Here is a 42,909-nt window from a genome sequence, read left to right on the forward strand (position 1 = left end):
GCACGCCAGCGCACCCACACCTGGTCCTGCTGCTGCGGACTCAACCCGAAGGTCTGCACCGGCCCCACCTCCACACCCACCCCGCCATGATCAAAGAAGGGCGGTGCGTTGACCGGTTGAGACCGCCGTCACTTCTGCGACGGCGATCTCTCGCAGCGCAGCGCCGCACTGGGCTTGACGATCCTTCGTTCGTGCCGGTGAACGCCCGCTCTCGCGGCGGACTCCACCACACGGCTCGCAGCTCAGGGTGCAGAGCTGGACGACCGGGCGCTGCAGCCGCTTCGGCGAGCGGATGCTCCCTGCGAAGCTCGCGGAACTGCGACGTGATCACGCAGCCCCTGCTCACGGTGCCCGTTCTCACGCAGTTCCTGCCGGGTCCACTCCAGTAGCGTCGAACGGATGGCTCCCGTCCCAGGCTTCGGCTGGCGCCTGCGGGGCCGTCTGCTCCTGCTGTGCGGCACCGTCCTGCTCGCCGTGACCGGCGAGATGCTGCCGGCGGGACTGCTCGCGGTGATGGCCGACGACCTCGCGGTGAGCCGTTCCGCAGTGGCCGGCGTCGTCAGCGCCTACGCGGTCGTGGTCGCGGTGGCCGCCGTCCCCCTCACGATCCTCACGGCCCGATGGCCGCGCCGTCGCCTCCTGCTCGGGTGCCTGGCCGCCTACGCGGTGAGCAACGCGGCGATGGCGTCCTCGAGCGCGCTGCCCGCCCTGATCGCCGCGCGGACGCTGGGAGGGCTGGCGCACGCGGTGCTGTTCTCGGTGGTCACCGGCTACGCCACCCGCCTGGCCCCGGCCCGTCTCACGGGCCGGGCGGTCTCCCTCGTCCTCGCCGGCGGCACCGCCGCCTTCGTCCTGGGCGTGCCCCTGGGCACCTGGCTGGGCAGCCTGCTCGGCTGGCGCACCGCCTTCACGGCCCTGGCCGCTGCAGCGGTCCTGCTGGTGCTGGCCACACCCGTCGTCCTGCCGGCGCTGCCCGCTGCGCCCACAACCACCCGGCACGGGCTCGCCGGGCCCGCAGCCGCCGGGCCCGCGGAGCAGCGGCGGAACCGGGCCCGCTCCGGGCTCGGCGTGATCGCGGGGTTCGTCCTGCTCCTGATGCTCGGCCACTCCACCCTGTACACCTACGTCTCCCCGCTCCTGCTGGACGCCGGCCTGACCCGGGCCGGCATCGGCCCGGCGCTGCTGCTGTTCGGGGTCGCCGGTCTGCTGGGGATCTGGGGCGCCGGCCGCCTCGCGGACCACCGCCCCCGCGCGGGGCTCACCGGCTTCACCGCGGTGCTGCTGCTGGCCCTGGTGCTGCTGGCCGCTGCCACCGGCCGCACGTGGGCGACGGTGCTCGTGCTGCCGCTGTGGGGCGCGGCCTACGCCGGCATGCCGGGCTTCTTCATGAGCGCCGCGGTCCGCGCCTCGCGCACCTCACCCGACACCAGCGCGGCGGTCGTCAACGCCGCCAGCAACGCGGGCATCGCCCTCGGTGCCTTCGTCGGCGGACAGGTCATCACCCGCGCAGGCGTGGACACCCTCGCCCTGCTGGCGGCCGTCCCCGTCGCCCTCGCCCTCGTCGTCATCGCGGTGCGGCACCGACCCGCCGACCCGTCGAAGCAGCAGGAGGCGGAGGCCCCGGTCGCCGGTCGGTGAGGACGGCCGCGGGGACCGACCGGTCACGCACCGCCCCGTCCTGGACCGGTCGAAACCCCTCCGGCCCCGATCACCGCACCGTTCACCCCGCCCACGACGTGCTCGGGCACCCCCGCTGCTTCAGAACCGGTCGCGGCGCTGCCCCTGAGCAGCGACGGCTGCGCGCAGCTGCAGGAGGGTCGGTGCCTGCAGCGGCAGGAACGCGGCTTCGCGTCGCCGGCGGCTGATCGCACTGCCCGCCTGGAAGCCCGTCCCGCCACGGGCCAGCCCCTCCAGCTCGACCGCGCGAGCTGCGAGGCGCAGAGCGTCGATGCGCGCGAAGGCGAAGGCCGTCGGCTCAGCGGCGTCGAGGCCGGCGGCCAGCGCTGCCAGCTCGTCGGCAACGGCGTCGCGGTGCGCTTCCAGCGCGCGGTGCTCCTCACCCAGCACTCCGGCGACCGGCCCGCTCCGGGCCGCCGCCGAGGCTTCGGCGGTGGAGGCGATCGCGCCGTCGGCGACGCCCAGCGCCAGCGCGGCCTGGGTCAGCAGCATCGTGGGCCGGCACAGGCCGACGAAGGCGGGCAGGTCCCGGGTGAGCACGGCACCGGCGGTGACCGGGGTGCTGTCGAGGTCGATGCTGCTCGTGCCGGTGGCGTTCAGCGCCAGCAGCGGCGCCGCGGGCGCGACGTGGACGCCGGGAGCACCGAGCCGCAGCGCGGCGACCAGGCGCCCACCGTCGTCGGTGCGTGCAGGGACGACGACGACGGCGTCGGGGAACAGGTTGGAAGCCCACGGGACCGGCCCGGTGAGGGTCCAGCCGTCCGCCGCCCGCTCGGCGACGACGGGAACGGGGGCGCCGCCGCCGGCGTCGGCGATCGCGGGCGCCAGCGCGGTGGCACCCGGCAGCACCCCCGCGCCCAGGTCGGCCAGGACGTCCACCAGCTCCGGCTCCGGCGGGCAGCAGGTGAGGTACTCCACGACCATCGTCTGCGACCAGGCGACGAAGGCGTCCGCGAGACTGGCGGCAGCGACCGCGCGCAGCAGGCGCACGGCCCGGCCGACGCGCGCGGTGCGGTCGCCCACCGGCCGCAGCAGCCCCCGGTCGCCGAGCCACCGCAGTCCCTCGCGAACGTCCTGCGTGCCGGCGTCCACGGCGGCCGCCGTCGCGGTGAAGCGCTCGTGCGCCTGCACCAGCTCAGCGGTGGTGGTGGGAGAGGCCGGTGTCACGGGCCCATCCTGCCGGTGCGCACCGCTGACGCCCCGGGCGGTCGTGGTAGGCATCGGCGTCGTGGACCGACGAGCAGCCATCGCACTGACCGGCGTCGGGGTGCGCTTCGGGGAGCGGCAGGTGCTGCACGACGTCGACCTGCAGGTCCGCCCCGGTGAGCTGCTCGCGCTCGTCGGACCGTCGGGAGCGGGGAAGTCGACGCTGCTGCAGGTCCTCGCCGGCCTGCGCCGGCCGGACACCGGGACGGTCCTCCGTCCCGAGGGCGGGCGCGGGACCACCGGCCTCGTCTCGCAGCACCCGCACCTGCTGCCCTGGCGCACGGTGGCGGGCAACGTCGCCCTCGGCCTGGCCTACCGGCGCAACGGCGGCCGCTGGCCCCGCCGCCACCCGCACGGCGAGCGGGTCGCGCGGCTGCTCGACGACCTGGGCATCGCGGACCTGGCCGGCCGGTTCCCCTCCCAGCTGTCCGGCGGCCAGGCCCAGCGGGTCGCGCTGGCCCGGGCGATCGTCATCGAGCCCGACCTGCTGCTCCTGGACGAGCCGTTCGGGGCGCTGGACCCCGTCACCCGGCGCGACCTGCAGGACTGGCTGCTCGCCCTGCACCGGCGACGCGGCCCGGCGACCGTCCTGGTGACCCACGACCTCGACGAGGCGCTCCTGCTCGGGGACCGCGTCGGGCTCCTGAGCACCCGGCCCGGCCCGATCGACGTCGTCCCCAGCCCCGTGCTCGACCGCACCGGCCTCGCCGACGGCAGCGCCCACCGCGCTCTGCTCGCCCGGTTCCCGGCTGACCGCGACGTCCGCGACCTCGCCGCGGACGACGGCGAGCGGGCACCGGACGGGCCGCCACGAGCAGCCGGTGCCGGTCCGGTGGACCGCCGGCGGGTGCTGCGGGTCGCCGGCTCCGCGGCGCTGCTGGCCACGCCCTTCGTCGCAGCTGCGGTCACGGGCCCACCACCCGCAGCGCCCGCGCGCGGGCAGCGGCCCGCGGTCGGCGGCGGGCCGCTGCGGGTGGGCTACCTGCCCATCACCGACGCCGCCCCCCTGCTGCTCGCGCACGCCGACGGCGACTTCTCCGCAGCCGGCCTGGACGTCCCGCGCCCGGTGCTGTTCCGCTCCTGGCCGGACCTCGCCGAGGCCCTGCAGAGCGGCACCGTCGACGTCGTGCACATGCTCATGCCCCTGGCGGTCCAGCTCCGCCACGGCGCGGGAGTGCCGGTGCGGGTCCTGCTGTGGAACCACGTCAACGGCTCGGCCCTGACGGTGCGCTCCGACGTCGACTCGATCGCCCAGCTCGCCGGCGCCACGGTGGCGGTGCCGTTCTGGCACTCGATCCACAACATCGTGCTGCAGCAGCTGCTGCGGGCCTCGGGCCTGACCCCGGTCCTGCAGGGCGAGGCCTCCGCCGGTGCGGGGACGGTCAAGCTCGTCCTGATGGCGCCCTCGGACATGCCGCCCGCCCTGGCCGCCGGCCAGGTGGCCGGCTTCATCGTCGCCGAACCGTTCAACGCCGCCGCCGAGGTCCAGGGCATCGGCAAGGTCCTGCGCTTCACCGGCGACGTCTGGAAGGACCACGCCTGCTGCGTGACGGTCGTGCACCAGCGGCTGCTGGACGAACGGCCCGGTGCGGCGGGCGCCGCCGTCCAGGCCCTCGTCGCCGCACAGCGCCGACTGCGCGATCAGCGCCTGGGCGCGGCCCAGACCCTCTCCGTCGGCGGGTACCTGCCCCAGCCGCTGCCCGCGCTGGAGCGGACGCTCTCCACCGACCAAGACGCCGTCTACGCGCGGAACGGAGCGATCCAGCACCCGCAGTGGCAGCAGCGCCGCATCGGCTTCCAGCCCTACCCCTACCCCTCCTACACCGCGCAGCTCGTGCGCGCCATGAAGGAGACCGCCGTGGTGGGCGACACCACGTGGCTCGACGGCCTGGACCCGGAGAGCGTGCACGGGCAGCTGGTGCGCGACGACCTGGTCCTGGACGCGATCCGGTCCAACGGCGGCTTCGACGCCTTCGGATCACCCGGCCCCGAGCGCACCGAGGTCGTGCTGCCGTGACCACCCCGCGCAGTCAGGACCAGCGACGCAGCGGCGCGACGCCGGCCGCCACCCCGCGCGGGTCCGCCCTGCCGACACGCCTCGCGGCCGTGCTCACCGCCGTCGTCGTGTGGTGGCTGGTGTGCGACGTCCTCGCCCGCGACAACCCCGTGCTGGGCCGGATGGGCCCGGCAGCGACCGCCGCGGCGCTGTGGGACCTGCTCCACCAGCGCTCCACCGCCGTGAACGCCGCCGCCAGCCTGCGCCGCCTGCTGCTCGGCCTGCTGCTGGCCGCCGCCGCCGGCATCCCCCTGGGCCTGCTCCTGGGATCTCGCCGCCTGCTCGAGCACGCCACCGCCCCGCTGGTCGCCGTGCTGCGCACGACCTCACCGCTGGCGTGGGCTCCGCTGGCCATCGTCCTGCTCGGCGTCGGCGACGCCCCCGTGATCGCCCTCGTCGCCCTCGCCGCGATCTGGCCGATGACCCTCACCACGGCCCACGCGGTCCGGGGTCTGGACCCGGCCGCCCTGCAGGTCGTCCGCTCGCTCGGCGCCAGCCGCCTCGAAGCGCTCGGCACGGTGGTGCTGCCCGCCCTGCGCCCGCACGTGCTCGCCGCCCTGCGCCTAGCACTGGGGATCGGCTGGGTCGTCCTGGTGCCCGCGGAGATGCTCGGGGTCGACTCCGGACTCGGGTACGCCGTCCTCAACGCCCGCGACCAGCTCGACTACCCGCAGCTGGCAGCCACCATCGTGCTCATCGGCGCGACCGGCTTCCTCCTCGACCGCCTGCTGCAACCACCAGCCGCCACCGGCGACGGCTCCTGACCGCCCGCGGCGAGACCGGTCGGCGGCGCGGCACGGGACGACGTCAGGGGCTGCCGGTGGCGAGGCGGGAATGGATCGGGGTCGCGCGCCGGTTGTCGTCCTCGCCGCGTGGACGGGGAGCCACGGGCTTCCTGCGCGACCGGCTGCCCCAGCCCCGCGACGGAAGACCCCACATGACTTCGCGCACGGACCTCCCACCCGCCTCCGGCGCGAGCAGCCCCGGCCGGCCGTCCCGCCCGAGCACGGGGCGCACCGCCCTGGTGCTCGGGGCCTTCGTCGCCGTCGGTCCGCTGACCATCGACATGTACCTGCCGGCCCTGCCCACGATCGTCACGCAGCTCGAGACGACCGAGGCCGCGGTGCAGCTGACCCTGACCGGCACCCTGGTCGGCCTGGCGCTGGGCCAGCTCGTGATCGGCCCGCTCTCCGACGCGCTGGGTCGGCGGCGACCGCTGCTGGCCGGGACCGCCCTGCACGTGGTCGCCTCGCTGCTCGTGCTGCTGGCGCCGAACATCGCCGTCCTCGGCGTGCTGCGCGTGCTGCAGGGCGTGGGCACGGCGGCCGGCGCCGTCATCGCCCTGGCGATCGTGCGCGACCTGTTCGACGGGCGCGCGGCGGCCACGATGCTCTCCCGGCTGTTCCTGGTGATGGGCGCCGCCCCCGTGCTCGCCCCGACCATCGGGGGCGAGGTGCTGCGGTTCACCTCCTGGCGCGGGATCTTCGCCCTGCTCGGCCTCTACGGGCTCCTGCTGCTGGCGGCCGGCTCGCGGGCGCTGCGCGAGACCCTGCCGCCCGCGCGGCGCCGCCCCCTGCGCCTGGGCGCCACCGTGCGGACCTACAGCGCGCTGCTGCACGACCGCACCTACCTCGGCCTGGTCCTGGTGGCCGGGCTGACCATGGCCGCCCTGTTCAGCTACGTGGCCGGCGCCTCGTTCGTGTACCAGGGGGAGTTCGGCCTGGACCAGCAGCAGTTCGGGCTCCTCTTCGGCGCCGGCGCCTTCTGGCTGATCGCCGCCACCCAGCTCAACCCGCTGGCCCTGCGCCGCTTCGCGCCCTCCCAGGTGCTCCTGGCCGGCACCCTCGGCGGCCTGCTCGCCGGCGCGGTGCTGCTGGTGCTGTCCACCACGGGCACCGGTGGCCTGGCCGGGGTGGTGGCACCGCTGTGGGCGGTCCTGTTCTGCACCGGCCTGGCCCTGCCGAACGCACCGGCGCTGGCCCTGTCCCGGCACGGCGAGGCCGCCGGTGCGGCCGCCGCGCTGCTGGGAGCCGTGCAGTTCGGCGTCGGCGCGCTGGTCTCCCCCCTGGTGGGCCTGCTCGGCAACGACGCGCGCGCCATGGGCGTCGTGATCCTCACCGCCCTGGCGCTCGGCACCGCCGTGCTGCTGCTCCTCGTGCGGCCCTGGCAGCTCGTGGGCGAAGGCGGCTCCGCCGTCGCCACCGGCCACTGAGGGGGCCGGCCCTCGGCACCGTCAGTGCCCGCCGGGCCCGCCCTGCTCGCGGTGGTAGCCGGGGACACCGGTCGACAGCGCCTGGTCCCAGTCCCCGCGCTCGGGCGGTCGCGGCGCGGACCGGTCGCGTCCGCGGTCGCGAACGACCAGCACGGCGATCAGGGCGACGACGACGACAGCCGTGGTGATGAGCGTTGCGACGACCACTGCGCCTCCCGGCGGCTCCGACGGTCTGGTGCTGCCAGGGTCACACAGATCGCCGGCGCTCGCTCCGGAGGCACCCGCTCAGGTCCGGGGCCGCCGCGCCCCCGAGCGGAACCTCGTCGACCGGTCGACACCAACCCCACTTGTCCTTCTAACTTAGAAGCGCAATGCTGGGGTGGTGCCCGACGCCCTCACCTTCGACCTGCACCTGCTGACCGCACGGCTGGACCGCGCGGCCGACCGCATCCTGCGCGCGGAGCTGCACCTGCCCTACCGCCGCTTCCTCGCCCTGCTGCTCGTCGGTGAGGGCGCGCCGACCCAGCGGGTGCTGGCCGAGCGCCTGGGCATCACGGAACCCTCGACCAGCCGGATGGTCGCCGTCCTCACCGAGGCGGGGCTGCTCGAGGCCACCGCCGAGGCGGGCGGCGGCAACCGCCGGCGCCTGGCGCTGACAGCAGCGGGCCGCGAGCGCGTCGAGGCCTGCCGGCGGTTGCTGGAGGGGCGCTTCGCCGACCTCGTCACCCGCAGCGGCGTGCCCTACGCCGAGTACGCCGCGCACACCCGGCGCCTGCTGGCCGCCCTGGACGGCTCCCCCGACGCCGCCCCGCACGACTCCGACGACGGATCACCTGGAGAGGCACGGCCGTGACCGGATGGACCCTGCTGCTGGCCGCCCACGCCGCCAGCGCCCTGATCTGCCTGGGACTGGGCGCGCACGTCCTGCTGCGCCGCACCAAGGGCGACGGCGCGCACCGCGCGGCCGGCTGGTGCTGGGTGACCGGCATGACCTTCGTCGCCACGAGCTCCTTCGCCGTCCGCGACCTGCGCGAGGGCCGGCTCAGCCTGCTGCACGTGCTGTCGGTCGTGACCCTGGTCAGCCTCGTCCTGGGCGTCCGCGCCGCCCGCCGCCACGACGTGCGCGCGCACCGGGCGAACATGCGCGGCAGCTACTACGGGCTCGTCGGCGCCTTCCTCGGCGCGGTCGCGGTACCGGACCGGGCCATCCCCACCTTCGTCGTCACCGAGCCGCTGGGCGCGCTGGCCGCGGCCGGCGCCACCGCGGCCACCACCGCGGGGCTCATCGCCCTGGCCGGCGCGAGCGGCCGGCACCGGCCCGGCAGCCGGCCGGCCCCCGGCGCACGAGGCGACCACCCCCGGCGGGAGCTGCGGGGTGCCGACCGGTGAGGCGCAGCCCGGCGTCGAGGCCGGGGCGCACCCGCCCGACAGCCGGGTGGCGGGTCAGGCGCAGATGTCGTCGGTGGCGACGCGGGCGGTGATGGTGGGCTCCGGGGACGCCGGGGCGCTCGCCGCGGGAGCGGCGCCGGTGACGCGGGCCCGCACGTCGGTGACGGCGTAGGACGCGGAGGACACCTCCACCACCACGGTGCCTCCCAGGCTCTCGTCCACCCGCGTGGCCGCCCCGCCGAACGCGGCCGCCACGGTCCGCGCGCTGTCGGCGCGGTCCGGCCCGTGACGCACCAGCACCGGCACCGCCGGGTCGCTCGCCTCGCCGTCGCCGGTGCCGGCCACCGCGAAACCCACCCCGGCCAGCGCGTCGGCGACCGCCGCGGCCGCGCCGGCGGGCGCACCGGTGTTCAGCACCCGCACCGACACGTCGCCCGGCGCCACCAGCAGCTCCGAGCTCGCCGACGGGTCCGTCGTGGCTGCGGGCGCGGGGGCGGTCTCCCCCGCGGTGTCCGTGCGGATGCGCTGCCACAGCTCGTCGGCGGCCGCCGTCCACTGCACGCGCGCCTCGTTCGGCGGGTAGGGCTCGGTGGGGACGGTGACGAAGCGCACGCCGCCGGCGGGCAGGCCCCGCAGGCTCTGCGCCAGGTCCACCAGCTGGCTCACCTCGGCCAGCTCCGGGTCGGTGGTCACCGACTCGGTCGCCGCGTCCATGAAGGAGTACAGCCGGTCCGGGCGCAACAGCATCTGCGAACTGGTGATCTTCTGCACGATGGAGGACATCAGCGCCTGCTGGCGCTCGATGCGGGACAGGTCGGAGCCGTCGCCGATGCCGTAGCGCACCCGGGCGTACGCCAGGGCCGTCTCACCGTCGACCTGGTGGGTGCCGGCCTCCAGGTGCAGGTTGGCCTTCTCGCTGTCGATGTCCTCCGGGGTGCAGATCGTCACCCCGCCCAGGGCGTCGATCATGGAGCGGAAGCCGCTGAAGTCCACGACCGCGTAGTGGTGGACGTAGACGCCGGTGAGCGCCTCCACCGTCTTGATGGTGCAGGCCGCCCCGCCCTCGGAGAACGCCGAGTTGAAGATGTCGAGGTGAGCCTCGACGGTGCTGCCGTCGGGAGCCGTGCAGGCGGGGATCTGCACCATGGAGTCGCGGGGGATGCTCACCAGGGTGGCGCTCTGCCGGTCTCCGGCCAGGTGCACGAGGACCGTGGTGTCCGAGCGGGCACCCGGGTCGGCCTCCACACCGCCGTAGGCGCCGCCGGTGCCGTCGGCCAGGGCGCGGGTGTCGCTGCCCATCACGAGGATGTTCACCGGGGAGGTGTCGTCCGCGCCGGCCCCGTCGTCGGGGCGCTGCCCCAGCAGGCCGCTGACGTCCTGGGCGGTGATGTTGCCCGTCAGCCGCTGGTAGGCGTACACGCCGCCCGCGCCGGCGGCCAGCGCCAGGGCGACGAGGGCCACCGCGGCCACGCGCAGCACCCGCCACGCCGTGCGGTGCGCGTGGCTGGCGTGCCGGCCCCGCGGGCGCAGCCCCGCGCCGGGCACGTCGGCGCGCGGCGGGGTGGGGCCGGTGGTGGTGGGCACGCGTCCAACGGTACGGGGAGCACCGGACCGTCGCGGTCCCGATCGCCGTGCTCACGCGGCGTGTGCGCCACGTCTTCACACGGGTGCTCGGCGCACCTCTGCGACGACGTGGCGCCGGGAGGGCGCTCAGCCGCCGACCGTGGCGTCGTTGACGGCCAGGTGCTCGGCGACGGCGGGGAAGACGACGGTGAAGCAGAGCAGCACCACGCCCGCCACGGCGAGCAGGCTCAGGACCAGCCGCACCCACCACGGGCCCGGCAGGGTGCGCCACCACCACCCGTACACGACGTCCCCCTCCCTCAGCCGACCGCGGCCAGCGACGCCGGCGGCCCGGCGGACCGGTCCTGCGACGACTCCAGCTGCGCGTACACGATGTACCGCTCGCGCGCGGAGTACATCGGGTGGCAGGCCGTCATCGTCAGCCACGCCTCGGTGGGCTGCTCGCCCGGCCGGTCCGGCACCGGCGCGATGATCTCCACCTGCTGCGGGGTGACGATCCGGTGGCGCCGCACCCGGTACGTGTACCAGCGCTCAGCGGTGGCGACGACGACCGCGTCCCCCTCCTGCAGCTCCGCGACGCGGTGGAAGGGCTTGCCGTAGGTGACGCGGTGCCCGGCGATCGCGAAGTTGCCCACCCCGCCGGGCACCGCGGTGCCGGGGTAGTGGCCGATGCCGTCCTCCAGCTCCTCCGCACCGATGCCCTCCACGACGGGCACGGCGTAGTCGCTGCCGAAGCGGGGCACGTACACGATCGCGAAGGCGTCGCCGGTGGGCGGGCTCTGGTCGACGTCCGGGACGGCGGGCGCCGCCGGTGCCGCGCTCGCCGTGGGGGCCGGGGTCGTCGCCGGCGCCGCGTCCCACTGCTGCTGCAGGGCGTCGACGGCGGCTGCCTGGGCGCGCTCGCTGGTCAGGTCGGTCCAGTGCAGCTGCCACACCACGAACAGCAGGGTCAGCACGCCCGCGGTCACCAGCAGTTCGCCGAGGACGCCGACGGCCCGGCGGATCACGCGTCGACCCGGGCGGCGGTGAACCCGGTGGGGCCGTCGAAGGCGGGCAGCACCAGGGCGTCGGGCTCCTCGTGCGCCTGCACGGACCAGCCGAGCCCGTAGGCGTCCACGTACTGCTGGTACACGTCGATCTGCGGGCTGGCGGCCAGGGCGGCGCGCAGCGCGGCGGGGTCGCCGATCGCGGAGATCGCGTAGGGCGGCGAGTAGGTGCGCCCCTGCAGGACGAGCACGTTGCCCACGCACCGCACGGCGGACGTGGACACCACGCGCTGGTCCACGATCGTCATGGCCTCGGCGCCACCGGCCCACAGGGCGTTGACGACGGCCTCGACGTCCTGCTGGTGCACGACGAGGTCGTCCGGGCTCGCGGTGGCCGGACGGACGTGGTCGGGGGCGTCGTCGAGGGTGACCGTCAGACCGGGACCGGTGACCGGCAGCGCTCCGGAGGCGATGCCGAGGGCGGGGTCGCTCAGCGGGTCGCTGCCGGCGGCGCCCCCGGCGGCGGCGACGGCACCGCTGAGCGCGTCCACCTCGGCCCGCAGCTCGCCCACCCGGGCGGCTCGCTGCTCGTTCAGCCGGGAGCGCTCGGCGACGAGCGCCCCCAGGTCGGCGGTGTCCGAGCGCAGGTCGGTGCCGCGGGAGGTCAGGGCGCTGGTCGCGAAGAGCAGGCCGGCCAGCGCGAACACCCCGGCGACGGCGGTGCGCGCGCCCACCGAGCGCAGCCGTCGTGCGCGCACGCCGCCCCCTCCCCCGTTCCGCTCACCCGGCGCGCTCACGGCGCGACGGTCAGCGATGCCTGATCGCACTACGCTAACCGTGCGACCCGTGCGGTCGCGCACCACCCGTCCAGACCCGGAGGTTGACGTGTCCAAGTCGCGCCACGAGCGGAAGCACGACGAGGAGACGGCGGTGGAGGGCGCCGGGGCCACGGGGGACGCCGAGGCGCCCAAGCGCCGTCGCCGCCGCGGCGCGGACGCCGGCGACGACACCGACCGCGCCATCAAGGCGCGCAACCGGCTCACGCCGCGCTGGTGGATCGTGCTCATGGTGGCGCTGATGGTCCTCGGCCTGCTGTGGATCGTCGTCTTCTACCTGTCCAGCGCGCAGTACCCGGTGCCCGGCTGGGGCAACTGGAACCTCGTCGCCGGCTTCGGCCTGGTGCTCGTGGGCTTCGCCATGACCACGCGCTGGCGCTGACGCCCACGCGCTGACGCCGCCGCGGGCACCGGCTCGCCCGGCCGGGCTGTGGACAACCCCGGTCGAGGGTGTGGACCGACCGGGGGACGGACGGGGGACGGCGGGCCGGTCATCCACAGACTTTGTCCACCGCTTCGTCCACAGCCTGTGGATGACTGTGGGAAAGAGCCTCTCCCGTCCACAGCGGAACCCACAGCACGTGGATGGTGACCGCCTGTTCCCACAACCGGGCAGGGGGCCTGTGGACGACGAGGCGGGCTCCGGAAGGGCTCAGACCACCGTGCGGGCGCCCGCGTAGGCCAGCAGGCACAGCACCACGGCGCCCACCGCCGCCACCGCCGCCACCGCCCCCCACTGCACGCCCGCCCCGCGGCGCCGGGTGCGCACCAGCAGGCTCGCGACGACCAGGCCCGTCACCAGGCCGCCCAGGTGCGCCTGCCACGACACCCCGCTGATCACCAGGCCCAGCACGAAGTTGATCGCCACCAGGGCCACCACCTGGCCGGTCTGCCGGCCCAGGTCTCGGTTGACGACGACCAGCGCACCGAACAACCCGAACACGGCACCCGAGGCGCCCACCAGGCTGGTGTTCGCCGTCAGCGGCAGCAGCAGCGCGCCCACCGCGCCGCCCAGCGCCGAGAGCACGTACAGGGCCGCGAAGCGGGCCCGCCCCAGCAGCGGCTCCAGGTAGGTCCCCGTCAGCCACAGCGCGTACGTGTTGAACAGCAGGTGCAGCAGCGAGGCGTGCAGGAACGCCGACGTCAGCGGCTGCCACCAGGTGCCGGCGCCGAAGCTGTTGGCGTAGCCGGCGTCGTTGACCAGCGGCAGGTAGTAGTAGACGTCCGCGGGCAGGACGTAGCGCGCGGCGAACATCGCCACGCACACCACCACCACGGCCTTCGTCACGAGGGTGTCGCGGCCGCGGACCGCGCCGCCGAAGGTCGTGCGCGCCTGCCGCACCGAGCGGTTGCCCTCCGCGACGCAGTCCACGCACTGCACCCCGACCGCGGCGGGGCGCTGGCACTGCGGGCAGGCGGGCCGCCCGCAGCGCTGGCAGCGCACCCACGACTCGCGGTCGGGGTGCCGGGGGCAGACGGGGACCTCGGTGGAGGTCTCGTTCGCGGCGTCGCTCACGGTGCGTCCAACGCTCCGCGAGCCCTCAGCGTTCGCGCGTTCCGCGCTCGGCGGAACACCACCGGGGTCCGGGTCCGGCGGGGGTCAGCGCTCGATGTCGACGCCGGTGATGACGACCGCCTCGCGGGGGGCGTCGGCCGGGCCGGTGGGGACGTTGGCGATGGCGTCCACGACGCGGCGGCTGTCGTCGTCGGCGACCTCGCCGAAGATGGTGTGGCGGCCGTTCAGGTGCGGCGTGGTGGCCACGGTGATGAAGAACTGCGAGCCGTTGGTGCCGTGACCGGCGACCTTGCCGGCGTTGGCCATGGCCAGCAGGTACTTCTTGTCGAAGCGCAGGTCCGGGTGGATCTCGTCGTCGAACTGGTAGCCCGGGCCGCCGCGGCCGTCGCCGCGCGGGTCGCCGCCCTGGATCATGAAGCCGTCGATGATGCGGTGGAAGGTCAGCCCGTCGTAGAACGGCTCGGTCTTCGACTCACCGGTGGAGGGGTCCTTCCACTCCTTGGTGCCCTCGGCGAGCCCGACGAAGTTCGCCACCGTCTTCGGGGCGTGGTTCTCGAACAGCTCGATGCGGATGTCGCCGTGGTTGGTGTGCATGGTCGCGCGCATGCGGCTCATCGTCGCACGGGGTCCCGGGGCCACCGCACGCTGGCGCGGACGGCTCCGCTGCGGTGGGATGGGGGGTGCTGATCGCCGGGTCGGGCACGCACCCGCGCCCCGGGGCGTTGCCCCCGGCGAGACGAACGCAGACGGAGGAGGAACGGATGTCCCTGACCAAGAACCGGGCCGGCAAGCTGGTGCAGGTCCGCGAGCAGGGCACGGCCCTCGCGGAGAAGGCCCTGACCGAGAAGGTCGCCCCCGCCGTGGAGAGCGCCAGGACGTGGGCCACCCCGCACGTCGAGACGGCCCGCACGTGGGCCACCCCGCACGTGGAGAGCGCCCGCACCTGGGCGACCCCGCACGTGGAGACCGCCCGCACGTGGGCCACCCCCCACGTGGACAGCGCCCGCACCTGGGCCACCCCCCACGTGGAGACCGCCACGCAGCGGGTGGGCCCCGCCGTGGAGACGGCCCGGGAGAAGCTCGACGAGCTGCTGCCCCGCGTGGTCGAAGCCGTGCAGGAGGCCGCCGACACCGCCCGCACGGCGGCCGACGCCGCGGTGACGGCCGCCGCCCCCGCGGTCACGGCGGCCACCGCCGCGGCCGGGACCGCCACGGCTGCGGCCGCCAAGAGCGCCAAGGCCACCGCCGCGACCGCGGCCACCGCCGCGGCCGCCAAGGGGACCGCGGCCGCCAAGGGCGCCGCCGACGGCACGAAGGTGGCCCGCGAGCGCAGCGCCGACGCGCTGGCGGTGCTGAAGGGGGAGGCGACGGTGAAGAAGGCGAAGAAGTCCCGCGGGGGCCGCAAGCTGCTGCTGGTGCTGGCCCTGGCCGGCGCGGGTGCCGCGGCGTTCAGCGCGGTCCGCAGCCGCAAGCAGGAGGACCCGTGGGCCGCCCCGGGTGCCGCCTGGACGCCCGCGGCGCCCAGCAACAAGCCCACGGCCACCCCGGCGCCCGTGCCGGACGCGCCCGCCGCACCGGCGGCGTCCGGCGCTCCGGCGGCCGGCAGCACGAGCGCCGGGGCGGGCACCGGGGCACCGGTGGCCGACCTGCCGGAGGAGCCGCCGTCGAACGCGGTGAAGAACTTCGAGGAGGCCACGGCACCCGTCGAGGACGTCCCCGACGCCGACGACACCGAGGGCGGCGAGAAGCTGGCCTGAGCGTCCCCGGCACGACGAAGGCCCCCACCCGTCGGGTGGGGGCCTTCGTGCTGCCGGGGTGGAGGCGAGGGGACTCGAACCCCTAACCCCCTGCTTGCAAAGCAGGTGCGCTACCAATTGCGCCACGCCCCCCGGTGGGGCCGGACCGTGCTCAGCGCACGGTGTCGGTGGCCTCCGCCCAGAGGTCGCGCTCGGCCTTCGCCGACGCCTTGCTGCGCCACGCCAGAGCGGCGCCCGCGACAGCGGCCACCAGCAGGAGCTTCTTCACGCGTGACCTCCACAGCGGTTCCAGGACGGCCACGAAGGCTAGCACGGGGCCCGCTGCCGGCCCCGGGCCCGCGAGGCCGCTGCACCGCGGCGCTCAGGTCCGCACCGCCCGCGCCGACCGGGAGGTGCACGACCCGACCCGACGCGACGCGACGCAGAGGACCATGAGCACACCGCAGCCCGCACCGCCCCGCACCCCGCACCGTCCCGGCAGGCCCGTCGGCGCGGCGCCCGGGCACGCGCCCGCGACCGCGGTCCCGGACGGGCCGGGCGTGCGCACCGCGGTGGTGCACGAGTGGGTCGGCGCGCGCGCCGGGGCCGAGCAGGTCTTCGAGGCCCTGGCGGGCACCTGGCCCGACGCGGACCTGTACGCCCTCAGCAGCGCCCCCGGCGTGCAGCTGGACCTCGGCGGCAGACCCCTGCGCACCACCGCCCTGGACCGGGGCGCCACGCGCGAGCGCCGTGCCCTGACCCTGCCGCTGATGCCGCTGGCGTGGCGGGCACTGGGGCGCGGCGACTACGACCTGGTGGTCACCTCCCACCACGCCTTCGCCACCAGCAACCGCCTCGCGCGGCCCGGTGGCACCCACCTGGCGTACGTGCACACCCCCGCCCGGTACGTGTGGAGCCCCGAGCTGGACGGGCGCGGCACCTCGCCGCTGCTGGCACCCGCCCGGCACCTGCTGGCCGGCGTGGACCGCCGCGCGGCCGCCCGCCTGAGCGGCGTGGCCACCAACAGCGCCGAGGTGGCGCGGCGCGTCGAGCGCTTCTGGGGCCGCGAGGCCACCGTCGTGCACCCCCCGGTGGACGTCGACCGCTTCGCGCCGGCCACCGGGGACCGCGACGAGCTGCGGCTGCCGGACGGCTACCTGCTCGCCCTGGGCCGCTGGGTGCCCTACAAGAACCACCTCCTCGTCGTCGACGTCGCCGAGCGGCTGGGGCGGCCCGCCGTCCTCGCCGGTGCCGGGCCGCTGGCCGCGGTCCTGCGCGAGCGGGCCGCGGCGGCGTCCGTGCCCGTGCTCGTCGTGGAGCGCCCGGCGGACGCGCAGGTGCGTGAGCTCCTGCGTCGTGCGAGCGCCCTGGTGTTCCCCACCTTCGAGGACTTCGGCATCGTGCCGGTGGAGGCCATGGCGGCCGGCACCCCGGTCGTGGCACCGGCCCGCGGCGGTGCCGCCGAGACGGTCGTGGACGGCGTGACCGGTGCCCTGGTGCCCGAGCACTCCCCCGCCGCCTACGCCGAGGCGCTCGCCCGCGCCGAGGCGTGCTCCCCCGCCGCGTGCACCCTGCGGGCGCGGGACTTCGGCCCGGAGCGGTTCCGCGAGCGGGTCCGGGCGTGGGTCGCCTCCCACAGCGGGGGGCGCTGACGTGGAGCTCCTCCTCGGGGCGGCGCTGGCCGCCACGGGTGTGCTGGTGTGCCTGACCGCCGGTGACCGCACCCGCCTGCTGGTGGCCGCCTTCCTCGCGGTGCCGCAGGTGTTCGCCGGGCCGCTGGGGGCGCTCTCCCTGCCGCTGAGCCAGTGCTGGGTGATCCTCGCGGCGCTGTGCTGGCTGCTCGAGCGCAAGAGCCTCCCGCTGGGGGACCCGGTGCTGCGGGCGGTGCTGGCCCTGGCCGTCGTGCAGGTCGCCGCCGTCGTCTGGTCGCCCGAGCCGCTCGTCGGGGTCCTGGAGGCGGCACGGCTGGCGTCCTTCGCGTTCCTGTACCTGCACGTGGTGCGGGTCGAGCGCGAGGACCCGCGGGGGGCGCGCGGGCCGCTGGAGGTCGTGCTCGCCTGGACGCTGCTGGCGGCGGCGCTGGTGTGGGCCTTCCGGCTCTCCCCCGCGCTCGAGACGGCGTTCTTGCGCTCACCGCTGGCCGTCCTCGTCGCCGGCCCGGACACCATGGCGGCGTTCTGGGGCGAGGGCGCCAACAACGTCGTGGACCCCGCCAAGGCCGGCGGGTTCTTCGTCAACGCCAACGTCGCCTCCATGTTCCTCGGGGTCGCCACGTTCGCGTTCCTGGCCCTGAGCGTGGACCGGCACAGGCGCCGGTACCTGCTGGGTGCGCTGGTGACCTGGTCGGCCACCTTCGCGACCGGCTCGAAGACCGCCGCCGCGCTGGCGCTGCTGCTGCCCGTGGCGGTGCGGGCCGTGCACGTGCTGGGACGCCCCGCGGCCCGCTGGTTCCTGCCGCAGGCCGCCGTCCTCGTCGCCTGCGGAGCCTGGCTGCTGCCCCGCCTGCTGGCGCGCTACGTGCCCGCCTACGCGGACGCCTCCACCGAGAGCCTGGCCAGCCGCGCCCCGATGTGGGACGCGGCGCTGCAGATGTTCCGGGACCACCTGCTGCTGGGCCTGGGGCACGGCGGGTGGGCGCGGACGATGGAGCTGTACGCCCACCTCGGCGTGGACGCGCTGCCCCCGCACAACCTCCTGATCGCCGCGTGGGCGGCCACCGGCGTGGCCGGGGTGCTGCTCCTGCTCCTGCTCGCCGTCACGGTCCTGCACCGGCTGGTGACCGTGGTCGTGCGCCGGGCCGGTTCCCCCCTGGCCCGCACCGCGGGCTTCGCGCTGGGGGCGTGGCTGTGGGTGCTGGTGCACGGCATGGGCGACAACACCGCGGTCTACGGGGAGGCCAAGTCGATGATCCTGCTGGCGCTGCTGCTGGGCGTCGTCACCGCTCGCCGGGACGCGACGCCGACGACCTCGCCGGTGGCGGACGTGGCCGTGCGGGGGTCGGCGTGCCCCGCGTAGCGGTGCTGCGCCACCAGCTGGCGGTGGCCTCCGAGCCGTTCGTGCTGGAGCAGGCGCGCGGCTTCACCCGCTACGAGCCGGTCCTCGTGGGGCGCGACCCGCTGCCCGCGGACGCCGACCCGGGCCTGCCCGTCGTCACCCTGGCGCAGCGGTGGGGGCCGCGGATCACCGCCGGGTACGCCGCGGGGGCGCTGTCCTGGCCGCTGACCCGGGTGCTGCGCGAGGTGCGCGCCGACGTCGTCCTGGCGCACTTCGGCGTGGAGGGCTCGTACGCGCTGCCCAGCGCCAGGCGCGCCGGGGTGCCCCTGGCCACGGTGTTCCACGGCTTCGACGCCACCTGCACCCGCGTGGCGCTGCTGCGGGCGCGCCGCGCGTCGTGGGTGACGTACGTGCGACGGCTGCCGGGCCTCGCCCGGCACGGCGACCTGTTCCTGCCCGTGTCCGGGCACCTGCGCGACCGGCTCCTGGCGCGCGGCTTCCCCGCCGACCGCACGCTCACGCACCACCTCGGCCTGGACCTGGGCAAGGTCCCCGCCGCGGCGCACGCCGGGGACGGCCGCACCGTCGTGCACGTCGCCCGGCTGGTGCCGAAGAAGGGCACCGAGCACCTCCTGCGCGCCGTGGCCCTGCTGGCCGCGCGCGGCAGCGACGTGCGGCTGGTGTGCGTCGGCGACGGCCCGCTGCGCGGCACGCTGGAGCGGCTCACCCGCGAGCTGGGCATCTCCGGCCGGGTGACGTTCACCGGGGTGCTGGGCAACCCGGACGTCCTGGCGCACGTCGCCGCCGCGAGCGTGCTGTGCCTGCCGAGCGTGACGGCACCCTCCGGCGACCAGGAGGGCCTGGGGCAGGTGCTGCTGGAGGCCGGTGCCCTCGGCCGCCCCGTCGTCGCCACCGCCCACGGGGGCATCCCCTCCGCCGTCGTCGACGGTGTCACCGGCCTGCTGGTGCCCGAGGCGGACCCCGGCGCGCTGGCCGGGGCGCTGGTCCGGCTGCTGGACGACCCCGCCCTGGCCCGCCGCACGGGCGCGGCGGGGCGCGAGCACGTGGCGCGCTCCTTCGACGCGGCCCGTCAGACCCGTCGGCTGGAGGACCTGCTCGACGGGGTGCTGGCCGCCCGCGGCGCGGGGGGTGGGCGGCGGTGAGCGGCGGCCTCGTCGTGCTCACCCGCGGGCTGCCGCTGCACGCGGCCGGCGGCATGGAGTCCGTCGCCTGGGACGTCTCGCACGCCCTGGCCGCCGGCGGCTCCGCCGTCACCGTGATCACCACGGCGGTCCCGGGCCGCCCGGCGGCGTGGGCGCTGGACGGAGTGGACGTGCGGGCGCTGCCGGGCACGGCGCCGGGGCGCTACTCGCGCGCCTGGTGGAGCTCCTCCCGACGCGCGCTGGAGGAGCTGCTGCGCACCGGGTCGGTGACGGGGGTGCTGTCCGTCAGCGCGGGGGCGTTCTCCTGCCTGGACGTGACCGCACCCGCCGGTGCCCCCCGCCCCCGGTTCGTCCTGCAGGCGCACGGGACGTCCGTGGCGGAGCTGACCTCCAAGCTGGGCAGCGGGTCCGCGCTCACCGCGCTGTCCGCCGTCCGCAACGCGCGGGCGCTGCTGCGCGACGCCCGCACCTACCGCCGCTTCGACGCGGTGGTGGCGGTCGGGCCGGCCGTGGCGGCGTCGCTGACCTCCCCGCCGCTGGGCGGGCTGGTGCGGATGCCGCCGGTGCGCACCGTCGCCAACGGCGTCGACACGTCGGTCTTCCGCCCCGACCCGGCCGCGGCGGCCGCGGTCCGGCGCGAGCTCGGCGTACCTGCTCCGGCGCGTCTCCTGCTCGTCGCGGGCCGCCTGCACCCGCAGAAGCGGGTGGACCGGGCGCTGCGGGGGTTGCGGTCGCTGACGCGCACCCGCCCCGACCTGGACCCGCACCTGCTCGTCGCCGGCGGCGGCGACGACGAGGGACGGTTGCGCGCCCTGGCCGCGGAGCTCGGCGTCGGTGCCAAGGTGCGCTTCACCGGTTCCGTGCCGCGGGATCGGCTGGCGTCGCTGTGCGCCGCGGCCGACGCCTCCCTGCTGACCTCCGCGTGGCGCGAGGTGGGCTTGACGATGACGGTGCTGGAGTCCCTGGCCTGCGGCACCCCGGCGCTGGTCCCCCTGGGCACCGCCGGCACGGAGGACGCCGGCAGCGCCGTGACGCGCGTCGACGTGGCCGACGAGCGGGCGCTGGCGGCCGCGGTCGGGGACGTCCTCGACCGCGGCCGCACCGGGGGGAGCCTGTTGCCGGCCCGCTGCGAGCTGCGGCGGGTGGCGCGCGAGTACGAGCGGGCGCTGCGGGGCGAGTGATGCGCTCCGCCGTGCAGCGCCTCTTCTGGGGCGGGCTGGCCGGCAAGCTCCTCGGTCTCGTGCGCGAGGTGCTGCTGGCCGCCGCCTACGGCACCGGTGCGCCCGCCGTGGCCGCCCGGGTCGCCCAGACCGCCACGCTCGTGCCCGTCGACCTGTTCACCGCCGACGCCCTCAGCGCCGGGTTCCTGCCGGTGCACGCCGAGCTGCGACGCCGCGACCCCGCTCGCGCCGCCGCGCTGTTCCACGCGCTGCGCGCGCTGCTGCTGGCGCTGGCGCTGGTCGTGACCGTCGCGCTGCTCCTGCTCGCCGGCCCCGTCGTGGACCTGCTGGCCCCCGGCCTGGACGGGGCCACCGCCGCCACGGCCACCTCGTTCCTGCGCGTCAGCGCGCTCGGCGTGCCCAGCTACCTGCAGTTCGCCCTCCTCAGCTACCTCGAGGCCTCGCACGGCTCGTTCCGCCTCTCCAGCGCCCGTGCCACCGTCCAGAACGCCGGGATGGTCGCGGGGCTGGCGGTGGCCTGGTGGCTCTCGGCGCCCGTGGCGCTGGCGTGGGGGTTCCCCGCCGCCTACGTCGCCCTGCACGCGTGGGCGCACCGCTCGCTGCGCCGCCGCGGGGTGCTGCCGCCGACGCCGTGGGACCGGCACGACGCGCGCGCCGCCCTGGCACCGCTGTGGCGACGGGTGCGTCCCCTGCTGCTCCTGCCTGTGGTGCTGCAGGCGTCAGTGGTGGCGGAACGGGTCGTGGCCTCCCTGCTGGGCGACGGCGTGGTCGCCGCCGTCGACTACGCCCGCTTCGTCGCCACCACGGGAGTGAGCCTGCTGGCGGTGCCGCTGGGCCTGGCCGGCCTGGCGGTGCTGCCCGGCCTGAGCGCGGCCGCCACCCGCGAGCGCCTGGAACGGCTGGTGCCGGGTGTGCTCGTCGTGGTGGTGCCGCTGTCGGCGGTGCTGGCGGTGGACGCCGGCGGGGTGGTGCGCGCGCTGTACGGGCGCGGCGCGTTCGACGCGGCGGCGGTCGCGACCTCCGGGCAGGTGCTCACCGGCTTCGCCGTCGGGTTCTGGGCGCAGGCGCTGTCCTACGTGCTGGTGAAGGCGTTGAACGCGCGCGACCGCAACCGCGCGGCCGTCACCGCCCTGGCCGCCGGGCTGGCGGTGACGCTGACCGTGGACCTGACCCTGCCGAGGGTGCTGGGGCCGGTGGCGCTGGGGGTGGCCGTGTCGGCGGGTGCCGTGGTCACCACCGCGCTGGCGGCCCGGGCGCTGGGGGTGGGGGCGGTGCTGGTGCGGTGCTCGGTGCTGTGCGCGCCCGGGGCGCTGCTCGCGGCGCTCGCGGCGGCGCTGGTGGGGGCGGCGGTGCCGGGGACGTGGGCGGGTCTGGCGCTCGGCTCGGCGGCGGCACTGGTGGTGTGGGGGCTGCACGTGGCGTGCGTGCCGGCGCTGCGCCGCGCGCTCGCGCAGGTGCTGCGCCGCTCCTGAAGGGCTCGGGGCCCGCCCGGTGTCAGCGGGCGAGCAGGTCCTCCACCGCTGCGCGCAGCTCTGCGCCGCGCGAGGCCCAGTCGTGACCGGCCGCCGCCCGCCCGCAGCGCAGCGCGCGCTCGTCCCGCTCGGCCGCAGGCGCCGTCAGCAGGTCCAGGACCCGGCCGGTGAACGGGCCGGTGCCGTCCTCGGTCCACACCGCGCCGGGCAGCGCGGGCACCGCGGGCAGTGCCGTGCTCACCACCGGCAAGCCGGCGGCGAGGTACTCGTACGTCTTCAAGGGGCTGATCCCCTCCGTGAGCGGCGTCAGCCGGTACGGCACCAGCCCGACACCGGCCGAGGCCAGCTCCGCCGCCAGTTCCCGGGGGCCGAGCGGTCCCACCACCTCGGCACCCTCGGCCAGCAGCGCGCGCCACGCCGGGTGCGCCGTCGTGCCCGGCGCCACGGGGCCGACCAGGCGCACGCGAGCGGTGCCCCGCAGGCGCCGTGCCAGCGCCGCCAGCAGCTCCAGGTCCACCTTGTGCGCGGCCAGCGTCCCGGCGAACACGGCCACCGGCTCCCGCGGCGCCGTCCGCCTGGCCGCGGCGGCCGCGAACAGGCCCACGTCGGCGACGTTGGGCAGTCGCACCACGCGCTCGAAGCCCTGCTGGTGCAGGTGCGCGGAGATCGCTGCACTGGTGGCGACCGCCAGGCCGGCCGCCGGCGCCAGACACCGCTCGGCCGCCAGCAGGCGCTCGCGGTGCACGCCGGGGTTCTCGTGCAGCAGGTCCACCAGGTGGTAGGCCGTGGCGTCGGCGAGGGCGGGCAGGCCGTACGCGAAGGGCGTGTACGTCCACAGCACCCGCGGGCCGGGGTGCTCGGCCCACCTGCGCACCTGCCGGTGCAGCAGACGGTCGTTCAGCACCCGCGTCGAGGGCCCGTGGTGCGGGACGAGCCGCGGTGAGAGGACCTGCGCGCCCGCCGGGACGGGCCGGGGCGCGCGCGGCGAGGTCACCCGCAGCGCTCCGGGCAGCGACCGCCGCAGCACCCGCCGCGCGTCGCCGGGCCGCAGCCGGCGCGTGCCGGTGCCCTCGGCGAACACGACCGGCCAGCGCCGTGCGAACGCCGCGACGGCGCGGTGCTGGTTGGTGGCGACGGCGGCGTCCCAGTCCGCGGTGCCCAGCACCAGGACGAGGGGGTCGGACGCGCTCACCGGCCGGCGGCCGCGACGACCTGCCCGACCGTGCGCAGCAGGATCTTCACGTCCAGCCACAGCGACCAGTTCTCCACGTAGTGGTTGTCGTAGCGGGCCCGGTCGGCGATGGAGGTGTCACCGCGCAGCCCGTTGACCTGCGCCCAGCCGGTGATCCCGCAGGGGACCCGGTGGCGCCACAGGTACTCCTCGTGCTCGGCCCCGAAGCGCTCCACGAAGTACGGCCGCTCCGGCCTGGGGCCCACCAGGGACATGTCGCCGCGCAGCACGTTCCACAGCTGCGGCAGCTCGTCCAGGGACAGCCGGCGCATCCAGCGGCCCAGCGGGGGCAGGCCGTCGTCGGCGACGCTCCACCGGGTGGCGCTCTCCTCCGCCGTGGCGCGCACGCTGCGGAACTTCAGCAGCTCGAAGCGGCGGCCGGCCAGACCCACCCGCTCCTGGCGGAACAGCACACCCGATCCGCCGTCCAAGCGCACCGCCAGGGCGCACAGCCCCAGCAACGGGCTCAGCAGGACCAGGCCCGCGGCGGAGGCCACCACGTCCACGACCCGCTTGAAGCGCCACGACGGCGCCCGGAACGCCGGGCGCCGCATCCGCACCAGCGGAACCCCTCGCACCACCTGCACCAGCCTGTGGGTGCTGACGACCTGCCAGTAGCGCGGGACCGCGAGGATCTCCACGTCGAGCCCGTGGCAGGCGCGCAGGACGTCCACGACGACGGGCTCGGGCACGTTGGAGTACCCGATGATCACGACGGAGGCCTCGTGCTCGCGGACCAGGCGCGGCAGGTCGGCGATCCGGCCGAGCACCGGCAGCGGCCGGGAGCACGGGGGCAGGCGCGGTTCGTCGTCCACGAAGCCGACGGGCAGCAGGCCGTGCTCCCGGCGCGCCAGGACGCCCACCAGCTGCGCCCCCAGCCCACCGCAACCGACGACGAGGGTGCGCCTGCCCACCCGTCCGCTGCGGCGCACCGCCTGCACGAGCACGTACGCACCGGCGCGGGCCGCGACGACGAGCGCGGTCTGAGCCGCGGCGAACCGCAGCAGCGGCCCGTCCACGAGCCCGGCCCCCAGCAGCACGTCGGCGAGGGAGGTCGCCCCCAGCGCGGCGACGGCCGCGGCCAGCAGCAGCGGCAGGTCGTCCAGGGCGCTGGGTTCCAGCCGGGGCCGGTACAGGCCGGTGAAGGCGTGCACGACCAGCAGGAACACGCCGAACACGGCCAGGCCCCGGTGCTGCAGCCCGTCGGCGAGCCCGGGCAGGAACAGGTCCGCCAGCAGGACGACCAGCACGCAGCCGGCGTCCACGGCCACCAGCAGGGCGGTCAGCCGTGAGCGCGGGTGGCGGGCGTTGCCCGACACCGGGCACGGCTGCCCGGGGACCGGTGGGCGGGCTGCCGCCGTCGGCTCTCCGGTCAGCGTCACGTCGGTGCTCCAGGTGCGTCGGGGTATTACCACACAGCTCGGGGTCCTCGAGGTTCCGTCGGCCGGACGGCGTGTCGACTTGAGCCGGAGGCGGTGCGGAACCCGGTTCAGGTCCTCCGCCGCGACGCCGATTGACGCTCGTCCGCACCACCGGGTGCCGGCCCCACCCCGCCCGAACCCCAGGAGCAGCGAGGAGCACCGCCCGATGGAGCTGGTCGACTACCTGCGCGCGCTGCGCAAGCACTGGGTGCTGGTGGTCCTCTCGGTGCTGCTGGGCCTGGGTGCGGGGGGCGGCTCGACGGCGCTGAGCACCCCGCTGTACCGGGCGGACTCGCTGCTGTTCGTGTCCATGCACGACGGCGGCGGCGCAGTGGCGCTCATGCAGGGCGGCATGTTCACCCAGCAGCGGGTGCAGTCCTACACGGGCGTGCTCACCAGCCCGAAGGTGCTGCAGCCCGTGATCGACGAGCTGGAGCTGGACACCACGGCGCGGGCGCTGGCCGAGCGCATCGGCTCCGACGCCCCGCTGGGCACGGTCCTCATCGAGGTCACCGTGGAGGACGCCTCCGCGCGACGGGCAGCGCGCATCGCCGACTCGGTGGCGAAGCACTTCAGCACGGCCGTGGCGGAGCTCGAGCGGCCCTCCCCGGACGTGGCCAGCCCCGTGCGCGTCAGCGTGCTGCGCCCGGCGGAGGTCCGCGAGGAACCCATCGCCCCCAGCCTGTCCCGCAACCTCGCGCTGGGCCTGCTGTTCGGGCTGAGCACCGGGACGGGTCTGGCGGTGCTGCGGGAGGTGCTGGACACCACAGTGAAGACCCCGGCCGGCATCACGGACCTGGGCACCCCGCTGCTGGGCACGACCCTGCTCGGGGAGGGTGGCGCTGGACCGGAACTGGTCGTGGAGCACGCGCGCACGCCCCAGTCGGAGGCGCTGCGGCAGATCCGCACGAACCTGCAGTTCGCCGACGTGGACCACCCGCCGCACGTGGTGGTGGTCACCTCCGCACTGCCTGGGGACGGCAAGAGCACCCTGGCGGTGAACCTGGCCCTGACGACGGCGCTGGCGGGGGTGCGCACGATCCTCGTGGAGGCGGACCTGCGGTTGCCGAAGGTGGCGGAGTACCTCGGGGTGGACAACAGTGCGGGCCTGACCACGGTGCTGGCCGGCCGCGCCGACGTGGACGACGTGCTGCAGCCCTACGGCGACTCGGGCCTGTCGGTGCTGGCCAGCGGGCCGATCCCGATGAACCCCTCCGCGCTGCTGGGCTCGCGGCACATGGCCGACCTGCTGGAGCGGCTGCGTGAGCGCGCCGAGCTGGTCATCGTGGACAGCCCGCCGCTGCTGCCGGTGGCCGACGCGGCCGTGCTGGCCCGTCAGGCGGACGGGGCGATCGTCGTGGTGCGGCACGGGCGCACGACGCGCGACCACCTCACCCGGGCCCTGGAGCGGTTGCGGGCGGTGGACGCCCGGGTGCTGGGCGCGGTGCTGTCGATGGTGCCCGCGCGGCGCTCGGAGTACGCCTACCCCTACGACTACGGGTACGGGTACCAGCCGGAGACCGCGACCGACGCGGAGCCGTTGCTCGCGGAGCGCTGAGCGGCCGGGCGCGCCGGCGCGGCCACGGCCTCGAGCACGTCCTCGACGGCCGCCGCCAGGTGCCGGGCGGTGCTGCGGTGCTCCGCCACCGGGTGGCGGTGCACGTCGGGCACGTCGTCGGCGGCGGGGTCGGCGGGAGCGGTGGGCCCGCGCATCGCGGGCGCCGCCGCCAGCAGCGCGCGCCAGCCGGCCGCGGGGTCGGCGTCGGCCCGCCCGCCTCCGCCGCGCGGCAGGGCGGCGGCGATGCGGGCGAGCTCGGGCAGGGTGAAGGTTCGGCGCTGGGCCGTCGGGAGCACGTCCACCACGGCGGCGCGGTGCCGGCGCGTCATGGTCAGCACCAGGTCGGCCTCGTGCACGAGCGCCTCCTCGAGCTGCCGCGCGGCGAACCCCTCCGGCGGGGACCCGGTCACCTCCTGCAGCACCTGTGCCGTGACGGGGTCCACGCCCTGCCCGGCGAGGGCGCGGGTGCCTGCGCTGCTCACCCGCACCCGGGACGCGCGGGCACCGAACCGCTCGTCGAGCCGGTGCCGCAGCAGGGCCGCGGCCAGCGGGGACCGGCTGACGTTGGCGGTGCACACGACGAGGACGTCGAAGCCGGCACGGCTCACGGCGCCATCTTCAGCACCTGCCGCCGCTCGCGCAGCGCACCGAGCAGCGCCGCGGTCTCCACGTGCCTGCGCCCCTCGAGCAGCGACTGCTTGGCCGCCGCCCGAGCGGCCGCGGAGACCTCCTCGTGGCTGAGGCCGCTGGCGGTGGAGGCGACGCGAGGCCACTCCACGGCGCTGAGGTCGAACTCGCGCAGGCGGCGCAGCACCACCTCGTGCACGACGCCGGTGGTGGGCAACGGGTAGTCGACGAGGGCGTCGAAGCGGCGCAGCACCGACCGCTCCAGCAGCTGGGGACGGTTGCTGGTGGCGACGACGAGGCTGGTGGAGGCGTCCTGGGCGAGCAGCGTCGTGAAGGAGCGCAGCGCGTCGCGCGCCCCGCTCCCCGCCCCGCTCCCCGCGTCGGTCGCCGAGCGGCGCGCCGGGTCGAGCAGGGCGTCGAGGTCGTCGAAGAGGTACACCGCGCGCGTCTGGGCGACGAGGTCGAAGACGAGCCGCAGCTTGGCGGTGGCCTCGTCGGCGTCCAGCTCGGCGACCGCGTCGAGGGGGACGGTGAACACCGGGAGCAGCAGCTCGGAGGCGAGGGCGTGCGCCGTCATGGACTTGCCCGTGCCGGAGGGGCCGGTGAGCAGCAGGCGGCGCACGGGGTCGAAGCCGTGCGCGCGCAGGGTGTCCTGGCGGCGCTGCTCGGCGAGCACCCGGTGCAACCGGGACATGACGTCCGCGCCGAGCGCCACGTCGGCCAACCGGGTACCGGGCTGCTCCACGGTCAGCACGCCGGCGAGCTCGCCGCGCGGCTGGGCGAGCGGTACGGCACGGGCGGGGAGACCTGCACCGGCCGAGCGCGCGGTGCGGCCCGCGTCCAGGAGTGCACGCACCTCCTCGGCGTAGCGGGTGCGCCCGGTGCGGGTGGCGGCCTCGGTGATCTGCAGCACCACGGAGCGGAACCGGGCCTCGTCGCCCAGGCTGTGGCTCTCCACCAGCGCCTTGACCTGTGCCGCCGTCGCCATGACCCTCCTTGAAGTCACCAAGAGCCTACAGCGAGTGACGTCGAGGCCCACCTGTCGACGGACGCCCTGGAACGCGGAGAACCCCGCACCGGATCGGTGCGGGGTTCTCAGGGGTGGGCCTAGGAGGACTTGAACCTCCGACCTCTTCCTTATCAGGGAAGCGCTCTAACCGACTGAGCTATAGGCCCGGAAACTGCGCGAGCGCAGCGGTCCCCACTCTACCGGACTCCCGGCCGTGCCACCGACCGCCGCCGGCGGCCGGGGTGCTCAGTCGTCCGAGAGCGTCACGTGCAGGCCGCCGACCAGCGCGGCCGACACGTTGTACAGGAACGCCACGATCGTCGACAGCGCCGTCAGCAGCACGACGTCGACCACCGCGATGACCGTGGCCAGGGACAGGACCTTGCCGAAGCCCAGGTAGTCCAGCAGGTTGACGTCCACCTCGCCGCCGACGACGTCGCGCAGCAACCCGTTGACGTCGGTGAACACGCCCATGCCGTCCAGGACGCTCCACACCACGGCCGTGGCGACCACCAGCGCGATGCCCACCGCCACCGACAGCAGGAACGACAGCTTCGTCACCGACCACGGGTCCACCCGCGCCAGCGTCAGCCGGACCCGCCGCGGCACCTCCACCGCCTGCGCCGGGCCCGTGCGGGCCGCCACCGGGCGGGACGGTGCTGCAGCGCTGGCCTTCGACGGGCTCGCCGCCGCGGTGGCGGGCGAGGAGGCCGTGCGTTCGGCGGGGCTCACGAGGCACCTCCGGAGTCGGTGTCGGTCTCGACCGCGGAACCCCCGTCGGCCGATCCAGGAGACCGTACGTCATGGGACGGGTCCGGCGCAGTGTCTGCGGGAGGAGGCGGCTCGTCCGCGCCGAGCGCGGCGGCCTGGTCGTCCCCGCCCCCGGCCACGTCCTGCAGGGGGTCGTCGACCCCCTCGACGGTGGCGTCCGAGGCCTCCTCGGCGGCCACCTCGTCGTCCAGGACGCGCTCGCCGTTGCGGGCCACCGCGATGATGCGGTCCCCCGTCTCCGGGCGGGCGAAGGTGACGCCCATCGTGTCGCGGCCCTTGGCGGGGACCTCGTCCACCCGCGAGCGCACCACGCGCCCACCGGCCATGACGACGAGGACCTCGTCCTCCCCGGAGACCGTCAGCGCCCCCACGAGGTCACCGCGCGCCTCGGCGAGCTTGGCGACCTTGATGCCGAGCCCGCCGCGCCCCTGCCGGCGGTACTCCGCGATCGCCGTGCGCTTGGCGTAGCCGAGCTCGGTGACCACGAACACGTCGAGGTCGTCGGAGGCCACGGCCATCGCCAGCAGCTCGTCGTCGCCGCGGAACTTCATGCCCGTCACCCCGGAGGTGGCCCGCCCCATCGGCCGCAGGGTGTCGTCGTCGGCGGGGAAGCGCACGCTCATGCCCTTGCGGGAGACGAGGAAGAGGTCGTCCCCCTCGCCCACCAGGGCCGCGGCGAACAGCTCGTCGTCGACCTCCTCGCCGTCCGCGCCGGGGCGCTGGCGCAGGTTGATGGCGATGAGCCCGCCGGAGCGGTTGGAGTCGTACTCGCTCAGCCGCGTCTTCTTGACGATGCCGCCGCGGGTGGCGAGCACCAGGTACGGCGCCTGCTCGTAGTCGGCGATGTCCAGGACGGCGACGATGCGCTCCCCCGGCTGGAAGGCCAGCAGGTTCGCCACGTGCTGGCCGCGCCCGTCGCGCCCGCCCTCGGGCAGCTCGTACCCCTTGGCGCGGTACACCCGCCCCAGGTTCGTGAAGAACAGCAGCCAGTCGTGGGTCGTGGTGGTGAAGAAGTGCTCCACCACGTCGTCCTCGCGCAGGGACGCCCCGCGCACACCCCGGCCGCCGCGGCGCTGGGCGCGGTAGAGGTCGGTGCGGGTGCGCTTGGCGTAGCCACCGCGGGTGACGGTGACGACGACGTCCTCGACGGGGATGAGGTCCTCGACGCTCATGTCGCCCTCGAAGGGCAGGATCTGCGTCTTGCGCTCGTCGCCGTAGCGCTCGGTCAGCTCCACCAGCTCGTCACCGACGATCTGCCGCTGGCGCTCCGGGCGGGCGAGGATGTCCTGGAAGTCCTCGATCTGCCGCATGAGCTCGTCGTACTCGTCGGTGATGCGCTGGCGCTCCAGCGCGGCCAGCCGGCGCAGCTGCATCTCCAGGATGGCGCGCGCCTGCACGTCGTCGATCTGGAGCAGCTCCATCAGACCCTCGCGGGCGGCGTCGACGGTGGCGCTGGCGCGGATCAGGGTGATGACCTCGTCGAGGGCGTCCAGGGCCTTCAGCAGCGCCCGCAGGATGTGCGCGCGCTCCTCGGCCTTGCGCAGCCGGAAGCGGGTGCGGCGCTGGACGACCTCGACCTGGTGGGTGATCCAGTGCTTGAGGAAGGCGTGGATCGGCAGCGTGCGCGGCACGCCGTCCACCAGCGCCAGCATGTTGGCGCCGAAGTTCTGCTGCAGCTGGGTGTGCTTGTAGAGGTTGTTCAGCACGACCTTCGCGACGGCGTCGCGGCGCAGCACGATGACCAGGCGCTGACCGGTCTTGCCGGAGGTGTGGTCCTGCACGTCCGCGATGCCCGACAGCCGGCCGTCGCGCACGAGGTCCGCGATGGACATCGCGAGGTTGTCCGGGTTGACCTGGTAGGGCAGCTCGCTGACGACCAGGCAGGTGCGCCCGGAGATCTCCTCGACCTCGACGACCGCGCGCATGGTGATGGACCCGCGGCCGGTGCGGTAGGCGTCGCTGATGCCGCGGTGACCCAGGACCAGCGCACCGGTCGGGAAGTCCGGGCCCTTGATGCGCTGCAGCATCGCGGCCAGCTGCTCGTCGTCGGGGGCGTCGGGGTTCTCCAGCAGCCACTTCACGCCGTCGGCGACCTCGCGCAGGTTGTGCGGCGGGATGTTGGTCGCCATGCCGACGGCGATGCCGGCGGAGCCGTTGACGAGCAGGTTCGGGAACCGGCTCGGCAGGACGTCCGGCTCCTGCTCGCGGCCGTCGTAGTTCGGCGAGAAGTCGACCGTCTCCTCGTCGATGTCGCGGACCATCTCCATGGCCAGCGGCGCCATGCGGCACTCGGTGTAGCGGTACGCGGCGGCCGGGTCGTTGCCGGGCGAGCCGAAGTTGCCCTGCCCGTCGACCAGCGGGTAGCGCAGCGACCAGTCCTGCGCGAGGCGCACCAGGGCGTCGTAGATCGAGCTGTCACCGTGCGGGTGGTAGTTCGACATGACGTCGCCGACGACGCGGGCGCACTTGTAGTACCCCCGGTCCGGGCGGTAGCCGCCGTCGTACATCGCGTAGAGCACGCGACGGTGGACGGGCTTGAGGCCGTCGCGCACGTCGGGCAGCGCCCGGGACACGATGACGCTCATCGCGTAGTCCAGGTAGGAGCGCTGCATCTCCAGCTGCAGGTCGACCTGCTCGACGCGGTCGCCGGCGGGGGGTTCGGTGGTGCTCTCGCTCACGGCGGGGGGTCCCTCTCAGGTCACGGGCTCTTCGGCGCTGGTTCCACGTGGAACGGGTGGGACCTCACACGTCGAGGAACCTGACGTCGCGGGCGTTGCGCTGGATGAAGGAGCGGCGGGACTCCACGTCCTCGCCCATGAGGACCGAGAACACGGCGTCGGCCGCGGCGGCGTCCTCGAGGGTCACCTGCAGCAGCGTGCGGTGCGCGCGGTCCATCGTCGTCTCGGACAGCTCGTTCCAGTTCATCTCGCCGAGGCCCTTGTAGCGCTGCACGGCGTTCTCCTTGGGCAGCTTCTTGCCCGCCGCGCGGCCCGCCTCGATGAGCGCGTCGCGCTCGCGGTCGGAGTAGGCGAACTCGTGGGGCGTGCCGCCGCTCCACTTCAGCCGGTACAGCGGCGGCTGGGCGAGGTAGACGAAGCCGTTCTCCACCAGCGGGCTCATGTACCGGAAGAGCAGCGTCAGCAGCAGCGTGCGGATGTGCTGCCCGTCGACGTCCGCGTCGGCCATGATGATGATCTTGTGGTAGCGCAGCTTGTCGAGGGTGAACTCCTCGCCGATGCCGGTGCCGAACGCCGTGATGAGCGCCTGCACCTCCTGGTTGCCCAGGGCCCGGTCCAGGCGCGCCTTCTCGACGTTGAGGATCTTGCCGCGGATCGGCAGGATCGCCTGGGTGCGCGGGTCGCGGCCGCGGGTGGCCGAACCACCCGCGGAGTCGCCCTCGACGATGAAGACCTCGCACTCGACGGGGTTGTTGGACTGGCAGTCCTTCAGCTTGCCCGGCAGCGAGTTGCGCTCCAGCAGCGACTTGCGGCTCGCCTCGCGGGCCTTGCGGGCCGCCTGGCGCGCCACGGAGGCCGAGTGCGCCTTCTTCGCGATCGTGTACGCCTCCTTGGGGTTGGAGGCGAACCAGTGCCCGAGGTGCTCGCGGACCTGCGCGTTGACGAAGGTGCGCGCGGAGGTGTTGCCCAGCTTGGTCTTCGTCTGGCCCTCGAACTGCGGCTCGGACAGCTTCACCGAGATGACGGCCGTCAGGCCCTCGCGGATGTCCGAGCCCTCGAGGTTCTCGTTGTCCTTGAGCAGCTGCGGCTTCGCGGCCCGCGCGTAGTCCTGCACGAGCGAGGTCAGCGCCGTGCGGAAGCCCGTCTCGTGGGTGCCGCCCTCGGTGGTGTTGATGGTGTTGGCGTAGGTGAAGACGGCCTCGGAGTACGCCGTCGTCCACTGCATGGCGATCTCCACGGAGATGCCCTGCTCGGTGTCCTCGGCCTCCAGCGAGATGATCGACTCGTGCAGGGCGTCGTTCTTCTTCTGCGCGTTGACGTGCTTGACGTAGTCGACCAGGCCGCCCTCGTAGCGGTAGGTCACCTCGCGCAGCGGCGCCTCGTCGACCGCCTCGGCCTCCGCCTCGCCGTCGGCCGTGGGGCGCTCGTCGCGCAGCGAGATCGTCAGGCCCTTGTTCAGGAAGGCCATCTGCTGGAAGCGGGTGCGCAGCGTCTCGAAGTCGAAGACGGTCGTCTCGAACGTCTCCGCGCTCGGCCAGAACGTCACCGTGGTGCCCGTGGCACCGGTCTCGCCCGCCTTCACCAGCGGCGCCACCGGCACACCGTGGGCGTACGACTGCCGCCACACGTGGCCCTGCCGGCGCACCTCGACGTCCAGGCGCGCCGAGAGCGCGTTCACGACGGAGATGCCCACGCCGTGCAGGCCGCCGGAGACCGAGTAGCCCCCGCCGCCGAACTTGCCGCCCGCGTGCAGGACGGTCAGCACGACCTCGACGGCGGGGCGGCCCTCCCCGGGCATGACGTCCACCGGGATGCCGCGGCCGTTGTCCTCCACGCGCACGCCGCCGTCGGCCAGCAGCGTCACGCCGATGGTGTCGCAGTGGCCGGCCAGGGCCTCGTCGACGGAGTTGTCGACGACCTCGTAGACCAGGTGGTGCAGGCCGCGCTCACCGGTGGAGCCGATGTACATGCCGGGGCGCTTGCGGACCGCCTCCAGGCCCTCCAGCACGGTGATGGCGTCGGCGCCGTAGTCGGAGACGGGGGTGCCGTCGGGCGCCACGGCGTCCGCCAGCGAGGGGGCGTCCTCCGGAGCGGGGGTCTGCTCTTCGGGGTTGTTCGGCTCTTGGTCCGGCACGAGCGCGTGCTCTCCCTCCGCGTCGAGCGGCGCGAGGCGGGCGCGCGGGGTGGGGCCCCGTCGCTCCAGGGGCCCTCACGACCGCCAGGTTCACGTCAGTCTACCCCGTGCGAGGCTCGCGATCTCGTCAGCGAGCCGTCCACGGCCCTCAGACGCGCAGGACCCCCCACCCGCGGGGGGACCTACGCGCCACCACCCGCGGCAGCCCAGCACCCCGCTCCACGGCTCCGGCGCCACGCGCGGCCCGATCAGCCGTAGGTGTCGCGCGGCCCGCGCCCGCCGGGGGCGGACCGGTTCCCCTTGCGCCAGGACGGCCCCTGCGGTCCGCGCACCACGACCTTCGTGACCACGCCGTGCCCCAGCTCCTCGTCCAGGCGCCGCACCAGCACGCTCGTCAGCAGGCGCACCTGCGTGGCCCACGCCGTGGACTCCGCCCGCACCACGAGCGTGCCGTCCTCGAGGGTCTCCGGCGCGCAGTGCCCCGCCAGCTCCGGGCCGACCACCGCGTCCCAGCGCCCGAACGCGCCACCCACCGCGACCGGCTGCTCCCAGCCCCGCTCGCCGACGAGCCGGTCCAGGGTGGACTCCAGGGTCTGCGGGTCCCGCGCGTCCGGCCAGGCCCCCGAGCGGGCCGAGGCGCCGGTGCGGCGCGCCCGCTCCTGCGCGCGGGTACCGCCGGCACCGCGTCCGCCCCCGCCGACGCGCCCGGGCCGCAGGCCCTTGGCCGCGGCCGCCGCGCGCGCCCGGCCCAGCGCCGTGCGCGCCAGGTCCGCCCCCGTCGCCGGGGCCGCCTCCCCGGTGGACGGCTCCGGCAGGTCCGGGCCGTCGCCCGCCGCGGGCCGGGCGGAGGCCTCCCCCTCCTCCTGCCCCGGCACGGCGCCGTCCCCGCCCGCCGCGTCAGTCGCCACGGACGGCGGTCCCCGTGCTCACGTGCACCCGGTCGGCCCCGGTGCCGCGCAGCGCGTCCGGGACGTCCTCGGGCACCGCGGCGGTCACCAGGACCTGCTCGGCCCCCGCCACCACCTGCGCCAGCCGCTCGCGCCGCCCGGCGTCCAGCTCCGCGAACACGTCGTCCAGCACCAGCACCGGTCCGCCCGGGTCGGTGTGCTCGTCGTCCTCGCGCAGCAGCCGGTAGCTGGCCAGCCGCAGGCCCAGCGCCACCGACCAGCTCTCCCCGTGGCTGGCGTACCCCTTGGCGGGCATCCCCCCCAGCGTGAGCACCAGGTCGTCGCGGTGCGGGCCGACCAGGCACACCCCGCGCTCCAGCTCCGCCTTGCGCTGCTCGGCCGTGGCCGCCAGCAGCGCCAGGCGCAGCTCCTCGCGCGGCGGCAGCGCCCCGCCGGCGGCCGTGGCCGCCCCCTCGGCGAGGACCGGCAGGGACGAGCGGTACCCCAGCTCCAGCTCCCCCTGCCCGCCGCTGACCGTGCGGTACGCCTCCGAGGCGGGCCCGCGCAGGTCCTCCAGCAGCGCCAGGCGCGCCGACAGCAGCTCCGAGCCCACCGCCGCCAGGTGCTCGTCCCACACCTCGAGGGTCGACACGTCCCCGCGGCCGCTGCGCAGCGCCGGGCCGGCGGACTTCAGCAGCGCCGTGCGCTGGCGCAGCACCCGCTCGTAGTCGCTGCGCACCCCGGCCAGGCGCGGCCAGCGCGTGACGAGGAGGTCGTCGAGGTACCGGCGGCGCCCGTCCGGGTCGCCCTTGACCAGTGCGAGGTCCTCCGGGGCGAACAGGACGGTGCGCAGCACCCCCAGCAGCTCGCGGGGCCGGCGCAACGGAGCGCCGTTCAGCCGCGCCCGGTTGGCGCGGCCGGGCGTGATCTCCAGCTCGATCAGCGCCCGGCGCTCCCCGCGCACCAGCTGCGCCCGCACGACGGCCCGCTGCGCCCCCTGCCGCACCAGGGGGGCGTCCCCGGCGACCCGGTGGCTGCCGAGGGTGGCGGCGTACCCGATCGCCTCGACCAGGTTCGTCTTGCCCTGCCCGTTCAGCCCCACGAACGTCGTCGTGCCCGGCCGCAGCTCCAGCTCCAGGGCCGGGTACGAGCGGAAGTCGACGAGCGACAGGTGCGCGACGTGCACGCGCTCGGCGTCAGTGCGTCGAGCCGGAACCCGAGGTGGGCCCGGCGACGTTCACCGCGTGCCCGCCGAACTGGTTGCGCAGCGCGGCGACCGCCTTGATCGACGGGGAGTCCTCCTGCCGGGAGGAGAAGCGCGCGAACAGGGCCGCGGCGAGCACCGGCATGGGCACGGCGTTCTCGACCGCCTGCTCCAGGGTCCAGCGGCCCTCGCCGGAGTCCTGCGCGTAACCGCGCAGCTTGTCCAGCTTCGGGTCCTCCTCCAGGGCCTTGACCATGAGGTCCAGCAGCCAGGAGCGCACGACCGTGCCGCGCGTCCACGCCTTGAAGACCGCCGGGACGTCGCTGATGATCCCCTTCGCCTCGAGCAGCTCGTAGCCCTCGGCGTAGGCGTGCATGAGGCCGTACTCGATGCCGTTGTGGACCATCTTCGAGTAGTGGCCCGCGCCCACGCCCCCGGCGTGCACGAAGCCCTCCTCGCGCGGTCCCTCGGGGCGCAGGGCGTCGAAGATCGGCATCGCGAGGTCGACGTGCTTCTTCGCGCCGCCGGCCATGAGGCCGTAGCCGTTCTCCCGGCCCCACACGCCGCCGGAGACGCCGCAGTCCAGGTAGCCGGTGCCGCGCTCGGCGAGGAGCTCGGCGTTGACCGTGTCGTCGGTCCACTTGGAGTTGCCGCCGTCGATGACGAGGTCGCCGTCGCCCAGCAGCGGCGCCAGGCTCGCGACGGTCTCGCGCGTGATCCTCCCCGAGGGGACCATCACCCACACGACCTTCGGCGAGGGCAGCGCCTCGACCAGCGCGGCCAGCGAGGGGACGTCGGTGACGTCCGGGTTGGGGTCGTACCCCGTGACCTCGATGCCGTTGTCGCGCAGGCGGGCGCGCATGTTGCCGCCCATCTTCCCCAGACCGACGAGTCCGATGTGCATCTGGACGACCCCTTCCTTCCCCGGCTGCCCGGGGTTCGCGTGCGTGCCGGCTCAGCCGGCGAGGCGGACCGGCATCAGCAGGTACCGGTAGCTGTCGTCGTCCTCCCCCTCGGCCTCGGCCTGACCGGTGATGACGGCGGGCCGGGTCGACTGGGTGAACGACAGGCGGGCGTAGGGCGCCGACAGCGCTCCCAGCCCGTCCAGGAGGAACTGCGGGTTGAAGGCGATGGCGATGGGCTCGCCCACGAGGGTGGCCTCGAGGGCCTCCGTCGCCTGCGCGTCCTCGCCCTGGCCCGCCTCCAAGGACAGCACGCCGTCCTCGAAGCGCAAGCGCACGGGCGTGTTGCGCTCGGCCACCAGCGCCACGCGCTTGACGGCCTCGGCCAGGGCGGCGGTGGACACCACGGCGTGGGTGGGGGACTCGGCCGGGAACAGGGCCCGCACCTTGGGGTACTCCCCGTCCACGAGCAGCGAGGTGGACTGCCGGCCCTCGGCGGAGAAGCCGATGAGGTCGCTGCCGCCGTCGGCCAGGGCCATCCGCAGCGTGCTGGTGCCGCCCAGGGAGCGGGCGACGTCGGACAGCGTGCGGGCCCGCACCAGCGCGGCGGTGGTGAAGTCCGGGGTGCTGGGGTTCCAGCGCAGCTCGCGCACGGCCAGGCGGTAGCGGTCGGTGGCCAGCAGCGTCAGCCGGCCCCCCTCGATCTCCAGGCGCACGCCCGTGAGGATCGGCAGGGTCTCGTCCCGGCTGGCCGCGACCGTCACCTGGGCGACGGCCTCGGTGAACTCCGAGCCCGGCACCGTCCCGGACTCCGCGGGCATCGCGGGCAGGGCGGGGTACTCGTCGACCGACATCGTCAGCAGGGTGAAGCGGCTCGCCCCGCAGGTGACGACCACCTTGGAGCCGTCGGTGGTCAGCGTGACCGGCCGCGGCGGCAGGCTGCGCGAGATGTCGGCCAGCAGGCGGCCGGAGACGAGCACCCGCCCGCCGGTCCGGACCTCCGCGGGGACCTCCACGCGGGCGGAGACCTCGTAGTCGAAGGTCGACAGGCGCAGCGTCCCGTCGTCACCGGCCTCCAGCAGCACCCCTGCCAGCACCGGCACGGGGGGCCTGGACGGCAGGGCCCGGGCCGCCCAGGCGACGGCGTCCGCCAGGACGTCGCGCTCGACCTGCAGCTCCACCAGGCACCGCCTCCCGCTGAGTCCACCTCGTCCGCACCCACCCGCAGCGCGGGCGGCTTCCGACAGTAGTGGAGAGCCTGCCGCTCGGTGCAGGCGGCCGTCCACGGCTCGTCCACCGGTCTCCACAGCCTCTCCGGTCCTTCCGGGGAGGGTGTTCGGGTCATCGTCCCCAGCAGGTGTCCACACACCTCGTGGGTTGACGGATCCATCTCCAGGGGGATCCATCGTCGTCGTCGCCCTTGTGCAGCCTGTGGACGGGGAGGCGTCGCCGCAGGTCAGAGGGGCCGGGAACCCGTTCTGGGCCTGTGGGCCGCCTGCGGACGCGGGCCGCCCCGCGTCCACAGGCCTGGGGACGGCCGGAGCGGCGCCCACAGGCGTCCCCAGCGCGTCCCTGCGGTGTCCACGGCTCGTCCACCGGGTTGTCCACGGTTGGGGATGTCGGTGTCCACAGAGTTGTCCCCAGCGTGTGGACACCCGTGGACAACTCCTCCGGGCCTCCGGACGAGTGTGGGCGGTCTTGTGGAGAAAACGATTTCCGCAGCGTGCCGAGTGTTCCGGGCGCACGAGAGCCCCCGCACCGGGGGGTGCGGGGGCTCAGGACGTGCGTGCGGGAGTGCACAGGTGTGGGGACAACCTGTGGATGGCGGCGTCGAGCTGGGGATCGCTGGGGACGACGCCCCTCCAGCGCCTTCTGGTGCGTGGGGGGAGGCGCCTCAGGCGCCGGCCTGCTTCTTGATGCGGTTCGTCAGCTCGGTCACCTGGTTGTAGGTGCTGCGCCGCTCCGCCATCTGTTGCTTGATCTTCCGCTCGGCGTGCATGACGGTCGTGTGGTCGCGTCCGCCGAAGTGCTGACCGATCTTGGGCAGCGACAGCTCCGTCAGCTCCCGGCACAGGTACATCGCGATCTGCCGCGCCGTCACCAGCGTGCGCGAGCGCGACGTGCCGCACAGGTCCTCCAGCGTCACGCTGAAGTACGACGCCGTCTGCCCCATGATCGCCGCAGCTGTGATCTCCGGCGTCTCGTCGTTGGGGATGAGGTCGCGCAGCACGATGTCGGCCAGCTGCATGTCCACCGGCTGCCTGTTCAGGCTCGCGAACGCGGTGACGCGGATGAGCGCACCCTCCAGCTCCCGGATGTTCGAGGAGATCTTCGAGGCGATGTACTCGTTGACGTCCTCGGGCACCTCCAGCCGCTCCCCGATCGCCTTCTTGCGCAGGATGGCGATGCGGGTCTCCAGGTCCGGCGGCTGCACGTCGGTGATCAGGCCCCACTCGAAGCGGCTGCGCATCCGGTCCTCGAACCCCGACAGCTGCTTCGGCGGCAGGTCGGAGGTGATCACGACCTGCTTGCTCGCGTTGTGCAGCGTGTTGAAGGTGTGGAAGAACTCCTCCTGCGTCTGCACCTTGTTCGACAGGAACTGGATGTCGTCGATGAGCAGCACGTCGACGTCCCGGTACCGGCGCTGGAACGCCTGCGCCTTGTCGTCGCGGATGGAGTTGATGAAGTCGTTGGTGAACTCCTCGGAGTTCACGTACCGCACCTGCACGCCCGGGTACAGGTTCTGCGCGTAGTGCCCGATGGCGTGCAGCAGGTGCGTCTTGCCCAGCCCCGACTCGCCGTAGATGAACAGCGGGTTGTACGCCTTCGCCGGAGCCTCGGCCACCGCCACCGCCGCGGCGTGCGCGAAGCGGTTGCTCGCGCCGATGACGAAGGTCTCGAAGATGTACTTCGGGTTCAGCCGGGCGTTCTCGGTCTTCGCGCCCGGCCTGGACCGGGACGCCTGCCGCCCGGTGCCGGCACCGCGGTCCACCTTGAAGCCCGTGAAGAGCAGGTCCGGGTCGGAGTCGTCCAGCGAGGGGTCGTCCTCGCCCTCCTCCGGGGAGGAGCGCACGTCCGCCTCGCCCCCCGGGCGCGTCCCGCGCTCGCGCTCCAGGCTGCTGACGCCCCCGCCGGTGCTCGCGCCGCCGTGCTCGCCGGTCAGCTCCGGCGCCAGCGTCTGCCCGATCGAGGTGTCGACCGTGACCGCCAGCCGCACCGCGATGCCCAGCTGCTCGCTCAGCGCGCGGGTCAGCGGCTCGCGGACCTTCTGCTCGATGATCTCCTTGGTGAGGTCGTTGGGCACCGCCAGCAGCGCCGTGTCGTCCAGCAGCCCCAGCGGCCGGGTCAGCCGCACGAACGCGCGCTGGTGCGGGGTGACACCGCCCTCGTCGAGCTGCGCGACCGCGCGCTCCCAGACGTCGGGGAAGTTGCCCCGGTCGGTCTCCACTCGAGCCATCTCCCGTCGTGCCCGGCCAGTTCGACGGGCTTCGTCCACACCTCTGTCCACACACTGTGCACGACGGCCGGGTAGGACGAGGCACCCCTCGACGCGCCAGGGTCTGCGGGGGCGTCGGCAGTCGGACGGGACGGTAACAACGGCGGCGGTCGCCGTTCAAGTGGCGTCCTCCGCGCGGTCACCTGTGCGGGGACCCGTCGGCGCGACCGCGCTTTGACCGGGGTGGGGGCGTCACCGTACCCTGCTGGGGATTGTGCTCCGTGGCACCTCCGGTGCGCCGAACGACTCGGCCGCCACCGGCAAGGACCGACGGCGGAGCCCCGGCCCTCCCAGCGAGCATGGAGAACTGACGTGAGCAAGCGCACCTTCCAGCCGAACAACCGTCGGCGGGCCAAGACGCACGGCTTCCGCCTGCGCATGCGCACCCGCGCCGGCCGCGCCATCCTCTCCGCGCGCCGCGCCAAGGGCCGCGCGCAGCTGTCCGCCTGACCAGCGTCCGCACGAGCGGCACCCGGTGCTGCCGGCAGCGCACCGCCTGAGGTCGCGGGACGACTTCACCGTCGCCCTGCGCCAGGGCGTGCGCGCCGGTACCCGCCGTCTCGTCCTGCACTGGGCGCAGACCGACGAAGCCCACCCCACGAGGGTGGGCTTCGTCGTGTCCAAGGCCGTGGGCAACTCCGTGGTGCGCAACCGCACGCAACGGCGCCTCCGGCACCTCGCAGCCGCCCGCCTGCCGGTGCTGCCGGCGGACGGCGGCCTGCTCGTGGTGCGGGCCCTGCCCGCGGCCGCGGGCGCCGCCTCGGCCGACCTGGCCGGGGACGTCGACCGGGGGCTGCGCCGCCTCGGGCTGACCACCTCGTGAGCCCCGCCGGCGGCTCCGCGCCACGCCCCTGGTGGCACCCTCTGCGCTGGCCGGCGCTGCTGCTGGTCGCGCTGGTGCGCACCTACCAGTTCACCGTCTCCCCCGTGCTCGGGCCGACGTGCCGGTTCTACCCGTCCTGCTCCGCCTACGCGGTCGAGGCGCTGCGCACCCGAGGGGCGCTCGCCGGCACCTGGTTGACCGTCCGCAGGCTCCTGCGATGCCACCCGTGGAACCCTGGTGGCGTCGATCCCGTTCCGCCCAGGGGTCCCTCAGGGCGGGGACAGCACCGATGAGGGCGCACAGCCCGTCTCGAGAGGACTAGCCGCAACATGATCGAGTTCTTCTACGACCTCTTGTACCCCATCCAGTGGGTCGTCGCCTGGATCATGGTGCGCTTCCACGACCTGCTCACCGCGATCGGGCTCGACCCGGCCGGTGGTGCGGCGTGGTCGCTGTCCATCGTGGGTCTGGTCGTCGTCATCCGCGTCCTGCTCATCCCGCTGTTCGTCAAGCAGATCAAGGCGATGCGCGGGATGCAGGTCATCCAGCCGGAGATGCGCAAGATCCAGCAGAAGTACAAGGGCAAGACCGATCCTGCCAGCCGTCAGGCGATGCAGCAGGAGATGATGGCCCTGTACCGGACCTCGGGCACCAACCCGATGGCGAGCTGCCTGCCGATCCTGCTGCAGTCGCCGATCTTCTTCGCGCTGTTCCACACCCTCAACGGCATCGGCAAGGGTGAGTCGGTCGGTGCGCTGACGCCCGAGCTGGTGGACCAGGCCGACAGGGCCACGCTCTTCGGTTCGCAGCTGTCCGACATCTTCCTGCAGTCCTGGGGCCAGGAGGGTGAGCTCAGCACGATCATCCTCACCGCGGTGATGATCGTGCTGATGTCGCTGTCGCAGTTCATCACGCAGAAGCAGCTGATGGCGAAGAACACCTCCTCGGCATCGATGGAGGGCAACCCCTTCGCGCAGCAGCAGAAGATGATGCTGTACATCCTGCCGATCATCTTCGCGGTCTCCGGCGTCAACTTCCCGATCGGTGTCCTCCTGTACTGGCTGACGACGAACGTGTGGTCCATGGGGCAGCAGTTCTTCGTGATCCGCCGCATGCCGAACCCCGGCTCCGTGGCTGAGAAGCAGCTGCAGGAGCGTCGTGCCCGCCGCGCCGCCCGTCGTGGTGAGGTGCTGCCGACCACGGACGCCGGCACCGCCGCGTCGGCCGACCACCCCACCACCGCGGCTGCGCAGGCCCGCCGCCAGCGCCAGCAGCCCAAGCGGGGCGGCAGCCGGGAGAACCGGCGGCCCAGCGGCTCGCGCAGCAAGCAGCGCCCCGGCAACCGCTGACACGACCGACCACGAACGACCGAGGAGGACCACGGGTGAACGCCACGACCGGCGCGGTGGAGACGGCCGCCGAGGATGCTGTGACGACCGCCGCTGAGCGCCCCACGGCGCAGCGGCCCGGGACCGCGGCCAAGCGACTGGAGGAGGAGGGCGACATCGCCGCCGACTACCTCGAGGAACTGCTGGACATCGCCGACCTGGACGGTGACATCGACATCGACATCGACAACGGGCGCGCCTCGGTGGCGATCGTGGCCGACGAGGCGAGCACTCCCGCGCTCAAGCGGCTCGTCGGTGCCGACGGGGAGGTGCTGGAGGCGCTGCAGGAGCTGACGCGCCTCGCGGTGCAGGCGCAGACCGGTGACCGCACCCGGCTCCTGCTGGACGTCGCCGGGTACCGCGCGGGCAAGCGCACCGCCCTGGTGGCGCTGGCCGAGGAGGTCTGCACCCGGGTGCGCGCCAGCGGTGAGCTGGAGCGCCTGGAGCCCATGTCGGCCTTCGAGCGCAAGGTCGTGCACGATGCGGTCTCCGCCCAGGGGCTGACGAGCGAGTCGGAGGGCCAGGAGCCGCAGCGGCGGGTCGTCGTCCTGCCTGAGGCTGCCGAGCCGGCGGCCGAGTCGGTCACCGACACGGTTGAGGGGACCGCGGACTGACCTGGCTCACACTCCCCGGCGGATAGGGTGGCCGGGTGCTTGACGAGGTTCCTGAGGGGGGGGGGGGGGGGGGGGGGCCGGCCCCCCCCCCCCCCCCCCCCCCCCCCCCCCCCCCCCCCCCCCCCCCCCCCCCCCCCCCCCCCCCCCCCCCCCCCCCC

General features: G+C 75.0%; 40 protein-coding genes and 2 tRNA genes. 19 read left to right on the top strand and 23 right to left on the bottom strand.

The window, feature by feature from the left end; genetic code table 11:
- The first annotated feature begins 399 nt into the window (after window positions 1-399).
- Window positions 400-1,638 (top strand): MFS transporter, encoded by a 1,239-nt coding sequence (locus tag ACRYR9_RS09980; protein WP_432498411.1) that lies wholly within the window; start codon window positions 400-402, stop codon window positions 1,636-1,638.
- A gap of 120 nt (window positions 1,639-1,758) precedes the next feature.
- Here ACRYR9_RS09980 and ACRYR9_RS09985 read toward each other — a convergent pair whose 3' ends face one another.
- Window positions 1,759-2,844, bottom strand: coding sequence for an acyl-CoA dehydrogenase family protein (locus ACRYR9_RS09985; RefSeq protein WP_432498414.1), 1,086 nt, complete (start codon window positions 2,842-2,844; stop codon window positions 1,759-1,761).
- A 61-nt stretch (window positions 2,845-2,905) separates the two neighbouring features.
- Between ACRYR9_RS09985 and ACRYR9_RS09990 the strand changes: the two genes are divergently transcribed.
- The 3 genes from ACRYR9_RS09990 (at window position 2,906) to ACRYR9_RS10000 (ending at window position 7,151) form a co-directional block, all read left to right on the top strand.
- The gene (locus tag ACRYR9_RS09990) at window positions 2,906-4,900 is read left to right on the top strand and encodes an ABC transporter substrate-binding protein (protein ID WP_432498417.1); all 1,995 of its coding nucleotides are present in this window, start codon (window positions 2,906-2,908) and stop codon (window positions 4,898-4,900) included.
- Window positions 4,897-5,703 (top strand): ABC transporter permease, encoded by an 807-nt coding sequence (locus ACRYR9_RS09995; protein WP_432498420.1) that lies wholly within the window; start codon window positions 4,897-4,899, stop codon window positions 5,701-5,703. Before ACRYR9_RS09990 ends, ACRYR9_RS09995 begins: the two co-directional genes overlap by 4 nt.
- A gap of 173 nt (window positions 5,704-5,876) precedes the next feature.
- Window positions 5,877-7,151, top strand: coding sequence for a multidrug effflux MFS transporter (locus ACRYR9_RS10000; protein WP_432498423.1), 1,275 nt, complete (start codon window positions 5,877-5,879; stop codon window positions 7,149-7,151).
- Between the two features lie 21 nt (window positions 7,152-7,172).
- Here ACRYR9_RS10000 and ACRYR9_RS10005 read toward each other — a convergent pair whose 3' ends face one another.
- Entirely contained in the window at window positions 7,173-7,358 is a 186-nt protein-coding gene (locus tag ACRYR9_RS10005; RefSeq protein ID WP_432498425.1) for a hypothetical protein, read from the bottom strand.
- A gap of 175 nt (window positions 7,359-7,533) precedes the next feature.
- Here ACRYR9_RS10005 and ACRYR9_RS10010 point away from each other — a divergent pair, with 175 nt between their 5' ends.
- Both ACRYR9_RS10010 and ACRYR9_RS10015 read left to right on the top strand, forming a co-directional pair.
- Window positions 7,534-8,004 (top strand): MarR family winged helix-turn-helix transcriptional regulator, encoded by a 471-nt coding sequence (locus tag ACRYR9_RS10010; protein ID WP_432498426.1) that lies wholly within the window; start codon window positions 7,534-7,536, stop codon window positions 8,002-8,004.
- Window positions 8,001-8,540: a DUF2306 domain-containing protein gene (locus ACRYR9_RS10015; protein ID WP_432498429.1), complete on the top strand. Its 540-nt coding sequence runs from the start codon at window positions 8,001-8,003 to the stop codon at window positions 8,538-8,540. The genes ACRYR9_RS10010 and ACRYR9_RS10015 overlap by 4 nt, the downstream gene beginning before the upstream one ends.
- 54 nt (window positions 8,541-8,594) lie before the next feature.
- Here the strand turns inward: ACRYR9_RS10015 and ACRYR9_RS10020 are convergent, their stop codons facing one another.
- The 4 genes from ACRYR9_RS10020 to ACRYR9_RS10035 all read right to left on the bottom strand — a co-directional run bounded on the left by ACRYR9_RS10020 (window position 8,595) and on the right by ACRYR9_RS10035 (window position 11,868).
- Window positions 8,595-10,124 (bottom strand): LCP family protein, encoded by a 1,530-nt coding sequence (locus ACRYR9_RS10020; protein ID WP_432498431.1) that lies wholly within the window; start codon window positions 10,122-10,124, stop codon window positions 8,595-8,597.
- 126 nt (window positions 10,125-10,250) lie between these two features.
- Window positions 10,251-10,409: a hypothetical protein gene (locus ACRYR9_RS10025; protein ID WP_432498434.1), complete on the bottom strand. Its 159-nt coding sequence runs from the start codon at window positions 10,407-10,409 to the stop codon at window positions 10,251-10,253.
- A gap of 14 nt (window positions 10,410-10,423) precedes the next feature.
- Window positions 10,424-11,131, bottom strand: coding sequence for a class E sortase (locus tag ACRYR9_RS10030; RefSeq protein WP_432498437.1), 708 nt, complete (start codon window positions 11,129-11,131; stop codon window positions 10,424-10,426).
- Window positions 11,128-11,868, bottom strand: a complete 741-nt coding sequence (locus ACRYR9_RS10035; RefSeq protein WP_432498439.1) for a DUF881 domain-containing protein — start codon at window positions 11,866-11,868, stop codon at window positions 11,128-11,130. Before ACRYR9_RS10035 ends, ACRYR9_RS10030 begins: the two co-directional genes overlap by 4 nt.
- Before the next feature lie 127 nt (window positions 11,869-11,995).
- Between ACRYR9_RS10035 and ACRYR9_RS10040 the strand changes: the two genes are divergently transcribed.
- Window positions 11,996-12,328, top strand: a complete 333-nt coding sequence (locus tag ACRYR9_RS10040; protein ID WP_432498441.1) for a cell division protein CrgA — start codon at window positions 11,996-11,998, stop codon at window positions 12,326-12,328.
- Window positions 12,329-12,598: 270 nt separating this feature from the next.
- On the opposite strand, the gene ACRYR9_RS10045 is transcribed toward ACRYR9_RS10040, so the two are convergent.
- Together ACRYR9_RS10045 and ACRYR9_RS10050 are read right to left on the bottom strand one after the other, a co-directional pair.
- On the bottom strand, window positions 12,599-13,462 hold the full coding sequence (locus ACRYR9_RS10045; RefSeq protein WP_432498444.1) for a rhomboid family intramembrane serine protease: 864 nt from the start codon (window positions 13,460-13,462) through the stop codon (window positions 12,599-12,601).
- An 84-nt stretch (window positions 13,463-13,546) separates the two neighbouring features.
- Complete coding sequence (locus tag ACRYR9_RS10050) at window positions 13,547-14,077, bottom strand: peptidylprolyl isomerase (protein ID WP_432498446.1); 531 nt, start codon at window positions 14,075-14,077, stop codon at window positions 13,547-13,549.
- A 146-nt stretch (window positions 14,078-14,223) separates the two neighbouring features.
- On the opposite strand from ACRYR9_RS10050, the gene ACRYR9_RS10055 reads away from it, so the two are divergent.
- Window positions 14,224-15,219, top strand: coding sequence for a hypothetical protein (locus ACRYR9_RS10055; RefSeq protein WP_432509655.1), 996 nt, complete (start codon window positions 14,224-14,226; stop codon window positions 15,217-15,219).
- A gap of 59 nt (window positions 15,220-15,278) precedes the next feature.
- Here the strand turns inward: ACRYR9_RS10055 and ACRYR9_RS10060 are convergent.
- Together ACRYR9_RS10060 and ACRYR9_RS10065 are read right to left on the bottom strand one after the other, a co-directional pair.
- Window positions 15,279-15,351: transfer RNA gene (locus ACRYR9_RS10060), tRNA-Ala, on the bottom strand.
- A 19-nt stretch (window positions 15,352-15,370) separates the two neighbouring features.
- On the bottom strand, window positions 15,371-15,487 hold the full coding sequence (locus ACRYR9_RS10065; RefSeq protein ID WP_432494908.1) for a DLW-39 family protein: 117 nt from the start codon (window positions 15,485-15,487) through the stop codon (window positions 15,371-15,373).
- Between the two features lie 163 nt (window positions 15,488-15,650).
- Here ACRYR9_RS10065 and ACRYR9_RS10070 point away from each other — a divergent pair, with 163 nt between their 5' ends.
- The 5 genes from ACRYR9_RS10070 to ACRYR9_RS10090 are packed head-to-tail and all read left to right on the top strand — an operon-like array spanning window position 15,651 to window position 22,008.
- Entirely contained in the window at window positions 15,651-16,850 is a 1,200-nt protein-coding gene (locus ACRYR9_RS10070; protein ID WP_432494906.1) for a glycosyltransferase, read from the top strand.
- 1 nt (window position 16,851) lies between these two features.
- Window positions 16,852-18,213: an O-antigen ligase family protein gene (locus ACRYR9_RS10075; protein WP_432494904.1), complete on the top strand. Its 1,362-nt coding sequence runs from the start codon at window positions 16,852-16,854 to the stop codon at window positions 18,211-18,213.
- A complete protein-coding gene (locus tag ACRYR9_RS10080) occupies window positions 18,201-19,355 on the top strand; it encodes a glycosyltransferase (RefSeq protein ID WP_432494902.1) in 1,155 nt (384 codons plus the stop codon). The genes ACRYR9_RS10075 and ACRYR9_RS10080 overlap by 13 nt, the downstream gene beginning before the upstream one ends.
- Complete coding sequence (locus ACRYR9_RS10085; protein ID WP_432494900.1) at window positions 19,352-20,536, top strand: glycosyltransferase family 4 protein; 1,185 nt, start codon at window positions 19,352-19,354, stop codon at window positions 20,534-20,536. Before ACRYR9_RS10080 ends, ACRYR9_RS10085 begins: the two co-directional genes overlap by 4 nt.
- Window positions 20,536-22,008: a lipid II flippase MurJ gene (locus tag ACRYR9_RS10090; protein ID WP_432494898.1), complete on the top strand. Its 1,473-nt coding sequence runs from the start codon at window positions 20,536-20,538 to the stop codon at window positions 22,006-22,008. The genes ACRYR9_RS10085 and ACRYR9_RS10090 overlap by 1 nt, the downstream gene beginning before the upstream one ends.
- Window positions 22,009-22,030: 22 nt before the next feature.
- On the opposite strand, the gene ACRYR9_RS10095 is transcribed toward ACRYR9_RS10090, so the two are convergent.
- Window positions 22,031-23,200 (bottom strand): glycosyltransferase, encoded by a 1,170-nt coding sequence (locus tag ACRYR9_RS10095; protein ID WP_432494896.1) that lies wholly within the window; start codon window positions 23,198-23,200, stop codon window positions 22,031-22,033.
- Complete coding sequence (locus ACRYR9_RS10100) at window positions 23,197-24,621, bottom strand: sugar transferase (RefSeq protein WP_432494894.1); 1,425 nt, start codon at window positions 24,619-24,621, stop codon at window positions 23,197-23,199. Before ACRYR9_RS10100 ends, ACRYR9_RS10095 begins: the two co-directional genes overlap by 4 nt.
- Before the next feature lie 205 nt (window positions 24,622-24,826).
- On the opposite strand from ACRYR9_RS10100, the gene ACRYR9_RS10105 reads away from it, so the two are divergent.
- Complete coding sequence (locus tag ACRYR9_RS10105; protein WP_432494892.1) at window positions 24,827-26,218, top strand: tyrosine-protein kinase domain-containing protein; 1,392 nt, start codon at window positions 24,827-24,829, stop codon at window positions 26,216-26,218.
- On the opposite strand, the gene ACRYR9_RS10110 is transcribed toward ACRYR9_RS10105, so the two are convergent.
- The 11 genes from ACRYR9_RS10110 to dnaA all read right to left on the bottom strand — a co-directional run bounded on the left by ACRYR9_RS10110 (window position 26,155) and on the right by dnaA (window position 39,878).
- Window positions 26,155-26,826 (bottom strand): arsenate reductase/protein-tyrosine-phosphatase family protein, encoded by a 672-nt coding sequence (locus ACRYR9_RS10110; RefSeq protein WP_432494890.1) that lies wholly within the window; start codon window positions 26,824-26,826, stop codon window positions 26,155-26,157. The genes ACRYR9_RS10105 and ACRYR9_RS10110 overlap by 64 nt on opposite strands.
- Window positions 26,823-27,833 (bottom strand): AAA family ATPase, encoded by a 1,011-nt coding sequence (locus tag ACRYR9_RS10115; RefSeq protein WP_432494888.1) that lies wholly within the window; start codon window positions 27,831-27,833, stop codon window positions 26,823-26,825. The genes ACRYR9_RS10110 and ACRYR9_RS10115 overlap by 4 nt, the downstream gene beginning before the upstream one ends.
- Window positions 27,834-27,947: 114 nt before the next feature.
- Window positions 27,948-28,021, bottom strand: a tRNA-Ile gene (locus ACRYR9_RS10120).
- A gap of 79 nt (window positions 28,022-28,100) precedes the next feature.
- Complete coding sequence (locus ACRYR9_RS10125; RefSeq protein WP_432494886.1) at window positions 28,101-28,586, bottom strand: DUF3566 domain-containing protein; 486 nt, start codon at window positions 28,584-28,586, stop codon at window positions 28,101-28,103.
- A complete protein-coding gene (gene gyrA, locus ACRYR9_RS10130) occupies window positions 28,583-31,237 on the bottom strand; it encodes a DNA gyrase subunit A (protein WP_432494912.1) in 2,655 nt (884 codons plus the stop codon). Before gyrA ends, ACRYR9_RS10125 begins: the two co-directional genes overlap by 4 nt.
- A gap of 130 nt (window positions 31,238-31,367) precedes the next feature.
- Complete coding sequence (gyrB, locus tag ACRYR9_RS10135) at window positions 31,368-33,437, bottom strand: DNA topoisomerase (ATP-hydrolyzing) subunit B (protein WP_432494884.1); 2,070 nt, start codon at window positions 33,435-33,437, stop codon at window positions 31,368-31,370.
- Between the two features lie 248 nt (window positions 33,438-33,685).
- Window positions 33,686-34,345, bottom strand: coding sequence for a DciA family protein (locus ACRYR9_RS10140; protein WP_432494882.1), 660 nt, complete (start codon window positions 34,343-34,345; stop codon window positions 33,686-33,688).
- On the bottom strand, window positions 34,335-35,510 hold the full coding sequence (recF, locus tag ACRYR9_RS10145) for a DNA replication/repair protein RecF (RefSeq protein WP_432494880.1): 1,176 nt from the start codon (window positions 35,508-35,510) through the stop codon (window positions 34,335-34,337). Before recF ends, ACRYR9_RS10140 begins: the two co-directional genes overlap by 11 nt.
- 10 nt (window positions 35,511-35,520) lie before the next feature.
- The gene (gene gnd / locus ACRYR9_RS10150) at window positions 35,521-36,432 is read right to left on the bottom strand and encodes a phosphogluconate dehydrogenase (NAD(+)-dependent, decarboxylating) (RefSeq protein WP_432494878.1); all 912 of its coding nucleotides are present in this window, start codon (window positions 36,430-36,432) and stop codon (window positions 35,521-35,523) included.
- Window positions 36,433-36,483: 51 nt separating this feature from the next.
- Complete coding sequence (gene dnaN, locus ACRYR9_RS10155; protein ID WP_432494876.1) at window positions 36,484-37,611, bottom strand: DNA polymerase III subunit beta; 1,128 nt, start codon at window positions 37,609-37,611, stop codon at window positions 36,484-36,486.
- A gap of 713 nt (window positions 37,612-38,324) precedes the next feature.
- Window positions 38,325-39,878: a chromosomal replication initiator protein DnaA gene (dnaA, locus tag ACRYR9_RS10160; protein ID WP_432494874.1), complete on the bottom strand. Its 1,554-nt coding sequence runs from the start codon at window positions 39,876-39,878 to the stop codon at window positions 38,325-38,327.
- 360 nt (window positions 39,879-40,238) lie between these two features.
- Between dnaA and rpmH the strand changes: the two genes are divergently transcribed.
- The 5 genes from rpmH to ACRYR9_RS10185 are packed head-to-tail and all read left to right on the top strand — an operon-like array spanning window position 40,239 to window position 42,751.
- Entirely contained in the window at window positions 40,239-40,376 is a 138-nt protein-coding gene (gene rpmH / locus ACRYR9_RS10165) for a 50S ribosomal protein L34 (RefSeq protein ID WP_166610470.1), read from the top strand.
- A 25-nt stretch (window positions 40,377-40,401) separates the two neighbouring features.
- Window positions 40,402-40,749, top strand: a complete 348-nt coding sequence (rnpA, locus tag ACRYR9_RS10170) for a ribonuclease P protein component (protein WP_432494872.1) — start codon at window positions 40,402-40,404, stop codon at window positions 40,747-40,749.
- A complete protein-coding gene (gene yidD / locus ACRYR9_RS10175) occupies window positions 40,746-41,042 on the top strand; it encodes a membrane protein insertion efficiency factor YidD (RefSeq protein ID WP_432494870.1) in 297 nt (98 codons plus the stop codon). Before rnpA ends, yidD begins: the two co-directional genes overlap by 4 nt.
- A 36-nt stretch (window positions 41,043-41,078) precedes the next feature.
- Window positions 41,079-42,098: a membrane protein insertase YidC gene (gene yidC / locus ACRYR9_RS10180; protein ID WP_432494868.1), complete on the top strand. Its 1,020-nt coding sequence runs from the start codon at window positions 41,079-41,081 to the stop codon at window positions 42,096-42,098.
- A gap of 35 nt (window positions 42,099-42,133) precedes the next feature.
- On the top strand, window positions 42,134-42,751 hold the full coding sequence (locus ACRYR9_RS10185; protein ID WP_432494866.1) for a Jag family protein: 618 nt from the start codon (window positions 42,134-42,136) through the stop codon (window positions 42,749-42,751).
- Window positions 42,752-42,909: the final 158 nt, after the last annotated feature.

This window comes from Kineococcus auxinigenes, assembly GCF_050871525.1.
GTDB lineage: Bacteria > Actinomycetota > Actinomycetes > Actinomycetales > Kineococcaceae > Kineococcus.

Bases quoted from the DNA above. Each gene is read 5' to 3' on its own strand.
- ACRYR9_RS09980 (WP_432498411.1), top strand. From the start codon at position 400: ATGGCTCCCGTCCCAGGCTTCGGCTGGCGCCTGCGGGGCCGTCTGCTC.
- ACRYR9_RS10000 (WP_432498423.1), top strand. From the start codon at position 5,877: ATGACTTCGCGCACGGACCTCCCACCCGCCTCCGGCGCGAGCAGCCCC.
- ACRYR9_RS10050 (WP_432498446.1), bottom strand. From the start codon at position 14,077: ATGAGCCGCATGCGCGCGACCATGCACACCAACCACGGCGACATCCGC.
- ACRYR9_RS10055 (WP_432509655.1), top strand. From the start codon at position 14,224: ATGTCCCTGACCAAGAACCGGGCCGGCAAGCTGGTGCAGGTCCGCGAG.
- ACRYR9_RS10070 (WP_432494906.1), top strand. From the start codon at position 15,651: ATGAGCACACCGCAGCCCGCACCGCCCCGCACCCCGCACCGTCCCGGC.
- ACRYR9_RS10090 (WP_432494898.1), top strand. From the start codon at position 20,536: ATGCGCTCCGCCGTGCAGCGCCTCTTCTGGGGCGGGCTGGCCGGCAAG.
- ACRYR9_RS10105 (WP_432494892.1), top strand. From the start codon at position 24,827: ATGGAGCTGGTCGACTACCTGCGCGCGCTGCGCAAGCACTGGGTGCTG.
- ACRYR9_RS10115 (WP_432494888.1), bottom strand. From the start codon at position 27,833: ATGGCGACGGCGGCACAGGTCAAGGCGCTGGTGGAGAGCCACAGCCTG.
- gyrA (WP_432494912.1), bottom strand. From the start codon at position 31,237: ATGCAGCGCTCCTACCTGGACTACGCGATGAGCGTCATCGTGTCCCGG.
- gnd (WP_432494878.1), bottom strand. From the start codon at position 36,432: ATGCACATCGGACTCGTCGGTCTGGGGAAGATGGGCGGCAACATGCGC.
- yidC (WP_432494868.1), top strand. From the start codon at position 41,079: ATGATCGAGTTCTTCTACGACCTCTTGTACCCCATCCAGTGGGTCGTC.